The organism is Vreelandella piezotolerans (genome assembly GCF_012427705.1).
Taxonomy (GTDB): domain Bacteria; phylum Pseudomonadota; class Gammaproteobacteria; order Pseudomonadales; family Halomonadaceae; genus Vreelandella; species Vreelandella piezotolerans.
The window spans coordinates 3,446,306-3,503,301 of the sequence record NZ_CP048602.1; the positions used below are offsets into that span (position 1 = coordinate 3,446,306).

The following is a 56,996-nucleotide window of genomic DNA, read 5'->3' on the forward strand; positions in this document are numbered from 1 at the left end:
GCGAGGTGCTGTCCTCCACAGCAACGTCGTAGGTTTGCCAGTAGGGTTCCGCTGCGCTGTCGGGCAGGTAACGCTTGATGCTGATGTGCTTGTTCATGCCTTGCCTCCCTTGGCCGCATCCCCGTAAACCCGCGCGGCCGGGGCCGAAAAGCGGGTATCCACCGCCTGCCAGCGCAGCTCGGCGGGCGCATCACCCTGGTAAAACACCTGGCTATGCTTGAGATAGCCCACGTCGTCACGGGCCTGCAGGCCCTCGTCCAGGCGCTGGTGGGCACCCCGGGATTCGCGACGCTCCAACGCGGCCAGGCACGACGCCTCGGCGATCTCCAGCCCGTAGCCAAACTCCAGGCACTCCAGCAGCTCGGTATTGAAAATCTTGCTGGTGTCACTTACTCGCACCTGGGCATAGCGCTGGCGCAGCTGGCGAAGGGTATCCAACGCCTGCTGCATGCCTGCTTCGGTGCGGTAAATGCCGCAGCCGCTCTCCATGGCCTGCACCATGGCGTGCTTGAGCGTCACCCAGGATTCACCGCTGCCCTGGCCATCGCAGAGCGTGGCCAGCCGCGCCTGCTGCCGCTGGGCCTGCGCCTGCAAGACCGGCAGCGCCACCCAGTCGGTGCGGGCAGCCCGCTGGCTGGCCTGCTCCCCAGCCAAGCGGCCAAAGACCAGCAGCTCGGTCAGCGAATTGGAGCCCAGCCGGTTGGCCCCATGCAGGCCTACCGATGCGCACTCCCCGGCGGCGTACAGACCCGCAATGGTCGTTTCACACTGGGGATCGGTTTCGATGCCGCCCATGGTGTAGTGCACCGCAGGCCGAATCGGGATCGGCTCCTTGACGGGGTCGACATTGATATAGGATTTGGCCAGCTCGCAGATGAACGGCAGGCGCTCATGCAGATAGTCGGCGCCCAGGTGGCGAAGGTCGAGATAGACCACGTCGCTGTCGCCAAACTTGCCGGTACGCCCGGCCTGCTGCTCCTGCCAGAACGCCTGGGAGAGCTTGTCCCGAGGGCCCAGCTCCATGTACTTGTTTTCCGGCTTGCCCAGGGGTGTTTCCGGGCCCAGGCCGTAGTCCTGGAGGTAGCGGTAACCCTCCTTGTTGAGCAGAATACCGCCTTCCCCCCGGCACGCTTCGGTGATCAGGATGCCCGAGCCGGGCAGGCCGGTGGGGTGGTACTGCACGAACTCCATGTCGCGCAGCGCCACGCCGTGGCGGTAGGCCATGGCCATGCCGTCACCGGTGACGATGCCCGCATTGGTGTTGAAGCGGAACAGCCGCCCGGCCCCGCCGGTGGCCAATACCACCGCTTTGGCACGCAACAGCAGCAGCTCGCCCGTGGCGACTTGCAGAGCAATGACCCCCACCACGGCCCCTTCATGCACGGCCAAGTCCAGTACGAAGTACTCGTCGAAGCGTTCGATTTCGGGGTATTTCAACGAGGTCTGAAACAGCGTGTGCAGCATATGGAAGCCGGTCTTGTCGGCAGCAAACCAGGTGCGCGCCGTTTTCATGCCACCAAAGCGGCGCACCTGTATGCGGCCATCGGGCTGGCGGCTCCAGGGGCACCCCCAGCGCTCCATCTGCACCAACTCCCGGTAGGCGTGGCGCACGAAGTAGTCCACTACGCCCTGCTCCACCAGCCAGTCGCCCCCAGAAACCGTGTCGTCGAAGTGCGCCTGAAACGAGTCCTCGTCACTGGTCACCGCCGCCGCGCCCCCCTCGGCCGCCACCGTGTGTGAACGCATGGGATACACCTTGGACACCAGCGCGATGCGTTGCGCGTGACCGCCCTGTTTGGCCTGCTCGGCGGCCGCTATGGCGGCCCGCAGGCCAGCGCCTCCACCGCCGACGATGACGATATCCACATCCTGCTGCTGCATGGCACCCCCTTGTGCGGCTGCACTACTCATGACGGTCTTCTCATGACGCGATTCCGGCCTGCGCACGGCTTGCCGCCCTGCTGATGAAGCGACGTTATCACAGCCCAACAGGCCTTCGGCCTTGATCTAAAGCATGATTGATATGGATCAAATAACGCGCGACTTGCCTTGCCTATGCTGTTGATGACATCGGTGAAACACCACGCTGGAACTCACCCTCGGCTGTGCTCACTCAGGCAAGGCGCTACGGCTTGCCGATAACCTTATCGAGAGGTCGCCATGAACCTCAGCGCTTCGCTCCGCTCTCGCTGGTCGCTGCTCGCGCCACTGACCACCACGCTGGTGATCGCCCTGCTGCCTACCCCGACCGGGCTACCGCCCCATGCCTGGTACTTCTTCGCCATCTTTTTAGGCTGCGTGGTCGGCCTGATTTTGGAACCCCTGCCCGGCGCGGTCATCGGTCTGGTCGGCGTCACCCTTTCGGCGCTGCTTTCCCGCTGGGTGCTGTTCTCCCCAGAGCAGCTGGCCAACGACGGCTTCAACGCCGCCAACCAGGCTTTCGCCTGGGCGGTCTCGGGGTTCACCAATGCCACCGTATGGTTGATTTTCGGTGCCTTCATGTTTGCCCTGGGGTATGAAAAAACCGGGCTGGGGAGGCGTATCTCGCTGTGGCTGGTGCATGCCATGGGCAAGCGCACGCTGACCCTGGGCTACGCGGTGATGATCGCCGATGGCATTCTGGCACCTTTTACGCCGTCCAATACGGCGCGCAGCGCAGGCACCATCTATCCGGTCATTCGTAACCTACCGCCGCTGTACGACTCGCACCCCAACGACCCCAGCATGAAGCGCATGGGCAGCTTCCTGATGTGGACCGCCATTGCGGCCACCTGCGTGACCAGCTCGATGTTTCTCACCGCCCTGGCGCCGAACCTGCTGGCCATCGCGCTCACCGAAAGCGCCACGGGCATCCATATCGGTTGGGGACAGTGGTTCGTGGCGGTGGTGCCGGTGGGGGTCCTTCTGCTGCTGTTGGTGCCGCTGCTGTGCTACTGGCTGTGCGCCCCGGAGGTAAAGGCCGGGCATGAGATCTCCGACTGGGCGAAAGGGGAACTGCAGAACCTGGGCCCGCTGACCCGCCACGAAATCGTGCTGGTCATCATGGTGGTCACCGCGCTGCTGCTGTGGATCTTCGCTGGCGACCGGGTATCGGCGTCGCTGGTGGGGCTGGTGGTCATCTGCGGCATGCTGCTGACCGGCATGGTGAGCTGGAACGACATTCTCGACAACCGCGCCGCCTGGAACACCTTCGTGTGGTTTGCCACCCTGGTGGCTCTGGCGGGCGGCTTGAGCCAGGTAGGCTTCGTGGGCTGGTTCGGTAACGTAGTGGGTGGGCAGATCAGCCACTTCGACCCGCTGCTGGCCATGGTCGCCCTGGTGGTCATCTTCTATGTGTTGCACTACCTCTTCGCCAGCGTCACCGCCCATGTGACCGCCCTGCTGCCGGTCATACTAGCGGCGGCGTCGGGCATTGCGGGGCTGGACATGCAGCTGTTCATTCTGCTGTTGCTGCCCACCCTGGGCTTCATGGGCATCCTGACCCCTTATGGTACCGGTCCCAGCCCGGTGTATTACGGCAGCGGCTACTTGCCCAGCGCGCTGTACTGGCGCCTGGGGGCCATCTTCGGGCTGCTGTTCCTGGTGGCCTGGCTGGCCATTGGCCTGCCCTGGCTACTGTTGATTCAGTGAGCCATGTACCGAGTCAGCGAACCCTGCGCTGCCGCGCTTAGCGCGGCAGCGTCTGTGCCAAGTGCCCTGCCATGGCCTTCGGGTGTTCCACGTGCAGGTTATGGCCGCCCGGCAGCGCCCAGTGGCGCAGGCGCGGCGCGTGCTGCGCCAAGCGGTTGGCCAGGGTGTTGAACTTATGGTCCCGCAGGCCGGAGAAATAGCCCACGCGCAGCTCGGTCTCGGCCAGCCAATGCCATAGGGAGGGCTGCCGACCCAGCGAGGTGGCCCGCAGCATATGCGCCACGGCGGGGCCACGGTTGGCCAACCGGCGCTGTATCTGACGCTGGCGCTGTGCTGGCGTCAAATCGGCAAACACCGGCTGCTGGTACCATCCGGTCAGCACGTCGGTCAGCGGCGACTGTTCAAAGCGCTGGGCCCAGTGCTCATCGTGGGCGCGGCGCGCTTCCCGCTCTGGCGCGGCCAGCCCGGGGTGCGCGCTCTCCAACCACAGCGCCTCCAAACCGGCGGGCCGCTGGCTGGCATAATAGAGCGCCAGCCGGCCACCCAGGGAGTAGCCCAGCAGGCCATAACGCACTACGCCCGCCTCGGCCAGCGTATCGCTAAGCCAGTCATGAAAGTCCGCAAAAGAGCCCACCGCAGGCACTGTGGGCTGCCCATGCCCCGGCAGGTTCAGCGCCAGGCAGCGCACGCCCGGCAGCGCGTGTTCCAGCGCCTCGCCAAGCACCTGCCAATCGTCCTTATCGCCCAGCAGGCCGTGCAGCATCACCAGCGTAAAGGGCGACGAAGGGTCAGGATGCATGGGCTGCCTCTTTGAGCCACGCGCCCAGAGCCTGCAACGCATCGGTGGCCTGCTGATGGGGCACCGTGACCTCGATCAGCGTCACACCGGCCTCCAGCGCCTGGGTGTAGGCCTCGCAAAACGCCGCCAACGTGGTCGGTGCGGCATAGTTCAGATGAAACATGCGCGCCGCATGCTCGAACGCGAGCCCGTGGGGTTGGCGATAGTAGCGCTCCAGCAGATCGCCTTCGTCCGGCACCGGCAGCATGTGGAAAATGCTGCCGCCATCGTTATTCAGCACCACCACGACCAGCGGCGCCTGGGCCCTGGCCAGCAGCGCCAAGCTGTTGAGGTCGTGAAGCGCGCTGGTGTCGCCCAGAATCACCGTGGTGGGTTCATTAGTCGTGCAAGCCAGGCCATACGCGGTAGCCAGCAGCCCATCGATGCCCGAAGCCCCGCGGTTGGCCATCACCCGCAGCGGCGTCGAACGGGTCGAGCCCAGCATGTTCATCAACCGGGCGGGCAGGCTATTGCCCACGAACAGCGCCCCTCTGGCCAGTTGCGCCACCTGATGACACACCCCCAGCTCGGAAAACGCCGCCGTATAGCGTTCGATGCCCTGGCGGGTGCGCTGCTGAAGGCGTGCCAGGGTATGCCAGGGGGGCTGGGCGGGCCCGGCGGGCAGCGTGGCGATAGCCTCGGCGGGCGTGCACACCAGCCGCTGGGTAAGGGTGAAGTCCGGGTCCAGACGCTGGGGCAACGGGTCGACCAGCCACGCCTGCTGCCAGGGGTGGCGGGCAATCATCTGGGTCAGACGCTTGGAAATCAGCCTGCCGCCAAACTGCAGCAGCACGTTGGCGCGGCCCAGCTCGGCGCTGACCTGCGGGTCCTGCAGGGCCAGGTCCATGTGCATCAGATGGTGCGGGTCGCCGTGCAGCTGGCTTTGCAGGTCGGCCAATAGCGGCCAGCCCAACTGTTCGGCCATGGCCGCAATGGGGGCCGCCTGCTGGGGGTCATCGATGCGCCCCACCACGATCACCCCGCGCTGCTGGGTGAAAGCGGCGGGCCATGCCACCGGCAAGGGAGCGGGAGCGGTTTGCCAAGCGCTCCAGGGGGCATCGCTGTGCTGCCAGCGCGCCAGCGGCGCCAGGTAGTCGCTGGCCTCCACGGGCGGGCCGGAGGGATAGAGCGGCTCGCGGTAGCGGCAGTTGAAGTGCACCGGGCCCGGCAAGCGGTGCTGTCGCGCCATGGTCTGGTCGATCGTGCTGAGCAAATAGGCGGCGGGAATATCGCGACTGGGGGTCGGGAAGTCGTGGTGCGCCACCGTGTGGCGGGCGAAGATATCCCGCTGGTCGATGGCCTGGTTACTGCCGTTATCCAACAGCTCGATGGGCCGGTCGGCAGACAGAATCACCAGCGGCACGCCCAGCAGCGCGGCTTCCACCACGGCCGGATAAAGGTTGGCCACTGCCGTACCGGACGTGGTGATCACCGCCACCGGCTGCTGGGCGCCTCGGGCCAGGCCCAGCGCCATGAACCCCAGCCCGCGCTCGTCGAAGTGAGTATGGCAGCGCAGCCCGGCGTGCTCGCTGGCCGCCATGGTCAGCGGGGTGGAGCGCGAGCCCGGCGCCACGACTACTTCGCGCAGCCCCCAGCGGTACAGCTCTTCCAACAGCAGCGACGCCCAAACGTGGTTAAAGGTGGCGTAATGCATCGGCTTATCCCATTCCCAGCAGCGAGAGAATATCGGCAATCTTGGCATCCAGCTCGTGCCACTCGTCTTCGGCCTGCGACCCCGCCACGATTCCCGCCCCCGCGTACAGGCGGATCGACGTGTCGCTGACCTGGGCACAGCGAATCGATACCGCCAGCTCGCTGGAGCCATGCCCCACGCGGCCAAAGGCACCGGCGTACCAGCCCCTGGCGTGGCGCTCCAGCTCACGGATTCTGGCCAGCGCCGCCGCCCGCGGGGTGCCGCCGACGGCGGGCGTGGGCGGCAGCACGCCGAGCAGTTGCTGGTCGGTGATGAAGGGGTGCAGCTCGGCGTGAATTTCGCGGCGAATATGCTGCACGGACCGCAGCAGCACCACGTGGGCCTCGCCCATTTCCAGGCGCTGGGCCAGCGGCTCCAGCTGGGTCAACAGCTGCTGGTACACGCACTGGTTTTCCAGGCCGTTCTTTTTATCGGCCAGCAGCGCTCCGGCGAGCGCCTCGTCCTGCGCCGTGTTACGCCCCCGCCGGGTCGTACCGGCCAGCGCCTCCGTGACCAGCTGCTGGCCCTGGCGGCGGTAGAGCCGTTCCGGGGAGCAGCCAATCAGCGCCGTACCGGGCGCCCACTGCACCCCAAAATGAAAGCAGTGCCGCGCCTCGGCCTGCCAGCGCCCCAGCAAGGCCCAGGGGCTGGGCACGCGCTCGGCGGTCAGGCAGGTTTCTCGGGAAAGCACCACTTTGGGAAGCTGCTGCAGCCGTTCGGGCTGGGTCACCTGCGACACCCAGCGGGCCCACTCCGGCCGAGTGGGCGTATCACAACGCTGGTAGCTGCCATGAGCCACCGGGGGCAGCGGCTGTTCAGGGACGATGGCCGCCAGACACGCCTGAGCGGCGGCCAGCTCTTCGGCGGGGGGGCTGTCATCGAAGCGCAGGTTCACGGAAAGCGTGCACCGCCCCTGCTGGCGCTTGAGCAGCACCCGGGGCAGTATGAAGCGGCAGTCACCAAACCCGGGCCAACCCGCCGCCTGGGCATCGAAGGCCACCCCGCCGAAATAGTCGGGTGAGCCGCTGGCGAGCTGGGCCTGAGCTTGAACCTGCGCCTGACGCTGCATATCGACCTGCAGCGCCACCAGAGAGTCAAATGCCTGCGCCTCGCCCAGCACGGCATAGCCCGCCGCCGAGGCCTCGCGCGGCTGCCAATAAAGGCGGGGCATCACGCGCTGTGCGTTCAACCACCCCAACAAATCCTCGACCTCGCAGGGCACGCTCAGGCTCTGCGTACCCCGGCATGTCAAAAGGTCCAGCGCCGACAGCTGTGCTGCCAGCGCCTTCGCGGCTTGGATCACCTGCATAGCGCGTTACTTTCCTGACAACCGATGCCTGATATAGGGTAGCACCCAGCGGTCGCCACCATAGCGCCCGGCGTTGGCACCGGCCACCAGCAGGAAAAAGCTCAGGGCGATCATCCAGGGGTTGGTGGACACCGTGCCCGCCATCAAGAACGACATGTTCATGACGATGGCGAAGAAAGCGGCATAGCAGGTCAACACACCCACGATCAGCCCCAGCCCCACCAGCACTTCCCCCAGCGGGATCATCACGTTGATCACGTCGGCGTAAGGCAGCGCGACATGCTCCAGAAACCCCACGTAGTTGGGGTAGACCATACTGCCTTCGCGCATGACTGGGTTGGCCACGGCGTTGCGCAAAAACCCTTCGGCATTGAAACCGCCGGTCATCTTGCCGATGCCCAGGGTCAGCCAGGTAATGCCCAGGTACAGCCTCAACAGTAGCCAAACCAGGGCAGCATATTTGTTTTGTCTGAAAAACTCGCCGATCATCGCGTAGACTCCTGCCACGTTCACTTTCAGGGGGAAGCCCCAGTGTGCGTCAGGACGGATGCCTCTTTTTTGACCCAAGTCGTGATTTTTGCCATTAATGATACAGAGTTGAATGTTTACTCTGCCCAATGGCCACACTGACCGGCCACGCTGACCGATTCAGCGACTGCAACAGGAATGCTCACCATGGAACACACCACCCCACACCGCCCACTCCATGCCTGGTTGCTCGCCGCCCGGCTGCGCACCCTGCCGCTGGCCTGCGCCTCGATCCTGCTGGGTTCGGGCATGGCGGCGCAGGCAGGCGGCTTTCAGGGTGGAGTGCTGCTGCTGTCTCTGTTCACGGCCATTTTGCTGCAGGTGCTTTCCAACCTGGCCAACGATTATGGCGATGCCCAGTCGGGGGTGGACGATACTAGCCGCACCGGCCCCGCGCGGGCCGTAGCCAGCGGGCTATTGACCCCAGACGCCATGCGCCGGGGCATGCTGCTCACCGGGCTGGCGGCGGCCATAGCGGGGTTATCGCTGCTGTTCGTCGCTTTTGGCAGCGACCTGCCCAGCTGGCTGGTGTTCGTGCTGCTGGGGGCCGCGTCCTTACTGGCGGCCATCACTTACACCGTGGGGCTGGGCGGCAAGCCGTATGGCTATCGTGGGCTGGGGGATGTGGCGGTGTTCGTGTTTTTTGGGCTGCTGGGCGTGCTGGGTACCCTCTACTTGCATACCCAGAGCCTGAGCGGGCTGGCCATACTGCCCGCCGCCGTGTGCGGCTTGCTGGCCACCGCCGTGCTCAACGTCAATAACGTGCGCGACATCCACAGCGATGCCCGCCACGGCAAGATGACGCTGGCGGTGAGGCTGGGCAAACGGCGGGCCATTTACTACCACTGGGCGCTTCTGGGCGCCGCCCTGCTGCTGACGCTGGGGTATTTGGTGTGGCTACCCGTGCCCTGGGTGGGCTGGAGCTGCCTGGTGGTGGCCAAACCGCTCTACGACGCCGGGCGTACGCTCAGCCGCACCGAAGATGGCGAGCAGCTAACGGGCATGCTCAAGAAAACCGCGCTTTCCACGCTGGTTTACAGCCTGCTGCTCGCGGTGGGGCTGGCGCTTGCCTGACGGCGGCTTGGAGCCAAGGACCTGGGGCCTTACAGCACTACCTCATAGCCTTCGAACTTGGGCGGCCCCAGGTAGATGCCTTCCGGCGATTTGGCATTGGCGTGGGCTTTGCGGAAGGCGTCTGACTTCGTCCAGGCGCGGAAGGCCTCTTCGGATTCCCACACGCTGTGGGAGATGAACACGGTGTGCTCTTCCTGGCTTTCGCCCTGCAGCATGTGAAACTGCTTGAAGCCCGGCACTTCGTCCAGGTGGGAATCGCGGTTGCGCCATACCTCTAAAAAATCCTCTTCGCGGCCTGGGGCAATCCGAAAACGGTTCATGGCGATATACATAGTGGCTCTCCTGTGGGGCGGGTGTGACTCAGTTGGTTACGCAAACATTCGCTTGATGGTAACGTCATCACTGCATCGCGAATAGATGAGTGACGAACAGGCGTTACGGCTAATGGCTCAGGCACCCCTTCAGGTCGTTTGGTTCAAACGCGATTTACGTATTCACGACCACGCACCGCTGGCCAACGCCGCTGCGGCAGGCCCGGTGCTGCCGCTATTTGCCATCGAGCCCGACCAGTGGCAAGCGCCCGACAGCGCCCTGCGCCACTGGCAGTTTGCCGCCGATTCGCTGGTTGATCTTGCCCAGGCGCTCGACACGCTGGGATTGCCGCTCTGCCTGTGGCAGGGCGATATAGTGGAGTGCCTAGCCGCGCTCAAAGCCCACTACGGCGAACTGGTGCTGCACTCCCACCAAGAGACGGGCAACGCCTGGAGTTTTGAGCGCGACCAACACGTTCAAGCGTGGTGCCACGCCCACCAAGTGCCCTGGCAGGAAGCCCGCCAGCAGGGCGTGATTCGCGGGTTGAGCAGCCGCACCGGGCATCAATCCCGTTGGGAAAACCACTGGGAAGCACTGATGACCGCCCCCAACTACTCCGCTCCGTCAGCAGTGGTGGCCGCACCCGGTTGGGAAGCGTTTCATCACGTAGACGTAGCGCAACTGCCTTCGCTTACCCTGGGGTTCGATGCCACGCCCTGCCCCCAACGCCAGCGCGGTGGGCGCAGTGAAGGGCGCGCGCTGTGGCTGAGTTTTATTACCCAGCGCGGGCGTCGCTATCGCGGCTCGCTCTCTAAACCGTTACTGGCCTGGGAGTTTGGCTCGCGGCTCTCCCCGCACTTGGCCTGGGGCACGCTCTCCATGCGGGAAGTGGTGCAATCCCTGCGCCGCCAGCGGCAAAAGCACGCCGACGACACCGCCTGGGCCCGCTCGCTCCGCGCCTTTACCTCGCGGCTCTACTGGCACTGCCACTTTATTCAGAAGTTGGAGAGCGAACCCAGCATCGAGCAGCAAACCCTGCACCCGGCGCTGCGCGGCCTGCGGGAGCGCGACCCAGAACACCCGCACCTGATCGCCTGGAAGCGCGGCCAAACCGGCGTGCCGCTGGTGGATGCCTGCATGCGCAGCCTAACGGCTACCGGCTGGATCAACTTCCGCATGCGCGCCATGCTGCTCTCCCACGCGACCTTTGGCCTGGGGCTGCATTGGTATGAACCAGCATTGCACCTGGCACGGCTATTCACCGACTTCGAGCCCGGCATTCACTACCCCCAGGTGCAGATGCAGGCAGGCGCTACCGGCACCAACGCCATGCGGGTCTACAACCCGATCAAGCAAGCAGAAGATAACGACCCCACCGGCGAATTCATCGCCCGCTGGGTGCCAGAGCTTGCGCCCCTACCCATGGAATGGCGTGCCAAGCCCTGGGCACTGCCGGAAAGCCTGCAAAAACGCTTCGGCTTTCAGCCCGGCATCGACTACCCCATTCCCAATGATTTTGAAGCCGAAGCGCGCCACTGGAAGAAGCTGCTTTATGAACTGCGACGCACGCCGGAGGCGAGGGATGCCAGCCAAGCGATTGTGGATAAGCTGGCGAGCCAGCGGCGGCTGCCTGCTCGGCGGGCTAGAAAAGCAAAAGCCGCTGATCAGCAGCAGCTTTCGTTGTTTGGTAATAGCGAATTGGATAATGAACAACTGCTATGAAAGAGTATTTCGACAGTGGAAGTGGTGGCTAAGCCGAAAAAACTTCATAAAACTATGTACCACATACTGTACTTACCTAATTCTCAATAACACTAGTATTTGTAGCAAATCACGCCTTGAGCTCACCTATCTAACAATCACCTCGTTCAAGTAGAAGACAAGACGCACCTGCTTTACTGATAGTTAAGCGCCTACAATTCGTCGCTCTCGACTTAAAAAAGAATACGTACAAAACAAAAAATTCCATTATGACCAATGTGACTATAGAACTACTAACGCCCAGTATACATTTTCTCAAATGGCTGCTCACTGAGGCTATCTATGCATGTCCGACGAATGCAACCCACTCCTGTACCATTTGTCATACCAAAACCTTTTTTCCTCCACTGTAAGAGTATGGGCCAACTTTTAGGACTTGGAAAAAGGTTTTGCGAATGAACTAATATTTCTTGATGACCCTCATGTTCATGTTCACCTACTACTCGATACCGTTTTTGCCCTTTTTCCACTCCATCAAAAACTGCATAATGGAAAGCATGCCTTACATTGAGACGATTTTCTTCACATGACCTATATGCATCACATAATAATTTTCTGCTATATCTCTGTCCTGGAAAAACATTCGCTCTACTGTTCAGGAACTGCAGTTGATTGAGAGCATACACATCTTCTTCTCTTTTTATCTTTATAATTCCAGAGTTCTTAGGGATAGAGTAAACATCTGAATCATAAGCAATAAACATCGTATTTTCGCAGAGGGGCAAAAATGCCAACACCCCAGACGATCTTAACCCAAATCCTGATCCGAGGTGTCGTCTATCAGACTTGAACCATTTATTATTAAAAACAGCTGGGTCATCGGATGTAACAAAGGGAAAGCTAGTTGCATTTTTAATCAAGCAAACCTTTAGATCGTCAATAACTCTCATTTCATTAGCAAACGCATGCATAGCCATTTGCACTGCATCACGTATTTCTAAATTAAAATCATAACCTGCTCCAGCCAGCTTCACAAGATCATTACTCATCTCAACCGCTCTTTTAGAAGCGGCTTCCGTGCGCAGGTATTGCAGCAACCAAAACCTTTTAAGAATCAACTCATCTTTAACCAAGAAATCATTATAGCTTGGAGACCGAACTCTCAACAATGCACCAGCATATTTCTGCTCAATGGACTGAATGGCAGTTTCTAACCTTTCATTCTCTCCGTAGAAATATGAACCTGAGCACTGGTGCTTTACTGCTGCATTTTCGATAATCTGTTCACGATCAAGATTAAAAACCCGAATTGCTTTACCCTCTCCATTGTTTGAAAATGGCTTTAAGTAACATCGAGGAACAAAGTGCTGATTCTTGTTAGTCGCCAATTGCTCACTCCAGTTTAGCCTAAACAATTTATAAGAGACATGAGGCACTATTTCATGTTACATGGACGGTGCCAACATAACCATTCAACGATGTAACCGGTTATTCTTTCCCAAGCCCTGCCTCTGCGTTTAATTATTTTTACCATATTATATGACAAACTAAAAAACTCAGATTAGCTCAAAATTTTTTAGGCTGACATCGAAATCAGCATCAAAATTTCAACACCCATAAAAAAACCCGCCCATCGCCAGCAGCTTACGCTACCTGACAATGGGCGGGCTTCGTACTACCTAAACGCTATTAGCTTAACGCTTCCAACGACTCCTCAATAATACTCAACCCTTCCTCTAGCACCGCAGACGACACCGTCAGCGGCACCAGGATGCGGATGCTGTTGCCGTAGAAACCACAGGACAGCAGGATCAACCCTTTCTCGCGGGCTTTGGCGCAGAGCGCGGCGGTGAGCTGTGGGTCGGGCTTGCCGTCGCGGTTGAGCAGTTCGAACGCGGCCATGGCGCCGAGCTGGCGGCCGTGGGCGACGGCGGGGAAGCGCTCTTCCCAGACGGCGAAGCGTTCGGCCAGCATGTTGCCCATCTGCTCGCTGCGGGCCAGGATGTTCTCTTCTTCGATGGCTTCGATCACCGCCAGAGACGCCGCGCAAGAGAGCGGGTTGCCGCTGTAGGTGCCGCCCAGGGAGTTGGGGCCGGAGGCGTCCATGACCTTGGCGGTGCCGACCACCGCAGAGAGCGGCATGCCGTTGGCGAGGCTCTTGGCGGTGGTCAGAATGTCCGCTTCGATGCCGCTGTGCTCCAGCGCAAATAGCTTGCCGGTGCGGGCAAAGCCGGACTGCACTTCGTCGGCGATCAGCAGAATGCCGTGCTCGTCACACAGGGCGCGCAGCGCTTTCAGGTAATCCGGTGAAGCGATGTAGAAACCGCCCTCACCCTGTACCGGTTCAATCACGATGGCCGCCGTGCGGTGCGGGGCGATATCGGTTTTGAACAGCGTACGAATGGCGTTCAGCGAGGCTTCTTCGCTGATGCCGTGCAGCGGGTTGGGAAACGGTGCGCGGAACACGTCGCCCGGCATCGGGCCGAAGTCGTTCTTGTAGGGCAGCACCTTGCCGGTCATCGCCAGGGTCATCATGGTGCGGCCGTGGAAGGCACCATCAAACGTGATGATGCCGGTGCGGCCAGTGGCGGCGCGGGCGATCTTCACGGCGTTTTCCAGCGCTTCGGCGCCGGTGTTCACCAGCATGGCTTTGCGCTCGAGGCCGCGTACCGGGGTGAGTTCGCAGAGCTTCTGGCACAGCTGCACGTAGGGCGCGTAGGAGATCACCGCGGCGCTGGTGTGCATGACTTTCTTGAGCTGCGCTTCCACAGCGGCCACGATTTTCGGGTGGCGGTGGCCCAGGTTGAGCACGCCGATGCCGCCCGCGAAGTCGATCCAGCGGTTGCCGTCGGCGTCCCACAGCTCGGCGTTTTCGGCGCGCTCGGCAAACTGGGTAGTGGGCGTGGCAGCACCGTTGGCCACGAAGCGGTTTTTCAGTTCATTCAATTCTTGGTTAGTCATCATCGTTCTCTTTACAGGCCGCCTACGCAGACGTATTTCAGTTCGGTAAATTCATCCAATCCGTGGTGGGAGCCTTCACGGCCCAACCCGGACTCCTTCACGCCGCCAAACGGCGCCAGCTCGGTAGAGATCAAGCCTTCGTTGACGCCGACCATGCCGTATTCAAGCGCTTCCATGGTGCGCCAGATGCGGCGGTAATCCGTGGCGTAGAAGTAGGCGGCCAGGCCAAACGGGGTGTCGTTGGCCATGGCGATGGCTTCTTCGTCCTGCTTGAAGCGGAACACCGGCGCGACCGGGCCGAAGGTCTCTTCATCGGCCACGGCCATTTGGGTGGTCACCTCCGCCAGCACCGTGGGGGTGAAGAAGCGCTCCCCCGCCGCGTGGGGCTGGCCGCCGCACAGTAGGCGCGCGCCTTTGTTCACCGCGTCGTCGACGTGGCGCTGCACTTTATCCACGGCGGCTTGGTTGATCAGCGGGCCGATGATGCTGCCGTCGGCTAATCCGTCGCCTACCTTCAGCGTGTTCACGCGCTCGGTGAGCTTGGCGACGAAGGCATCGTAAATGCCGTCCTGCACGAGGAAGCGGTTGGTGCATACGCAGGTTTGCCCGGCGTTGCGGAATTTGGAGGCGATGGCTCCGTTCACGGCGGCGTCCACGTCGGCGTCATCGAAGACGATGAACGGGGCGTTGCCGCCCAGCTCCATGGCGGTTTTCTTCACCGTGCTGGCGCACTGGGCAAGTAAGTGCTTACCCACTGGGGTAGAGCCGGTAAACGAGACTTTGCGCACCCGAGGGTCGGTGGTGAGTACCTCGCCCACGGCGGCGGGTTTGGAAGCGGTGACCACGTTGATGGTGCCGACGGGCAGGCCCGCTTCCAGCGCTAAATAGGCGGCGGCCAGGGCGGTGAGCGGGGTAGCTTCGGCGGGTTTGATGACCACGGTGCAACCGGCGGCCAGGGCCGGGGCGCACTTGCGGGTAATCATCGCCAGCGGGAAGTTCCACGGGGTGATCGCGGCGACCACGCCCACCGGTTCGCGCAGTACGAGCAGGCGCTTGTCCGCGCCGTGGCTGGGCAGGGTTTCCCCGGCCATACGCTTGGCTTCTTCAGCGAAGAACTCGATGAACGATGCGCCGTAGGTCACTTCGCCTTTGGCTTCCGCCAGCGGCTTGCCCTGCTCTAGGGTCATCAGACGGGCTAAGTCGTCGGCGTGCTCATTGATCAGCTCAAACCAGCGACGCAGCAGCGCGGAGCGCTGTTTGACCGGGGTGGCGCGCCACGCGGCACCGGCGTCATACGCGGCAGCCACGGCGTCGCGGGTGTCGTCGGCGCTCAAGTCCGCCACGTGGGCAATGGTCTCGCCGGTGGCGGGGTTATCGATGGCAAAGGTCTGCTGGCCCTTGCGCCACTGCCCGCCCACCAGGGCCGGTACGGCATCGTGCAACCACTGTTCGATAAAGCTCATAGCGTGCTCCTTTAAAGGGGTTGGAACGGCTTACAGGTCAGCCATCATGTGTTGGTCGCTGTAGGCGCGGCCGTAGGTGCGCAGGGCGTGGATGTAAAGCCCCACACCGAGCAAAGACCAGCCCGCGAAGATCGACCACTCCGCATCGCTCAGGGCCGCCGGGCTACCGGGCAGGTAGAGGCAGGCCATGCCGAAGGAGAGCACCACGGCCAGGGTGCCGCACAGCTTGCCGTGGCGAATGCGGAACGGGCGCTCCATCTCCGGCTCGCGAACCCGCAGCACCACAAAGGAGATGGCCACGAACAGGTAGGCAATCACGATGCCCAGGCCACCGGCATTGACGATCCACACCAGCGCCGGGCGGCCGAAGAACGGCGCGATACAGGAGAGAAAGCCCATCAGGAAAATGGCGTTGGTGGGTGTTTTATAGCGCGGGTGCAGCTTGGCAAACGGCGCAGGCAGCATGCCCGCTTTGGCCAGGGCGTAAATGGCCCGTGAACCGCCGATGTAGAAGGCGTTCCAGCTGGTGATGATGCCCGCAATACCGGCCAAGACCATCAGGTTGCTGGCCCAGGGGGCGTTGAACAGGCTGCCCATGGCATCCGGCACGCTCAGGGAACTCGCGGCCAGCTCGGTGCTGTTCAGGGCCAGGCTGGTGGCCAGAATGATCAGCGCGTACCACACCACCGCCAGAATGACCGACATCATCAGCACTTTGCCGATAGCTTTGTAGGGCAGATTGATCTCTTCGGCGGCTTGGGGAATAACGTCAAAGCCCACGAACAGGAACGGCACCATGACCAGCACCGCGACGATGCCCGCCACCACGCCGGTATCGGCCTGGGTGAACAGCGGCATCATGTTGATGGTCTCGCCTTCGAACAGCGCGCCCGTGACAAACAGCACGCCAACCAGCAAAATCATGCCGGTCACGACTTTCTGGAGAAGCGCGGCGGTGGTCACACCGAAGTAGTTGATGATCATCATGGCGATCGAGCCGCCGACACCGACGGCCACCCAGGTCGCTTTTACTTCCCAGCCCGCGATGGTCCATAAGTGGCCAACCGCATAGTTCGGCGCTAGGTGCTCGATCACGGTGGGCAGCGCCACGGCTTCGAAAGCCACCACGCTTAAATAGCCTAAAATAATCGCCCAGGTGCACAAGAACGAGGGGAGATGGCCTAGGGCGCGGTAGCTGTAGACATGCTCGCCGCCCACTTTGGGCATGGCGGAGGCCAGCTCGGCGTAGGTCAGGCCCACCATGACGATCGCTAAACCGCCGATAATGAACGCTAAAATGGCACCGATGCTGCCAGCGGATTGAATCGCGGTGCCGGTCAATACAATCCAGCCCCAGCCAATCATCGCGCCGAAGGCAAGGGCTAATACGTCGCCGCGGGCCAGTACCCGGACGAGCTTGTCCTGTTCAGAAGAGGGAGTGGTCATCGCACAATGTCCTGCAGGTTATTGGATGTTGTCGTTGGCGCTCTGTGGCGCAGTGTCCTGATTCCGGTGGCGGAATAGTGACACGCTAGCAGGCGGCGCTCAGAACGCGAATGCACCACTTTGGCGTTCGACTAGACCACTTCTTCAACGCACCAAATGAGTGCAAAAATGGCATCATGCTTTCGTCTAAATGCCTGACGGTAGCGGGCTTCACGCGGGAAAGGGGGCGCTGATATGGATCGCGAGCAGGTCTTGCACCAATTCAAGCAACTTTATGCACTCCAACCGGAGCGGCTGAGTAAGCAGGTGCGCATCGAGCAAGCGCTGCGCCAGGCCATTACGCAGCAGTGGCCCAGCGGGCTGCGGTTGCCTTCTCATCGTGTGTTGGCCGATGCCGTGAACGTCGCGCGTCAAACCCTGGCCTTGGCGATAGGCACACTGCTGGAAGAGGAGTTGCTGAAAACCGCCCACGGCCAGGGAACCTGGACGTGTAAGCCCACCGCGCCGCCGCCCTCAGCGCCGACCCACGTTCAGCTCTCCCAGCGGGCCCAGCGGGTGCTGCAAGGGCCTGGGGCCAGCATGATTCAAAGCGGGGCCTTCGTGCCCGGCATACCAGATATCGCCCAGTTCCCCATGCGCAAGTGGCGCCAGCTCTACGCCAGCGTCACGGTGCCGCAAAACGCGCTGCTGCTCTCCTACTCCACCGGCGGCTACGGCCCCTTGAAACGGGCGATTCGCGATTTTCTGGCCCGCTGGCGGGATATCCATTGCGATACCGAGCAGATCATCATTACCGATGGCACCCACAACGGTATCGAACTGTGCGCCGTTGCCTTGGCAGACGTGGGCGATACGGTGGCGATGGAGTCGCCCTGCTACTGGGGGGCACGCAACGTGTTTACCGCCGCCGGGCTCAACATCGAGATGCTGCCGTGGCAGCCGGAAAAGGGCCATGCGCTGCCCGCTTCTCTCGGCCCCGTGGCGCTGGCTTACCTCACCGGTTCGCACCACTACCCCCTCAGCGTGCCGACCCGCTCCGAGCATAAACAGCGGCTTTGTGAGGCGTTATCACCCACCTACGTGGTGGAAGATGACTATGAATTTAACCGCGACGACCACCCCAACCTGCTGTTTGATGCCCACTCTGAGCGCCATTTGCTGGTAGGCTCTTTCTCCAAGATGATGTTTCCCGGCCTGCGGCTGGGCTATTTGGTGGTGCCGCGCCATTTGGCAGGGCCCATGAACCGCCTGCGCAGCGAGCTGTTTCGTGAGGGCCGTATGCTGGACCAGGCCGTGCTCGCCCAGTTCATTTTCGATGGTGATTTGGATGCTTGGTGTCGGCGCATTCAGCGGGACTACTTAGGCCGCCAGCAGGTGCTGCACGACCAGCTACGTTCGCTGCCCCAGGTGCGCTCGGTGTCACCGCCCAGCAGTGCCATCAGCCTGTGCGTGGAGTTCGAGCCGGGCATCAACGATGTGGCCATCGCGCAATCGCTGCTGAAAGAGCACTTGATCGTGCGGCCGTTGAGCCCGGTGTGTGCACCGAACGACCCACGCGTGGGATTGGTAATGGGGGTGGGCATGCTGTCAGGGGAAACACTGGTGCGCGAGGCGCAGCGCCTGCGCCGCTGCCTGGAGACGCTGCTGCGCTAAGCGGCCAACGCGCTTTATACGCCAGTACACTACACAAAACGTGAGTAACACGACTTATCCACAAGGACCGTCCTATGCATCGCCCTGTTGATAGCTTTTGGGTCTCTGCGCTCTCTTCCGCTGCCTCCTCTTCCACCGCCCAGCTACGTGGGTGGCTGGCCGTCGCGGCACTACTGCTGCTTTCTGGGTGCGCCACCTTTGCGCCCAGCCCGCCGCAGGATCAGACCAATATCTGCGAGATTTTCCGCGAACAGCCCAGCTGGTACGACTACGCGCAAGAATCGGAAGATAAATGGGGAACGCCCATCGCGACCCAAATGGCATTTATTCAGCGGGAGTCCTCGTTTCGTAGCCACGTGCGCCCAGACCGCAAATACTACCTTGGCTTTATTCCCGGCCCGCGCCCGTCGTCCGCCAAAGGCTACGCCCAGGCCCAAGACCCGGTATGGGGCGAGTACGAAGACCAAGCGGGCAGTCTGTTTGCCCGGCGCACGCACATGAAGCACGCCACCGATTTTATCGGCTGGTACAACGCCCGCACTCGCGCCCAAACGGGTATCTCGCTCAACAATCCTGAGCACCTCTATTACGCCTACCACGAGGGCGCAGGCGGCTATCAGCGGGGCACTTATCGCAGTAAACCCCAGGTGCTCAACGCGGGCCGCCAAGTGGCGAGCCTCTCTAACCGCTACCAAGCCCAGCTCAACAGCTGCCAGGCAGAGTTCCAGTGCCGCAAGTTCTATCAGGTGTGGCCGTTCTGTCGTAGCTGAGGGCGTCTTTCATGACACTGTTAATGGGATTCGCCTTTGTCGGCGTAGTGTTTTTCACTTCCATGCTCTCCGGCGTGTTTGGTATGGCGGGCGGGCTGGTGTTGCTGTGGTTCCTGCTGGTGATGTTTCCTGCCAGCACCGCCATGGCCGTGCATGGGGTCATTCAGTTAACGTCCAATGCGTCCCGGGCGTGGCTGTCGCGGCGCTTTATCGTATGGCGTATTGTGGCGCTGATGGCCTTGGGCGTGCTCAGCGCGGCGGGGCTTCTGCTGCTGTTTAACTACACGCCCAATGCGGCCACCGTTTCCTTATTGATCGGGCTGCTGCCGATTTTGGTCTGGACGCCCAGGCATTGGTTCCAGCTAGACGCCCATAGTGCCAGCCACGCGTTTTGCTGCGGCATCGCCTCGGGCGGCCTCACGATTGCGGCGGGGGTATCCGGCCCGCTGATCGATATCTTCTTCGTGCGCTCGCAGATGGACCGCCGCCAGGTCGTGGCCACCAAGGCCATGATTCAAGTGGTCGCCCACTCCATCAAAATTCTTTTCTATGTAGGCGCCGCCCTGGCGCTCAGCGCGGGTGAGTGGAGCATCGTGCTACTGGCCGCGCCGTTTGCCATGCTGGGCACGCAAACCGGCACACGGATTCTGCACCGCCTGACCGACGCCAACTTCCGCACCTGGACCCGCTGGATCGTGACTGGCATTGGCGTGTTTTACTTCCTGCAGGGGGTGTATCTGCTCACCCGTTGACCGTTGAGGGCCTTCGCGGCGCGCTTTAGATGGCGACCTATACTGACCTTACCAAACGCTGGAGGTCGTCATGGATTACCACCACTACCGCGAAGCCCTTGCCACCTCGCTTGCCCAAAGTGAGCTGCCCTTCTCCCCCGCTGAGTATCAAGCGCGCCTTGAGAAGGTGCGCCACGCCATGGCGAAGCGCGAGTTGGATGCGCTGCTGCTCACCGCCCCCGCTGATATTAACTATCTCACTGGTTACCACACCTTTGAGGTGTCGGTGCATGCCTGCTTGGTCTGCACACAGGAAAAGCTCGTTCTTCAAGTGGCCTCGATTGAAACGGGTGCCGCGGTGGTCACCGCCCGCGTTGATGAGATCATTGGCTACCGTTGGGAAAACCTGAATGAAATCATCGACCCGTTGGCCGACCTGTTAACCCCCTGCCCGCGCATTGGCATCGACGGCTGGAGCAGTGGGCTGCGGGTGGGCGTGATGAACGCCCTCGCCCAGGCAGTGGGCCAAGAGCGCTTTTTTGAAGCGGGCGACCTGCTGGATGCCATCAAGATCGTCAAAAGCAGTGCCGAGCTCGAGATGCTTAAAGAGAGTGCGCGCATCACCGCCGCTGGCTTAGAGACGGCGATGGCCGCCATTCACCCCGGCATGACCGATAACGACATTGCCGCCATTGGCGCCAAGGCGCTGCTCGAAAACGGCAGCGAGTTCATGAGCCTACAGCCTATTGTGACCAGCGGGCACCGCATTGGGGTGATTCACGTGAACCATAAGCGCCGCGTGATTCAGCCCAACGAGCCGGTCTTTTTAGAGTTCGGCGCGGCGTATCAACGCTACACCGCACCGATGATGCGCACCGCCGTGACCGGCACGCCTAACGCCGCCCTCACCGCCACCCAAGACCTCTGCCGCTCGATGTTTGAAACACTCTGCGAGGCCATGCGTCCCGGCCACTCCTTCGATGCCGCGGCCCTGGCTGCCGATGCGCTGCTGGCCCCTCGACGCGACGAGCTGTTTTTTTCGGGGGTGTTTGGCTACGCCGTGGGGGCACAGTTTCCACCCAGTTGGGTAGAGGGCACGGGATACATTGCCAAAGGCCAAGCCCGTTCCTTCGAAACCAACATGGTGTTTCATTTACCGCTCTGCCTGCGGGTACCCGGCCAATGGGGCGTTGGCCTGAGCGATACCGTGGTGGTCACCGAGCAGGGTGCCAAGCCGCTCACCAACAACGATTGGCAGCTTTATCACGCCAGCAATACGTCCATGCACCCATAGCCTAAGATTGACACCACGATTGAGGGAGGCTATCTTCAACATAAATGTAAATGAGAAACACTCTCTTTTTAGCCAACAACCGGGTAGATAAAGAGCCGTTGAGGTAAAGGGACGTCACATGACCAGTGAACAGCGCCAGCTTCGTCAAACTCTGCTGTTTTTACGCACCTCGTTTGAAGCCATTCAGCACTCCATTGCCGGACGGCTAGAAGACCCGCTGCCCTGCTGGCTAGACACCAGCATGCTCTCCATGCTCTCCCGAGAGCTGACCCGCTGCTGCCAGCAGGCCAAGCCGCTGTTCGCGCCTGCGGTCGTGGAGCAGCTCTTTATCGCCTCCCAGCAATGCGACCTGCTGCTCAAACAGTGCCCCGGCGTGCTCAGCAGTGCCGTTTGCCACCGTCAGCTCAGCGCAATCATGCTGCCGCTCGCCAGCGCCATTCGCCAAATCGATACGCCTGCCAAGCGCCGCTGGCCTTGGCAACGGCACTAAACGAACGCTCATTGACGCCCCTTAACCCCGCCTCATTTGCTCGGCGGGGTTTTGTTTTACGCGACCGTCCCCATTAACCATAGCCATCGCATCGTCGTTGGCGCTTACTAGTAAACTGGTCTATTCTATTCGCCACGATGATACCCACTACTTCAAAAGGAGTTTTGCTCTATGGCGTATGAAACGCTGTTTACCCCCATTACGCTGGGTAGCCTGACACTTCCTAACCGCGTCATCATGGCACCACTGACACGTGCTCGCACGCCGGACAGCATCCCGGGCAAGATCCAAGAGGCGTATTACGGCCAGCGCGCAGGGGCAGGCCTGATCATCAGCGAAGCCACCAACATCTCTCCCACTGCCCGTGGCTACGTGTACACACCCGGCATCTGGACCGACGAGCAGGAAGCCGGGTGGAAAGGCGTCGTGGACGCCGTTCATGCCAAAGGTGGTCGCATGGCGCTGCAGCTGTGGCACGTTGGGCGCGTTTCCCACGAAATGGTGCAGCCCAACGGCCAGCAGCCGGTAGCCCCCAGCGCGCTGAAAGGCGAAGGCGCTCAGTGTTTCGTCGAATTCGAAGATGGCACCGCTGGTCAGCACCCCACCAGCACGCCGCGTGCGCTGGAAACCGACGAGATTCCCGGCATTGTGGATGACTATCGCCAAGCGGCCATCCGCGCCAAGCGCGCCGGGTTCGATATGGTCGAAGTCCACGCCGCCAACGCTTACTTGCTGAACCAGTTCCTGGCCACCGGCACCAATAAGCGCACCGACCAGTACGGCGGTTCGCTGGAAAACCGTGCCCGCTTCCCTCTGGAAGTGGTCGATGCAGTGGTAGAAGTGTTTGGTGCCGAGCGTGTTGGCATTCGCATGACGCCGTTCATCGAGCTGTTCGGTTTGACCGACGACGAGCCGGAAGCGATGGCGTTCTACATGGCCGAGCAGCTCTCCAAGCGCGGCCTCGCCTACCTACACCTGAACGAGCCGAACTGGGCGGGCGGCGATATCACCTTCCCGGCCGGTTTCCGTGAGCAGATGCGCGAGCGCTTTAGCGGCAGCCTGATCTACTGCGGCAACTACGACGCCGAGCACGCTGAAGCACGCATCAAGGAAAACACCACCGATGCCGTGGCCTTTGGCCGTCCTTACATCGCCAACCCCGATTTGCCGGAACGCTTCCGCGTCAATGCCCCGCTGACCGAACCGAACCAGGAAACGTTCTATGGCGGCGATGAGAAAGGCTATACCGATTACCCATTCATGGATAACGGTTACGACCGCATGAGCTAAGCGACGTTGCTGACGTTGCTAAGGCATGACGAGGGTTCCCCACAGGGGGAACCCTTATTCTTGAAAAGCATCACTTAGGTGGTGCTTTTTATATGCCTTGAACGCGTAAAACGCTGTTAATCTGTTGATTCTATCGTTTTAACGCGATAACCCTACTGCTGGAGAGGTCGCTCATGTTCGGTTCTTTGATGGCGCTGCTCGTCTCGCTCCTGCTGGTGGGAGCTGCCGCCATGACGGGCGCGCGCTTTCGCCCCGACGGCTGGTATCAAACACTGCGCAAGCCCCGCTGGACCCCGCCCGATCTGGCCTTTCCCATTGCCTGGGGTATTCTCTATCTATTGATGGCGATCGCGGCATGGCGGATCTATATGGCGGACGACTCGCCGCTACGCAGCGCGAGCCTGGCCGTCTATGGCGCCCAGCTGCTGGCCAATGCAGCGTGGTCCTGGCTGTTCTTTGGGCGCAAGCAGATCGGCGCGGCGCTGGTGGATATCGTGGTGTTGTTGGTATTGATTACATTGGCCATTGGCCTGTTTGCCCAGGTGAATACCTTCGCCGCGTGGCTAATGGTGCCTTACTGGCTGTGGGTCGCCCTTGCGCTGGCACTCAACGCCACCATTTTGCGGCTCAATCGCGCCTAGGTGTTACATAACGAAAAGGTTTCACCCCATGGATACAACGTCACTTCCCATTCTACTGGCCTTTACCTCGCTGCTACTCGGCGTGGTGGCCGTGGTGATTTTTGCTTATGTCGTGCTGCCAAAACGGCGCCGTGCCAAGACCAAGGCCAAGGCCAAGGCCACTGAGGCTCCCGCACCGGTCGCAACGCCCACGCCGCCTCCTGCGGACGAGCCGCCGCCCGCCCCCACCAAGCGCACGGGCAAGGTCAAGCAGCACTCGCTGTTCGTCATTTTTAACCAGCCGGATGACACCACCGACGCGCGTTTGACCGAGTGGCTGCGGAGCAAAGGCGCCCATTACGACGCCATCAAGAAGGTGTTTTTGATCGACGGCCAGCAAGCGTCTAACCCCATTACCGTGGCGAATGCCTTCCCGCCGGGGGAAATGCCTGACCTATTACGCGGGGAAACCCACGAGCCGATCCGCGGCGTTAGCCTGCTGGTGAAACCGCCGCTGCATAAACGCCGCAATCAGCAGATGCACGTGTATGTGGAACTCGCCAAGGAGATGAACGAGACCTTCAGCGGCGACATGCTGGATGCCGACAGGGAACCTGCCAGCGAATCCACCTACGCCCAGATCATCGGTTAACTCATACCACGCCTTGGCTACGCAGGTAGTCGTCGTAGCTGCCGCTGAAATCGACGATGCCCTCCGGCTGCATGTCGATGATGCGTGTGGCGAGACTGGAGACGAACTCGCGGTCATGGCTGACGAACAGCAGCGTGCCGGGGTAGTTTTCCAGCGCCAGGTTGAGCGCTTCGATGGACTCCATGTCCAGATGGTTGGTGGGTTCGTCCATCAGCAGCACGTTGGGATTGGTGAGCGTTAACTTACCGAACAGCATACGCCCCTGCTCGCCGCCGGAAATCACCTTCACCGATTTGCCGATATCGTCGCTGGAGAACAGCATGCGGCCCAGCGCGCCGCGCACCACCTGCTCGCCCCCTTTGGTCCACTGGCTCATCCACTCGAACAGGGTGGCGTCATTGGCGAAGTCGTCGGCATGATCCTGAGCGAAGATGCCAAGCTCGGCGGCATCGGTCCACTTCACTTCGCCAGCATCAGGGCGCAGGTCACCGGCCAGGGTTTTCAGCAGCGTGGTCTTACCAATGCCGTTGGGGCCGATGATGGCAATCCGCTCGCCCGCTTCCACGGTCATGGAGAAGCGCTTGAACAGCGGCTCGCCGTCGTAGCCTTTGGTAATGGCATCGACGTTCACCGCGTTGCGGTGGATTTTCTTGTTCTGTTCGAAGCGGATGAACGGGCTGACGCGACTGGAGGGTTTGATGTCTTCCAGCTTGATCTTGTCGATCTGACGCGCCCGCGAGGTGGCCTGCTTCGCTTTCGATGCGTTTGCCGAGAAGCGGCTGACAAACTGCTGCAGTTCGGCAATTTGCGCTTTCTTCTTGGCGTTGTCGGCATACTGACGCTCACGCGCAGCGGTGGCCGCCGTCATGTAGTCGTCGTAGTTACCGGGGAACAGGGTGATTTCGCCGTAATCCAGGTCGGCCATATGGGTGCAGACGCTGTTCAGGAAGTGGCGGTCGTGGGAAATGATCACCATGGTGCTGCTGCGCGCTTTCAGAATCTCTTCCAGCCAGCGAATGGTGTTGATATCCAGGTGGTTGGTAGGTTCGTCGAGCAGCAGTACGTCCGGGTCGGAGAACAGCGCCTGGGCCAGCAACACACGCAGCTTCCAGCCGGGGGCGACTTCGCTCATGGGGCCGGTGTGCTGTTCGATGGGAATGCCCAAGCCCAACAGCAGCTCGCCCGCGCGGGACTCGGCGGTATAGCCGTCCAGCTCGGCAAAGCGCACCTCCAAGTCCGCCACGGCCATACCGTCTTCTTCGCTCATCTCGGGCAGCGAGTAGATGCGCTCGCGCTCGGCGGCCACTTTCCATAGCTCGGCGTTGCCCATGATGACGGTGTCGATCACCCGCTCGTTCTCGTAGGCAAACTGGTCCTGACGCAGCTTGCCCAGACGCGTGCTGCTGTCCAGCATCACCTGCCCGGACGTGGGCTCCAGCTCGCCACCGAGAATTTTCATGAAGGTGGACTTGCCGCAACCATTCGCGCCAATCAACCCGTAGCGATGGCCATTATTGAACTTGACGGAGACGTTTTCGAACAGGGGCTTGGCCCCAAACTGCATGGTGATATTGGCGGTGGCGATCAAGATAGAGACCCTGGTTGGCGACATAGCCCTGTTGGAGGAGCGGCATGCGTGCAAAAGCACGCGATTCTACGCGCCTTTGGGCCACGTTACATCTCCCCTCAAGGCTTCTGCTCACCGTCTTTTACTGGCTGCGCGGGCATGTCGAGCAGAAAACGTTCACCATCAATCGCTTGGCGGAGTCTCGAGTGGAGAATCTCGACAATGCCCGCGTGCTCACCTACTAGCGCGGTGGTCGCCACCGTTAATCCGCGATGGCGGTGCTCGGCGGCGGCGCAAATCTCGGCAATGTCACCACCCTCACCGGCATGACGGCCTGGAGAGAGAAACAACATCGCCAGCACCACGTGGCCGCTGCTGAATTCGGGAGTATCCAGCAGGTCCTCCAAGAGCGGCTCGTTGAAGCGGTACTCATCGCCGTCACGTCGCTCCATGGAAGCGACCGCCACGCAGCCCACCTCGTCGCCCAGCAGGACGCTCAACTGCCCGGCCAGGCGGTTACGGACGGCGGTGACCTCGGGAATCGGGCTGCCGTGATCCACCAGCGCGACCTTAGCAGCGTCATTTTCGGGCAGTTGGGCGCGCACGTGATCGGCCAACAGCTTCGCCAAACGCAGGTCGTTATGACCGAGCTCATCCACCAGCGGCCGTGCGACGCGCACCGTCACATCAGGGAAGCGTGCCTGTAGCGCGGCCATCCGCTCCGGTAAATACCCCGTGAGGGCTTTGCTGGGGCCGAAGAAAAACGGCAGCACGACGATCTCGGTGGCCCCCGCTTCGGCGCTGCGTTCGGCGGCGGGGCCCAGCGTGATGGCCGGAATGCCATCGACCTCTTCGGCGGGGATTTTATTGGAGTGCAGCAGCGAGGCCGCTTGAACGGTTTCCCCGAGCTGCTCACTCAGCGCCGCCGCCACCCGACGCAGATTATGGGTCGCTTGGGGGCGTAGAGAGCCGTTATCGACAAGAAAAATAGCGCGCATCGCGTTCGTCCTTTTCAGTCAAAGCGTGGATGAGCCGCCAGCACATCCGCAGCGGCTCGGTGTAGCTGGGCGTGGCGTGCGGCGAGAGCGATGATATCGCGGTCGTAGCCACCGCCAATCACCGCCGCGACGGGAATGGCCGCCTCGCGACAGAGGTTCAACACGTAGTGATCTCGGGCATACAGCCCGTCGCTGCTTAGCGATAAATAGCCCAGGCGGTCGTCGTGATGCACATCTACCCCCGCATCGTAGAGCACCACGTCGGGTTGGTAGGCAGCAAGCACCCCAGGCAGCCAAGAGGTCAGTTCGGCCAAATAGGCGGCATCCTGCATGCCGTTGGGCAGGGCGATATCCAAATCGCTTTTTGCTTTGCGGGCGGGAAAGTTTCGCGCCGCATGCATGGACAACGTAAACACGCCTGGCACCTTTTCAAAGAGGCGCGCGGTGCCATCGCCCTGGTGCACGTCGCAATCCACGATCAGCACCCGCTCTGCCCAGCCCTGCGCCAGCGCGTGGGCGGCGGCCACGGCTAAGTCGTTGATCAAGCAGTAGCCGCTGGCGGCATCTGCATGGGCGTGGTGCGTGCCGCCCGCCGAGTTACAGGCAAGCCCGGTGGCCAGGGCCGCTTCCAGGGTGAGCAGCGTGCCGCCGGTTTCCAGCCGCACTCGTTGCACCAAGGCCTCGGACCATACGAATCCACTGCGCCGCTGGGCGGCACGATCGAGCTGACCGTGCACAAACGCATGCACGTAGTCACGGGTATGCACGCGTTGCAGGCTTTCCAGGGTGGCCGGCTGGGGCGTGTGCCACTCGATGGGACACGCCAACGTTCGTTCGCCCAATAGCTGCCGAAGCACCCGAAACTTTTCCATCGGAAAAGGGTGATTGGCTGGCAAATCAATCGTATAACCCGGATGATGAACCACCGTTAACGCCATGCGCGTGTTGCCACTTTGGTCACGAATGTAGATCGCTTATGTTGCTTGATACCACGACGTTAAACCAGCAGAGAAACTTCTTCGACGGCCATGCGGACATCTGGCTTTTTGGCTACGGCTCGCTGATCTGGAAGGCCGATTTCGACTATCTAGAGCGCCGCCCTGCGGCCATTTCCGGCTGGGCGCGGCGCTTCTGGCAGGGCTCCCACGACCACCGGGGCACGCCGGACGCGCCGGGACGTGTGGCCACCCTGATTCGTGCCGAAGGCGCGGTGTGCCACGGCATGGCCTACCGCATCACCCCAGAAGTGCTTGCCCCGCTGGATGTGCGGGAGAAAAACGGCTATCTACGGGAGAAAGTCACGCTGACCTTTCTGGATGAAGCGGGCCATCCCGACCCCGCACAAGCGCCTACCGACGGGCTGATATATCTGGCCAGCGAGGATAACCCAGCGTTTTTAGGCGATGCGCCGCTGGCCGAGATCGCCCAACAAATTGCCCAGGCCCACGGCCCCAGCGGACCCAACAGCGCCTACTTGCTCAACCTGGCCCAGGCGCTGCGCGAACTGGGCACCGAGGATGCGCATATCTTTGCCCTGGAGGAGCAGTTACAGCGCTACCAGTAGCGCGGGTAGCGGCGGTGACGGGCGAGGTTATTGACCAATATCGCGACCAACAGCATGACGATGCAGCCCGCGCCAATGGGCATCAGCGGATACCACCAGCCCAATTGATGCACGCTAGCGCCGCCTGCCACGGCAATCAGCGCTGCGGCAGCTCCTGGCGGATGCACGGTATGGGTGAGCTGCATGATCAAAATGGAGAGCGACACCGCCAGCGCCATGGAAAGGGGCGTGGCGCCCAGCCATTGATAGCAGCCTACCCCCACACAGGCAGAGAGCACGCTACCAAACAGCACGTGGCTTGGCTGGGCAAACGGACTTTCCGGGGCCGCGTAAATCAGCACCGAGGTTGCCCCGAACGAGCCCACGATCAACAGCTGCTGGGAGAGCCATTCGACGCTTAGCCAGCAAATCAGCGCCATGCCGGTAAAGGCTCCCAGCCATGACCAGCAGGCATCTTGCCAACCCACCCGAGGGCGCGGCGTCCGTTCTCCGCGCATTTTGCCAAGATACGTCTTCATCGCACTCGCCTTTGCACAAAAAGAGTGCAGATGATGACAAAATGCACCACAGAAGCAAATGACAATGCGTCATGGATAGATGAGATTCGCTCAAGCCAACGTTACCGAAGACAGCCGGACGAGCCGACGCTTTAGCGTTTGCCCTCCCGCCGCGGTGCTACATCATCAGCCACGACAGGATAAACAGTGCCACCAGCGTGCGGAAAATGCCGCCGATGATGGAACCGCGCAGAAACGCTCGCAGCCCGCCCCATAGGATCAGTAGACCGATCACCAGTATCGCGAGGCTCAAGAACGAGTCGTTGATGCCCAGCGAACGCGTCAGCCCGCCGATGAAGTCATCGAAGGCACCAAAAAAATTGGTGAAGATTCCCACCAAAAACTCCACCACCACGCGGATGGCCTCACCAATCGCTTCACCAATACCTTCAAAAAATCCGTTTGCCTGCATGCGTGTTGTCCGTTGCTCGAAGATGATCGTCTAAAAAGAATAGCGGGAAGTTAAGTGCTCAACGATAGTCGGCATTGTGTGTGAAAACGCGGTGTGTGAAAACACGCGAACTGGCAAAACCACGTCATGGGCAGCTTCCACCTTTCGCCTATTCCCTTTTTAGCACTTCCGCGTTACAACAATAAGCATGCATGTGCGGGAGAGACTGGTGCACGACGCCAGCGCCGAAGGAGCAACGACCCCGGAAACTCTCAGGCCAACGGACCGCAATCGCTAACGTTTTTACCAATACGTTCCGAAGAGTGGTTGATGACGGCGTCACTCAACCCACCGAAGGAGCAAGCGCCGCCACATTGGCGTGAATCTCTCAGGTTCCATGACGGAAGGGGTACCCCTAGCAAACACCTTTGCTGAGGGTATCGCCCGACGCTCATACAATCTGTGGAGATCATCATGCAACGCATTGCAGTCATTGGCGGTGGCATTACCGGCATCACCAGCGCCTACGCCCTCGCTAAACGCGGCTTTGACGTCACCGTCTTCGAGAAACATCGCTACGCGGCAATGGAAACCTCCTTTGCCAACGGCGGTCAGCTGTCCGCCTCGAATGCCGAGGTATGGAACCACTGGCCCACGGTCATCAAAGGCCTGCGCTGGATGCTGAAAAGCGACGCCCCGCTGCTCGTCAACCCTCGCCCCACCTGGCACAAGCTGAGCTGGTTTGCCGAGTTCATCGCCGCCATTCCCCGCTATGCCGACAACACCACCGAAACAGCACGCTTGGCGATTGCTGCCCGAGAGCACTTGTTTCAGTGGGCCCGCGATGAGCAGATCGAGTTCGATGTGAAGCAAAAAGGCATTTTGCATATCTACCGCGATAAAGCAGGCTACGAGCACGCAGCCAAGGTGTCACAGTTGCTCCAAAAAGGTGGGCTCGAGCGCCGCGCTGTCACCCCAGAAGAGATGCGCGCCATCGAGCCCACCCTAGCGGGTAACTATTACGGCGGTTTCTTTACCGAAAGCGATGCCACGGGCGATATCCATAAGTACACCAACGGCTTGGCGAAAGCCTCTGCCAAACGCGGCGTGCAGCTCAACTACGGTCATCAAGTGACCGACCTGGGTGCGGATGAGAGCAGCGCCTGGATCAGCGCGGTGGTCGACGGCGAAGAGGTTCATCAGAGCTTCGATAGCGTAGTGGTGTGTGCGGGCATTGGCAGTCGCGCCATCGCCGCCAAGTTAGGCGACCGTATGAACATCTACCCGGTCAAAGGCTACTCCATCACAGTACAGTTGGATGACGAGGCATCACAGCAGGCCGCTCCCACGGTCAGCCTGCTGGACGACGAGACCAAACTCGTCACCAGCCGCTTGGGCAACGACCGCTTCCGCGTGGCGGGGACGGCAGAGTTCAACGGCGCCAACCGCGACATTCGTAACGACAGGATTCAGCCACTGGTGCGCTGGGTGGAGCAGTGTTTCCCTGGCGTGAGTACCCAGCGAGTAGTGCCGTGGGCGGGCCTGCGCCCGATGATGCCGAACATGCTGCCCAAGGTCGGCCCCGGCAAATTGCCAACCGTTTTCTACAATACCGGTCATGGCCACCTAGGCTGGACGCTCTCGGCGATCACTGCCGAGATGCTCGCCGACGCGGTCGATCACTCACATGCCACGTCACTCGCGATCACCCGCTAGACGCGGTAACCCATAACGAAAAGGGGCCACCAGGCCCCTTTGTTAACATGGCCAACATGGCTAACATGCGACCCTATCCCGTCCGCTCTCTTTGGCGTGATACAGCGCGTTATCGACCCGTTTCATCATGCTCTTGGGCGTATCGTGCGCAGCGGCCTCGGCAACCCCCAAGCTAACGGTGACACGGTCGGCCCCCGGAAAAGAGGCGCTAGCGATACGCTGACGTATCTTCTCAGCGAGCTTGGCCGCTTGCTCACGGGGCGTTTCGGGAGCCAGAATGATGAACTCCTCGCCTCCCCAGCGGGCGCAGTAGTCGGCGCTGCGCAAATTGGTCTCCAGCAGCGTTGCCAACGCGCGCAGCACTTGATCGCCCACGTCGTGACCTTGGCTATCGTTGATCGTTTTAAAATAGTCGATGTCGAGCATGATGAGCGAAAATGGTCGCACATAGCGGCTTAAGCGACCTAGCTCGTGTTTCAGCAGGTAATCGAACCTCGAGCGATTCATCAGCCCGGTCAGCATATCGGTGGTGGCGAGGCGCTTTAATTCGGCTTCTTTTTCCACCCGCCGGGTGATATCACGCTGAACTAGCACTAGAACGGTCGACGCATAGCCGGGCATCGACATCGCGGTGATACGCCACTCGATGAGCGGTCGTGGCGCTTTGGAGAGCAACGCCTCCTCTTCATGATCCAGACCGGAGAGCGAATATCCCACCTTCAGCTCACCGGCAGACAAGGCTTGGTCGAGCTGACTCAACAATTGCTCGTTCGCCGCCGCTTGATGGACGATTTTAGGGGACGCCCCCAACCAACGGTAGCGATCGCCCCCCCAAAATTGAACGTACTCTTCGCTAACATCCAGCACCCGAATGCCACCACCATCGGGCCACCTGCCAAGCATCGCGACGGCCTGACTGCTGGGTTCGCTGATGGACAGCGGCGCTCCTTGCTCTTGATCTTGCGATGTTTCTACCATAATTCATCCAATGAAAGTCGGCGTTGGGGTCGTTTCGTCCCAGAAACGAGCCGTGATATCCAAGCGCGAAACGTCTTTCGACAATACGCACCCTCAATGCACTGGCCACGTCGCCATTACACGGAGGATACGCGCGCTTACTCAATAGCAATATAGTCCACGTTATGAATACGCGAAAAGTAGCGACCGTTACGCGGCTCTTGCGACCCAAAGCCGATAGAGCGCTGGCGTAAAGAAAAACGACACTAATGTGGCCAAGAGTAGACCAAAGCCCACCGTTTGTGCGAAGGGAGGCCATAACCCACCGGCGGCGACCATGAGCGGAATGAGCCCCGCAAAGGTCGTGATGGTCGTCGACACGATATGTCGGCTGGTTGGCCCGCTGATCACTGCCAACATTGCCTCGCTATCCCCTTGCCGAGCAGCCGGATCGTCATCGAAGGCAGCAATGATGATGATCGTGGCGTTGATCGCCACCCCCACCAACCCCATGATGCCGACGATGATCACGAACCCGAACGCGTGCCCGCTCAGCAGTAGGGCCACGATGCCCATGCCCATCGCCTGCGCCCCAGCGATAAAGACGATGGCGGCACGACGGAAAGAGTTAAAGGCCAGCACCACGGTCGCCAACATCGCAATGACGAGCAGCACCACCGAGGCGAGCAGCTGGCTGACGGCTTCGTCACGCTCGGCGGCTTCACCACCGGTTTCGATCCGATAACCGGGGGGAAGACGTATCTCGCCCGAATCGATGGCCGCCTGAAGCTTGGTCTCGAGCTGTGCCATGGAGATGGCTGGCAGCGCATCGGCTACCAAATAGCCTTGCACGAGCTGGACACGCTCGGCGTTGCGGCGGGTAATGACGCTCCACGAAGGCACCAAGCCGCTGTCGGCGACGGCCGCGAGCGGTAATCCCTCGCTGGCGTGCTCACTGACGAGGCGTAACGCCGCCAGCTGCTCGGCGTCGGTACGCCAGTCGTCGGCATAGCGCACGCGCACGGGCAGCTGCTGGGTGTCTTCAAGTAATACGCCCGCGGGTTGACCAGAGAGCGCCGCCCCCACCTGCTCGGCAAGATTTTGCGGCGATAGCCCGACATTGTTCAGCGCGGTTTGGTCGATATCCAGCATCAGGCGGGGTAAATCTTGCTGCATCCCGGCGCGCACATGAGTCACCTGCGGAAGCTGGTGCATCAGGCCTGCTAGCTCGAGTCCGAGCGACGAGAGTACGTTCAAATCATTGCCATAGACGCGCAGCTCGATGGGAGCCTTGAACGGCGGCCCCTGCTCGTATTTGCGCACCACGCTTTGGGCCTGTGGAAAGCGTCTATCCAACGCCTGCTGCAAGGGGGGCACCTGCCGATTGGTGACGTCTAACGATTCTGTATCCACGATCAAGTGCAAGAAAGCAGGGTTATTATCTTCATTCGTCAGCACGTTGTAGTACATCATCGGAGCGCTTTCGCCGATGAACGCAGAGACGCGTAGCACGCCCGGCACCTCCCGCACCATGTGCTCCACCTCATGGGCCAAGGCCTGCGTTTGCGCGATGCTGCTGGCAGCGGGTAGCCGTACTTCGATATGAAACTGATCGCGATCGGCAGGCGGGAAAAATGCGACGTCTAGCGTGGGCATTAACGCGATTCCACCCACGGGCACACAGAGGGTAATGACCATGGCGGCCACAGGATGGCGCAACGCGCTCCGCACCGTGCCACGAAAGGCACGCTTCAGCGAGTGGTCGCGCGGGGCAGGCGGTTTGGCCGCCACCTTGGCCAGCAGCATGGGTGACAGCGCCGGCACCAGAAACAGTGAGACCAGGTACGAACTCACTAGCGCCACCATGACCGCCATGGCCAGCGGTCCGACGAACTCTCCCGCCGGGCCTGGCATGAGTACGATGGGCATGAACGCCAGAATGGTCGTCAGCGTACTGGCGAGCAGCGGCACCGCTAAATGGCGTAACGCATCGCGGGTCGCGGCCAGCGCAGAATCACCTTGTAAAAAGCGCTCCCGGAGGGCGTTGGTCATGACGATAGCGTTATCCACCATTAGCCCCAGCGCGACAATGATGCCGATGATGCTCATTTGGTGAATTTCCATGCCCAACGGCCGGAATAGCGCCAGTGTCAGCAGCGCCGTGGCGGGAATGGCCAAGCCCACGGTCAAGGCAGAACGCCACCCCATGGTCAGAAATAGAATGGCGACCACCAATACCAAGCCCATTAGCAGACTGAGCGCTACATCGCTCAGCCGCTGGTTGGTGTAGCTGGCCTGCTCGAAGACCTCTTCGACGGCAAGACCGACCGGCAGCTCATCGGCGAAGTCGGCAAGTCGCTCCTGCGCCCGCGCTACCCATAGATCGATCCGCTGACCAGGCGCCATGCGTGCGCCCACATAGACGGCGCGCTCACCGTCGAGCAGCGCCACGGCGTTGGGCGGGTCTTGCACACCACGGCGCAGTTCGGCGATTTCGCCCAGTTTGACGCTCTGTCCCTGCCGGGTCGTCACGTTGATCTCCCGCAGACGATCCAGCGCGTCGAACTCGCCGCTCAGACCTACCGTGAGCCGATGTCCTTGGGTCACGACTTCGCCCGCCGTGCGTCGCCCATCGCTGGCCTCGATGGTGGCCGCCAACTGCCCCACGGATAGCCCGAGAGCATTGAGCTCCATGGGGTCCACCACTACCTCGACCTGCTCGCCGGCGACGCCAAAGCGGTGGGTATATTCGGTGCCGGCCACTTGGCGAAACGCATCTTCCAGGCGCTCGGCGTAACGCTCCATGACGGGCGGCGAGGGAGGCGTGTCTAGCGTCCAGCGCAGCGCGGCGACGAGACTGAACGCATAGCCGCGATCATCCAGCAGCTCAGGCGTTTGCACGCCCTCTGGCAACGACGGGGCGACATCGCCGAGCTTGTCGCGCACGCGGCTCCATACCGGCGTGACGTCGGTGACCTCGTCACCCAGCTCCACACTCAGCAGCGCAATGCCTTGGCGCGACGTGGATTCCAACACGTGAATTTCCGAGATGGTCCTTAATTCATCCTCGATAGGTCGCGCGACCAACGCTTCGATTTGTTCCGGCGTAGCGCCTGGAAACGGCGCGAGCACCGTGGCCATGCGTGCCACCAAATGGGGGTCTTCCGCCCTGGGCAGAGTTTGTATGGCCGACAGCCCCGAGACGACGAGCAAACCGAGTATGAGCGCCAGCAGGCGGCGATTGAACAGCCACTCAATGCGCATGGGCGACATCCTCACTGAGCGTGACCTGCTGCCCTGGCGTAATGCGGTGAGTACCACTGCGGATCAGGTGCATGCCGGGCGCCAAGGTGCCGCGCACGAAGGCGCTATCTCCTTCGGTATGCAGTAGCTCGACGCTGGCTTGCGCCACCCGGTAGCGCTCGTCTTCATCCGGTTCGGCAATCAAGACGTTCCACAGGCCACGGTCGGCCGCACGCAGCGCCGCTAGCGGCACCCAGTAACCGCGCGCCGGTTCGCTGATCGAGTAATCCAGTTCGGCCAAGTCGCCTGGCACGGCGCGATGGTCGCCCGTCATCGCCACGACCAGGGTCTGTGTACGACTATCACCATCCACTTGAGGCAACCGCGCCCGTACTTGGCCCGCGATCGTTTGCCCGTTCACCTGCAGCGTCACGGACTCGCCTACGGTAAACGTCGCCGCGAGACGCGCGGGTAGCCCGAGATGAGCCTCTAACTGACGCGTGTCGATCAAATCGAACGCCGTCGTACCGCTACTCACAAGGCTACCAACATCGATGTAGCGCTCGACCACCCGGCCAGCAAACGGCGCTTTGAGCATGCTGTCTTCTAGATCGGCCGTCAGACTATCGCGCTCGGCGGCCAGGGCAGAGAGGCGCGCCTGCAGGGTCAAACGGTCAGTGCGGGCCTGATCGAGCGCCGTGCGACTCGCAAAGTTGCTCTGGTTCAATTGCGCTTCTCGCTCTTCCTGACGCTGGGCTAGCGCGAGACTGGCACGGGCCTCTTCGCTTCGCGCCGCTACTTCGGCCAGGCGGCTCTCCAGTCGCCGGGTATCGAGACTCGCCAGCACGTCGCCCTGCTCCACGGCATCTCCTCGGTCGGCTAACAGGGATTCCACCCGCCCGGCCGGTTCGAAGGCCAACGACACCGACTGGCGCGCCACCACACGCCCGGTCAATCGCACCTCACGGGTAAGCGTTTCGGCTTGTTCGAGCGGCAGCGTGGTGACTTGGAGCAAGGCGTTATCCGCCCCCTGCTGCCGAGCCTGCTGGGCGCTGCTGTGCTGGCTGCTTACCAGGGCCACCACGACCAGCGTCGCACCGATCATCGACAGGGCTGCCAGCGCCCCCCGCAGCCGGTGTCCCCAAGAAGTCTTTGACGTGCCCATGTTGGCCTCGAAATGGTTTATTCTTGAACGGTAGCGTTTACTATAATATGTGTACGCTTCCGTTCAATAACTATTTTTTAATAGGCATGGGTTTATTGCATGACAGACGCTCAACCGCCGTTATCCGACCCCAAACGCAGCGTCGGCCGCCCGAAGGACATGGCCAAACGCAATGCGATGATGGACGCCGCGGCGTGCCTATTTTTTCGTAACGGTTTGGAAGCCGTGACCATGGAGGCAGTGGCTCGCGAGGCAGGCGTTTCCAAAGTGACGGTGTATGGGCACTTTGCGTCGAAAGAAGCCCTATTTGGCAGTGTCATTCGTCGCGAAACCGCGACGATTCGGCAGGGATTATCACAGCTTCCCGATACCCACGACGCGGTGCGCCAATCGCTGATCGATGTGGGGGTGAGCATGGTCCGCTTCTTACTAGAACCCCATGTGCTGGCGGTCGAGCGTGTGATGAGCCATCAGGGTGAGCAACACCCCAAGCTGCTGCTGGCGTTTTTCGAGGCAGGTCCCTGGGCCATGCTCCAGTGGCTGCAAGAGAAGCTGGAAGGGTTGGCCAGCGCAGGCCACCTGAGCCTCCCCGACCCAGAGCGCGCCGCCGACCAGTTATGCAGTATGTGGCAAGGCATGCTGACCAAGGAGGTCCGCATGGGCGTGCGCCCACCGCCTACCGAAGAGGAACTACAGCGCCAGATCACTAGCGCTGTGGATGTGTTTTTGGCGGCGTATGCCGTGTCTAAGCCTGCTTGATGACCCATGTGACGGCTAGCGGCGCTCTAATACGCCAATCACTTCCGGTATGGAGAGCTGCTGCTCATCTATGGATCGATATAAATCCCGCACTGCGGCCGCAATGCTCCCCTCAAGCCCCAGATCGTGGGTCATGGTGTGGTAATAGCCTAAATCTTTACTGGCATTCGCCACGCTAAATCGAAAACCCGAAGGATCGTCGTTGGCAATGTAGGGGCGTAGACGCTCCAGCACCACGCCCCCCCCGCCGCCAGCTCCCAAGACTTCCAGCAGCGCATCGGCACTAATGCCCGCTTTTCGGGAGGCCGCCGTGGCCTCCGCCAACACGGCGGAAAAGCCCAATGACACAAAGTTATGCAGCAGTTTCAGCGTATGACCCGATCCCACCTCACCGGCATGAGCAATGTTCTCTGCAAACGCTTCCAGTAATGGGCGCATGTCGTCGAACAGCGCTTTGGATGCGCCCACAATGAGGTTCAGCCGCCCTTCTGCTGCCTCCTTGGGCGTACGTGTCATCGCAGCGTCCATGAAGCGCCCGCCCGCCTTTACCACTCTGGCCGCTACCTGGGCAGTAGAGCTGGGCAAAGCGGTGGAGCAGTCCACCACCACGCTATTAGGCTTCAAGCCTTCTAATACGCCGTTGGGCTCGAACAGCACGGCCTCAACTTGCGGCGAGCCAGTGACACATAGGATGACGATATCGGCTTGCTGAGCCACCTCTTGCCCAGTAGTGAGAGGACGTCCCCCTGCGGCAATAAGATCCTCCACAGGCTGGTTGCCCACATGCTCCAAAAAATGTACCTGATGGCCTGCCCGCAACAAACTGCTGGCAATGCCGTGGCCCATTAACCCAACACCGATAAGGCCTACCTGCCGTACATGGGTCATCTTTTTCTCCTGGTCGGCAATGATGCTTAGTGTTTGATGGCGACTGTTTTGATACGCGTGTAGCTGCGCAAACCCTCAAAACCTTTTTCACGGCCATGGCCTGAGCGCCCCACTCCACCAAACGGCAGCTCCACACCGCCAGCAGCCCCATAGTTATTGATAAACACCTGGCCGCTGCGAATGCCCTTCGCTAGACGCAGCTGCCGACCGCCATCGCGGGTCCACACACCCGCACACAACCCGAAATCGGTGGCATTGGCGAGCCTCAGCGCATGCGCCTCATCGTCAAAGACCTGCACCACCAGTACGGGCCCAAACAGCTCTTCACGCAGCACTTCATGGCCATCGGGAATGTTGGTCAGCAGCTGCGGGAGCACGAAGTGGCCACCGGAAGGGGCGCTTGGCGCCAGCTGACCTATCCCAGCAACACGGATACCGTCCGCTTCTGCTGCGGCTAAACGCGACGCCAACTTGGCCTTTTGACGAGCGTTGATCAGCGGCCCGCAGTCGGCATCGGCTTCACCTGCATCACAGCGCAGCGCCGCAAAGCGTTGGCAAAGATCCTCGATCACACGGTCGGCGATGTCTCGCTGCACCAGCAAACGGCTGCCTGCCGAACAGGTTTGCCCAGCATTTTGCACAATGCCGCGCACAATCGCGGGCAGCGCTGCATCCAGGTCCGCATCGGCAAACACCACTTGGGGCGATTTGCCGCCTAATTCCAGCGTGACCGGCACGTGATGCACGGCAGCCGCCTGGGCCACCTGAGTACCGGTTTCCGGCGAGCCGGTAAACGACAGATGGTCGATCTGAGGATGCGCTGCCAGCGCCGCACCCGCCTCGCGACCTAGTCCCGGTACCACGTTCAGGACACCCGCTGGCAACCCTTGAGCGGCGGCCAGCTCCACTAATCCCAACACGCTGAGGCAGGCATCTTCTGCGGGTTTCAGCACCACCGTATTGCCTGCGGCAAGCGCTGCGGCCACGCAGCGCCCAAAGATTTGCGAGGGGTAGTTCCAGGGAATGATTTGCGCGCACACGCCGTAAGGCTCGCGCAGGGTCATCACGGCAAAGTCATTTTCGAACGGAATGGTTTCACCGTGTAGCTTATCCGCCGCACCGCCATAAAAACGGAAGTAGCGGGCGCAGGCGGCAATATCGCCCTGCGCTTGGGTCATTGGCTTCCCGGTATCGGCGCACTCAAGATGAGCTAGGCGCGCGTGATTGGCTTCTATCGCATCAGCAAACCGCAACAGCCACAGGCTGCGCTGGCGGGCCGACCAACTGGCCCACTCACCTAACTGGCCTGAAAAAGCTAAGCGAGCCGCCTGAACCGCAGCGTCTACCTCGCCTTGCTGGCTACGTGCGATGCGGGCTAGCGGCTCTCCTGTGGCGGGGGCTTCAACGGCTAACGTGTCGGCGGTATCGACCCACTCACCACCAATAAACGCCTGCGCTGGCGGTAACGTTGTGTTCAATGACATTCAGCACTCCATTATTGTGATTATTATGTATGAACGATGCCTGCGCTAACGCCACAAGCACCTATCGGTTAAAACACTCGCTACAAAGCACTAGCCGTAAAACAGCGTTACTAACCCCATCGAAATCCACGGCATGTAGGTAATCGCCATCAAGCACGCCAGCACGACGAGTACAAAGCGCACTAGCCATGGCAGCATTTGATCAATCGAGATTTTGGCAACGGCACAGGCGGCAAACAGGTTCACCCCGAGCGGTGGCGTAATCATGCCCAGCGCTAAGTTCACCACCATCACTAGGCCAAAGTGAACCGGATGAATACCAAACTGAATCGCGATCGGCGTGAGGATCGGGGCCAGTACTAAAATGGCCGCCGATGTTTCAATAAACATGCCGACAATCAGCAGCAGCGCATTCACGACCAGCAAGAACATCATAGGGCTTTCAATGGTGTTGGTCACCAGCGTGGCAATTTGCGCCGGTAAGCCTGTGCGGCTTAACAAAAAGCTGAACAGCGCGGCAGAGGCAATAATCAGCATCACCGCCGCCGTTGAGATCACGCTTTGACGTAAGATGGGTAATAGGTCAGCCAGTTTTAACTCGCGGTAATAGAACCCACCTGCGAACAGCGCAAAAAACACCGCCACGGCCGAGGCTTCGGTGGGCGTAAAAACTCCCCCGTAAATCCCGCCGATCACCACCACCGGCATCAGCAGCGCCACCCAGGCACGCTTGAGCGAAATCATAAAACCGGTGCTGTCTTTGTAATCGTCTTTACCGTAGCCACGCACTTTGCAGAATAGGAAAAGAAAAAGGATGAGCGCAGAGCCAATCAAAATTCCCGGGCCAATACCGGCTAGAAATAGCTGCCCGATGGAGGTATCGGTGCTCACGCCATACAGAATCAGCGGAATGGAAGGTGGAATGAGTACGCCCAGCTCCGCCGAGGAGGCCTGGATAGAGGCGGCTAACGGCTTGGGATAGCCATGTTTCACCATCGCAGGAATCAAAATGGCCCCAATGGCAAAGGTAGTGGCCACGCTGGAGCCAGACACGGCGGCAAACATCATGCAGGTGAGTACGCAGGACATGGCAAGACCGCCCTGAACGCGGCCAACGATGGATTTAGCAAGGTCCACCAAACGCTGTGAAATGCCCCCGGCGGCCATTAAATTACCCGCCAAAATAAAGAACGGTATCGCCATCAGCGGAAACTTATCGATCCCGATAAACATCTGCTGTGGGACGAGCAGCAGGGGCAGACGCGTAAAGAACTCGATGCCGATGATGGATGCCAGTACGATCGAAATGGCGATCGGCACGCCAAAGGTAAAGAGCACGATCAGCGACAGACCAATCACCATATTCATGAGGACGCTCCTTCTCTGGCAGACGATGAAGACGTCGGTTCCTCGCTCATCACTTCGCTGTTTTCTGGCCCTACCTTTTCGCGGCCACTGAGCTGCGAGGCTAAACGGGCAACCACTGACACCATCGCAAAGCCAGCGCCCACGGGAATCGCGGCATAGGCCCAGGACATGGAAATGTTCATGCCGGACATCACCTGGCTATTCACCCTCAGCGTCATTTGAATGCCGTAGTGCACTAACACGCCCAAGACCAACAGGCAGCACAGCACAATGGCCACTTCCAACACCATGAGCAGACGCGCAGGCAGCCATTTATAGATGACCTCGACCGCCATCATATAGCCACCCCGAAACGTGGCGGCCGCGGCCATGAACACACACCAAATCATGGACGTGCGAGAAGCGACTTCGGTCCAGGTAGAGGGCGCATTGAACAAAAAACGGGTAAGCACCTGATAGAAGCTGAGCGTGACCGATATGACCAGCATCAACACAGCAATCATCAGGGCAATACGGGTTAACTGATGCTCTAAACGAAGCAAGACCGTTAACATAAAAGGTCACCGTGCCTAGGCGGCCCCTGGCATAGCCAGAGGCCGCAGTGAAAAATGACTTAACAGCTACCCGCTTTTTCACGAATGCGATCTAGCATGTCGCTGCCGTACTGCGAGGTGAAGATTTCGTAGGCGGGCTCCACTGCCTGCTGGAAGGGAGCAGGGTCAATATCGGTTTTCACCGTCATGCCGTTGGCTTCCAGCAGCGCAACCCCTTCCCGCTCAAGGCGCGATACTTCTTCACGAGTCGCGTCTACCGAGGCCGCCGCGGCCTGCATGAACCAGTCACGCTCTTCGTCGTTCAGGCCATCAAGCAGGATTGGTGACCCCAACACGATGGCAGGTGAGTACACGTGCCCGGTGAGGGAAAGGTAGTCCTGGACTTCCCAGAAGTTGGTGGCCACGATGACCGTAATCGGGTTTTCCTGGCCATCGACGGTGCCCTGCTGAAGTGCGGTAAACAGCTCTGGGAACGCCATCGGTGTGGGTCGTGCGCCCATTTGGCGGAACGCTTCTTGGTGTACCGCGTTCTCCATGGTGCGGACCCGTAACCCTTCCGTATCCGCTGGGCTGGCAATTTCGCGCTGGCTGTTGGTGAGGTGGCGGAAGCCGTTTTCAGACCACGCCATACCGACTAGGCCATGGTCGCTCATCTTCGCCAACAGCTCGTCACCAATGTCGCTATCCAGCACGCAACGAGCCTGGTCGTAGCTCTCAAACAGGAACGGTAAATCCAGCACGTAGGTTTCCGGTACGAAGTTACCCAGCGGGCCGCTAGAGGTAATCACCACGTCCACGGTGCCGATCTGCAGGCCTTCGATCATTTCACGCTCACCGCCAAGTGAGCCGGAGGCGTGCTCGGTGACCGTAAAGGCGCCATCGGACAAACGCTCTAAGGTCTCTTTGAACGCCTCAGCACCCACCGAGTAGTGCGACGTGGAGGAGAGCGTGTGCCCCAGACTGATATTGGTGGCCGCCTGTGCTTGCAAAGCCATGCTGGCGGTCGTCAGGGCGCTGATAGCGGTTACGAGTGCGTGTAGAGTGAAGCGCTTGGTCATGATAAATCCCTCGTTATGTTGTTGTGAGGGTGAGTAGTGAAGGAGACGCGGGCGTCTCCCTGTGGCGTTCTGCCCTATCGGCAGAGGAGTGAACACGAGACGTTATGTCCGTTCATGCGTGCTGCTCGGCCATAAAGCTATCGATGATTTGGGTAAAATCAGCGTCGCCTACAAAGCCAAGCTGGCTCGCTTTGGCGGTTTCGAAGCGGGCGGGCCAGCTGGCCACGATGGCTTCGATGCGCGAATCGGGAACATGCTGAACGAGCGCTAGAGCCTGCTCCCCGGCCGCCTTACGAAGGGCTTCGAGCATTTCGGCCACGCTCACCGTGATCCCCGGCAGCATGAAGGCGCGAAACGGTGCCAAGGCTTCACGGGGCACCTGAGCGCCGTGTACCAGCGCATCCACCACTTTACCCGGCGACATCACGAACATTTCAAGGGTGGTGGGCACGGGGCAGATGGCCTCTTCGCCATTGAGCGGTTCACGCAAAATACTGGAGGCAAAGCTGGAAGCCGCGGCATTCGGGCGGCCAGGGCGGATCACGATGGTGGGCAGGCGCAGCACCAGGCCATCGATCTCGCCGCGACGGCTGACGTCATTGATGAGCAGCTCGCACATGGCCTTTTGGGCACCGTAGGAGTTCTGCGGATGCAGTGCGGTCATGTCATCGAGCACCTCCGGTAGCGCGCCGCCGTAGGCCGCTACGGAGCTGGCCATGATGAATCGCGTGTCGCGCATACCACGGGCGCGGCAGCCTTCTAGCAGCGCTCGCGTTGCATCAAAATTGACCTGCATGCCGAGCTCTAAATCGGCTTCCGCGGCGGAGCTGACCACGGCCGCCAGGTGGTAGATCACGTCAGGGCGCTGATCTAACATCTCGTCCAATGCGTGGGGCTGGGTAATATCCACCGCTCGCGAGACCACCTTGATCGCCCTTGCCGAGGGTGACGGTGCTTCCACTTGATCGACCAGCGTGAGCTGCGTGATCGGCTTCTGACGCAGCTCGCCACGCTGGATCAACTGCTGAGCGAGGCGCTGGCCTAAAAAGCCAGCCGCGCCGGTAATGGCAATATGCATGATGCGACTCCTAGTGGTGCGTTGTTCTTGTATGGAAAACGTATTGGCCAGAGCGAGCGGTTTAATGCGTCGTTAAGCCCCAGGGCGCTCCCCACTCCAACCCCACCCGGGTGGCCGTCTTGGGACGGTACTCACAGCCCACCCAACCGCGATAACCCAGCGCACTCAAGCGTTCAAAAATAGCGGGATAATGCACTTCGCCCACATTAGGCTCGTGGCGATCCGGCACGCCTGCGATTTGAATATGGCCAATGGCGTTAAACTGATGCTCCAGGTGGCGAATCAAATCACCATCCATGATTTGGCAGTGGTAAAGGTCGAACTGAAGCTTGAGATTCCTGGCACCCACCGCTTCCAGTACCGCCATGGCCTGGGCCTGGCGGGAGAGAAAAAAGCCCGGCATATCACGGGTATTGATCGGCTCGATCAGGATGTCTTTGCCTACTTTGGCCGCCTCGTTAGCGGCAAAGCGCAGGTTGCGAATATAAGTGGCGTGGTGCTCCGCATGGGTGGCGGCATCCGCGTTGTCCGGTAACAGCCCCGCCATGGCATGAACCCTCGGGCAGCCGAGCGCCTCGGCGTAGCTCAGCGCAGCGGTCATCGAATCGCGAAACTCGGCTTCCCGGCCCGGCAGGCTGGCCAGGCCGCGCTCACCGGCATCCCAATCTCCCGGCGGCAAATTAAACAGCACCTGTTCCAGCTGGGCTTCTTTTAAGGCGTGCTGTATGTCGCTGGCGGCAAACGCATAGGGGAACAGATATTCGACCCCTTTAAAGCCGGCCTCGGCGGCGGCGGCAAAGCGGTCGAGAAAAGCGTGTTCGTTGAACAGCATGCTGAGGTTGGCGGCTAATCGAATCATGGGGCGCTCTTGTCGTTATGGGCGTTATTAAGTGCTTTATTAAGTTCTTTATTCAGTGGGTCGTTAGTCGCGTGGAAAACGCGCTTCCAGCTCGACCACTTGTTCGGGGGTTAACCCTCGCGGGTTTTCACCCCGCAGCAGCAGGTAAAGCTTGGCGGTCTCTTCCAGCTCTTCGGTGGCGTACACCGCCGCTTCGAGGGTTTTGCCTGCCACCACTGGGCCGTGGTTGGCCAGCAACACCGCGCTGTGCTTACCCGCTAACCCGCGCACGGCCTCCCCCAATTGAGGGTCGCCAGGAATGTGGTATGGAATTAACGGCAGCTTACCCACCCGCATCACGTAGTAGGCGGTGAGCGGCGGAATGCAGTCGCAGGGGTCTACTCCCGGCAGGCACGACACCGCCACCGAGTGGGTGGAGTGCAGGTGCACGATGGCACCGGACTGCGGGCGCTCGTCGTACATCGCCATGTGCAGGAACTGCTCCTTGGTGGGCGCATCGCCGCTGAGCAGTTGGCCATGCTGATCCAGGTGCGAAATACGCGCCGGATCCAGCCGCCCCAAGCAGGCATTGGTGGGCGTCATCAGCCAGCCGCCATCGTCCAGCCGCACGCTGATATTGCCGCTAGAGCCCATGGTCAGGCCACGATCAAACAGCGATTTACCGAGCGTACTGATCTGCTCACGCAGGGTGTTCTGGTGATGATGACGCAGGTGCACACTCATGCCAGCACCTCAAACGCACGGGTGAAGAAGTCCACGCCGCCAAAGTTGCCGGACTTCAGCGCCAGCGACAGTGGCGCTTCGCGGCCTGCTAGCGGGGCTTGGGTCCAGGGCACGCCGGGGTCGATTTGCTCACCGATCCGCAGGGTCGTCACGCCTAACGCGGAGACCACCGCGCCGGAGGTTTCGCCGCCCGCTACCAGCAGTCGGCCCACGCCTTCGTTGACTAACGTCACCGCCAGTTGGCTCAATGCCGCTTCGACCAGGCACCCTGCTCGCTCAACGCCGAGTGACGCTTGCGCGCTTTTCACTTTTTCTGGATCCGCCGAGGCGTACAGTAATACCGGCACACTGTCGGCTAGCCGCTGCCGCGCAAACGCGAGCGCCTGGTCTTTCTGGTGCTCGCCTTCTGCTAGCGCCAGCGGGTCCAGGGCAAAACCACCGCCAGGGTGCTTGGCCAAAAAGTCGGCCACCTGCGCCAGCGTGGCCCGTGAACAGCTGCCCGACAGCACCAGGGCACCGCCAGCAGCCGACGCTAGACGCCCAGGCTCGGCAACGCTCTCTAACCAACCAAGTGCGCGATACTGAGCGGGCAGTGCCTGGCCCAGGCCGGAACCGCCGGTGACCAGCGCCATCTTCGCCGTGGCTTCGGCCAGCACGTCCAAATCCTGCTCATCCAAGCTATCGCAGATCACATGGCGCACGCCTTGCTCGGCAAGGGTCGACAGATGCGCGCGGGCTGCCTCTGCCCCTTTGGCGAGCACTGCCCGGTTGGCCAAGCCCACCGAATGTAGCGTTTGGCGAGAGAGCACGCGAACCAGATCGGCATCCTGCATGGGGTTGAGCGGGTGGTGCTGCATGCCGCTGTCGTTCAGCAATCGGTCACCGACAAACAGATGGCCTTGGTACACCGTGCGGCCATTAATAGGGAATGCAGGCGCCATCACCGTTTGGTCGGCTTGAAGCCGTTCCAGCAGGGCATCGGCCACGGGGCCAATGTTGCCCTCGTCGGTAGAGTCGAAGGTGGAGCAGTACTTGAAAAACAGCTGGAGAGCGCCCTGATCGCGCAGCCACTCAAGTGCTGCCAGAGAATCGGTCACGGCGTCTTGCACTGGGCAGGAGCGGGACTTGAGCGCGACCACGACCGCATCGACATCGTGCAAGTCCACCGCTTCTTGCGGCACACCAATCACCTGTAGGCAGCGCATGCCACCACGCACCAAGTTATTGGCGAGATCAGTGGCCCCGGTAAAGTCGTCGGCGATAGCGCCCAACACGATTCCCTGATGGCTCATTACTTCGCTCCCTCGGCATCGTTGGCCGCTTCTGGCAACGCAATACCCGATAAGCGCTGATAGACCTTGATCACCGCTGAGTCATCTTCCCGCCCAAAACCTGCGCCGCTGGCTGCGGTAAATTGCTGCAACGCGCTGGCAGCCACCGGTGTTGCGAGTGACAGCTCACGGCCTGTTTGATGAACAATATTGAGGTCTTTGACGAAGATATCGACCGCCGATAGCGGCGTGTAATCACCGCTCAAGATATGCGGCACGCGGTTCTCGAACATCCAGGAGTTACCCGCCGAATGGGTAATCACCTCATAAATCACCTCGGGGTCGAGGCCCATACGAATACCCAGCGCCATCGCCTCGGCCGCGGTGGCAATATGCACGCCCGCCAGCAGCTGATTGACCAGCTTCATGCTGGAACCTACCCCTGGGATATCGCCTAAGCGATACACTTTGGCCGCCATGGCATCTAATACCCGCTGCGCTTTGTTGAACACTTCTGGCTGACCAGAGGCCATTACCGATAAATCACCGCTTTTGGCCTTGGCAGCGCCACCGCTAATGGGCGCATCCAGCATCCACAGTCCCACCGCGGAAAGACGTTCACCTAGCTGCTTAGCTTGGCTGGGTGCCACGGTGGCGCATTGCAAGATCACACTACCCGGCGCTAGGTGGGCAACCACGCCCTGTGCCCCGAAAAGCACTTCTTCAGCCTGTTGGCCATTCACAACAATCACCAACACAACGTCACAGTGGGCGAGCTCGGCAGGCGTTGCGACACTCTTGCCGCCAGCAGCGCTGAATACTTCGCGTGCACCGCTGGCAATATCACAGCCGGTGACCTGAAAACCTCTGCTCAGTAGCGCAGTGGCAGTGCCCATACCCATGGCACCTAAGCCAATCACACCGACTTGCTGGGATTGCTGTTGATCTTGACTCACCTGCCGCTACCTCACTGTTGTTGTTTTTAGCAGCCACGTTTAGCAAGGCTGCTCGAAGCTTTCATCATCGAATGGTAGCGCTGTCATGATAGCGCTACCATTCGTTTTAGATTATTCTTTTCGTCATCACAAGCTGAACAATAGGGGCGTTCGACCAATGTCTAGAGACTTTTCGCATGCTGCTAAGCAGCGTCGTCGCTCAGATCAAGTGACGCTCAGCCAAGTGGCTGAAGCTGCGGGCGTCTCACCGATTACTGCTTCTCGAGCGCTTAATCATCCTGAAAAAGTCAGCGAACGCACGCGCAATAGCGTACTAGAAGCGGTTGAGCAGTTGGGCTATGTGCCCAACCTCGTGGCAGGCAGCCTCGCCTCCTCGCGCTCGAAACTGATCGCCGTCATCGTGCCCTCCTTGATCAACACCGTGTTCGTCGAAGTCATCAAAGGCTTACAAGAGACCTTGGAGGCCGAGGGGTATCAAATACTGCTGGGCAACACGGATTACGACTTAGACCGCGAATATCAGTTGGTGCGCACGTTCTTAGGCTGGTCATGCTCGGCACTGATTACCGCTGGGCTGCGCCATAACCACGCCTGCCAGACCCTGTTGAACAACTGGGATCATCCCATCATGGAAGTGATGGAGCTGGGCAAAGGCATGGACTTGAACGTCGGACTGGATCACGTGGCGGCTGGGCGCTGCATGGCGAACCATCTGGTCGATCAAGGCTATCGCCATATTGTTTATGTGGGCGCGCGGCTCACTCAGGATTACCGAGCAGGCATGCGCTACGAAGGGCATAAAGAGGTACTGCAGGCACAAGGACTCGAATCCCCCTTGGTAGAACTCGACACCCTCGGCAGCCTACAAGCGGGAGCAGAGAGTTTACAGCAGGTACTCACGCACTATCCCCAAACACAGGCCATTCACTTTGCCAATGACGACCTAGCTGCAGGCGCACTACTCGCCGCACAGCGCCAAGGTCTCAATGTTCCGGACGACATCGCAATTGCCGGTTTCAACGGCCTGCCGCTTGGCCAGCACGTGACGCCACAGCTCACCACCATTCTCTCCCCGAGAGAAGAGATGGGACGCCTCGCTGCGAAAGAACTCATTAGACGACTCAGCGGCAAAAACGTCTACCGTCGCCAGCACGATGTGGGGTTTACGCTGCAAATGGGTGGCAGTACTTGAAAACCGTATTGAAGCGGGCAGTGCTTCAATCAACACTGCCCACGGGCTGACTTACACCCCCACCGGCCCTCCATCGCGCTTCTGGATGACCACGGTGGCCGCACGCGGGCGCACCTGGCCACTCGCTGACGCAGTGGCGTCTTGCACTAAGGCATTGCCATCTGCTGGCCAATTACCGGGGTGTTGGATGTTGATAAACAGCGCGGTTTTATCCGGCGTGGCAAAGATACCGGTGACTTCGCAGCCGTTCGGACCCACCGCAAAGCGCTTGAGCTGCTGCTGGTTGCTGCTGTTGATGACCGGGCCCGTGCCGCGAATGTCGTCCAGCCCGTTGGGTACCACGGCCAAAAGCTGATCGTTGGTATGCTCGGTAACACTTTCGTAGCCGTTGTCGGTTTGAATCCACAGAATACCTTGGCCACCGTCGCGCTCATCGAACCACAGGCCATCGGGGCTGGCAAACTGGTTCATCTCGTTCAAACCTGAGTGATTGTCCGCATCGTCAGCCGCCGCGCCGAACACGAAGACCTCCCAGGTAAAGGCGTTGGGCAACCGGCTCTCCCGCCAACGGATCACGTGCCCGGCTTCGTTATTGGCACGGGGGTTCGCGGCGTTCACGGGCGCCGTTGCGAAACCTACTCCCGGCTCGGCCAGCTCGCTGCCATCGTTGGTGAGGGTCGCATCGCTGCCCTCTTCGCTGCGCTGGGAGTTATTGGTGAGCGTCAGGTACACCTCGCCGGAGGCCGGATCCACCGTCGCCCATTCGGGACGGTCCATTGGCGTTGCGCCCATGAGGTCGGCCGCATCGCAGGTATTGATGATGATGCCCGCCAGGTCGTTCTCGGCTAGGCCAAGTGCGGCAGCTAGCGTGCGACCATCCTGAGTTTTGGCACTCGGTGTGAGCGGCAGCCACTCGCCGCTACCATCGGCATGGAAGCGCGCCACGTACAGCGTGCCGTTATCCATATATTTGCTGCCAATGGCGAGACGGTCGTACTCCGCGCCGGGACGGTTGGCATCGGCGGGATCCCAGGCGGCATCAGAGACGTATTTGTAGACGTATTCGTTGCGGGCATCGTGGCCTGAATAGAAAACGATCGGCTTGCCCGCTTCTAACTTGCCCAACCAGCACCCTTCATGACGAAAACGCCCCAGCGCCGTGCGTTTCACCGCGCGAGCACCGCTATAGGGGTCGACTTCGACCTGGTAGCCGAAGGTACGCGCTTCGTTGCGGTAGTCATCTTCGGCACGCTCACCGTGCGGGGTGATGTCAAAGCGCGCGAACTCGCCGTTCTGCTCTGTCGCGTCGCCTGCCGAGGTATCCCAACCGTAGCGGCTTTTATCGGTGGGAATACCGATGCGTGCATCGTCTTGGAAGCGCTCGCCACGGTTGACGAAGATATCGGGCCAGTTCTCTTCACAGGCGATATAGGTGCCCCAGGGGGTCACGCCGTTACCACAGTTGTTGTTAGTACCTCGGGTTTGCGTGCCGTCAGGGGAGAATTGGGTTTTCACATAGTCGCTACCGGCCACGGGGCCGGCAAGGTCCATCACCGTGGCGCTGGTGAAGCGGCGGTTATAGGGAGAGTCGGTCACGTGCGACCACTGCCCGCTGGCGTTTTTTTCAACCTCCACGAGGGTGACGCCATGGGCGTTGATTTCGGTGCGCGACTCTTCCGCCGGGCGTTTGCCTCCCGCATTGGTAGGGCCACCCTGGGGCGCCCATAGCGCATCCTGCTCGATATACTCATTGTTGAGCGCTAGCACGAAACGCCGCGACGCGCTGTCGACATCCAAGGCGAATCCGGCCATACCATCGTGGTTCATGCCAACGCTATCGGCCTGGCGCTCGGCGGTCATGTGTAGTTCGGGCTGCCACTCTGCGGATGGGGTGAGCGGCGTGCCCCAGGGCACCAGCACCTGGGCCACATAGCCTTCCGGTACCACCACCGCATCAGTGCGAGAACCACGCACCGCTTCAAATGCGAGAGTCAGCGGCGTCTTGGCCTGCTCGCCTGCTAGCGCTTGGGCTGCGCCGCCAAACCCCAACATCGACGACGCCGCCAGCCCCAGGCCGCCCCGCATCACATCGCGCCGAGAGACGTACTTTGCCAGTACCTCGGCAAATGGCTGGTTATGGCTGTGGTTAAACAGGCGGTGATCTTCGATTGCCTTGCTCATGGTACTCCCCTCGTCATCATTAGCCCGTACGAACTACGTGTTGTTTTCGAGGGAGAGTATTAGGTAAAGATGAAAGATGTATGACGCAATCACGACGGTTTATTGACGTCGGGCATGCCGTGGGCCATTAGGGCTAAATCGGCACCTTGTGGGTCGACACCACCTCCCGCAGCCCCATGAACGAACGAATCTGACGCACGCCGGGCAGGTAGAGCAACTGCTCGGCGTGTAGCCGGTTGAAGCTTTGGCTGTCCCTGGTGCGCACCAGCATGAAGTAGTCGAACTCCCCAGTAACCACGTGGCACTCCATGCAGCCCGACACTTTTTGAGCCGCCGCCTCGAACGCCGCGAAGGATTCTGGCGTCGAGCGGTCCAGCACCACGCCAATCAACACCACCATGCCGGCCTGCAGGGGCTCCGGGTTCAGGTGGGCCACGATTCGGCTGATCACCCCGTCCCGCTTGAGCTTTTCGACACGCCGCAAACAGGCCGCAGGGCTGAGGTTCACCTGCTCGGCCAGCGCCACATTGGAAAGCGTCGCATCCTCCTGAAGCAGCTTGAGAATACGCTTGTCGATACGATCCAGCTCACCGCCCATGGCATGGGGCTCCAAGGCCCCTCCCGCTCGTTTGGCACACATTATTATTTACTCAAAGAATAAATTTACGAATTAATCAAACCTATAAACGCAATCAGACAATCCATTGTTGTTTATAAAGCCCTTGTTTCGCAACCCGCCTGAATACACTAACGCCTAATATAAACCTCAGGGAGCACGCCAACGTTCCAACCACCGTTACCCAGCGATCCTTGTCTATCGCGTTGATTGCCAATGCAGGAGCTTGCCATGAACCTTGAACGCTACCCCCGTTATCCACTGACGTTCGGCCCCTCCCCGATCACACCTCTCAAACGGCTGAGCGCCCATCTGGGCGGCGAGGTCGAGCTGTATGCCAAGCGCGAGGACTGCAACAGCGGCCTGGCTTTCGGCGGCAACAAGACCCGCAAACTGGAGTACCTCATCCCCGAAGCGCTGGAGCAGGGCTGCGATACGCTGGTGTCGATTGGCGGAATCCAGTCCAACCAGACGCGTCAGGTGGCTGCCGTCGCGGCGCACCTGGGTATGAAGTGCGTCCTCGTTCAGGAGAACTGGGTGAACTACTCCGATGCGGTGTATGACCGGGTCGGCAATATCGAGATGTCGCGCATCATGGGGGCCGACGTTCGCCTGGACGCCGCCGGTTTCGATATCGGCATTCGCCCTAGCTGGGAGCAGGCCATGGAGGATGTGCGCCAGCAGGGCGGCAAACCATTCCCCATTCCCGCGGGCTGTTCCGAACACCCCTACGGCGGTTTGGGCTTCGTCGGCTTTGCCGAAGAGGTGCGCCAGCAGGAGAAAGAGCTGGGCTTCACCTTCGACTACATCGTGGTGTGCTCGGTGACCGGCAGCACCCAGGCCGGGATGGTGGTCGGCTTTGCCGCCGATGGCCGCGCCCAGCGGGTGATTGGCATCGACGCCTCGGCCAAGCCCGAGCAAACCCGTGCGCAGATCCTGCGGATTGCTCGCCACACCGCCGAGCTAGTCGAACTGGAAGGCGGCATTGCCGATGACGACGTGATCCTGGACACCCGCTATGGCGGCCCTGAATACGGCCTGCCCAATGACGGCACGCTAGAGGCCATTCGCCTTTGCGCCCGCCTGGAAGGGGTGCTCACCGACCCGGTGTACGAAGGCAAATCCATGCACGGCATGATCGATAGGGTGCGCAACGGAGAATTCCCGGCGGGCTCCAAGGTGCTGTATGCCCACCTGGGCGGCGTGCCCGCTCTCAATGCCTACAGCTTCCTGTTCCGCAACGGCTAATCAGGCCAAGCGTCGCTGATCCGTGCCACGGCCCGAGCAGCCGACTGCTCGGGCCATTGGGCTTGACGCTACTGCCCCCTCTGTATGCAGAGAACAAGACTTACCCTTCTCGGAAGGCTTCGGCCACCCGTTCGGCTAACACCTCACTGGCACTACCAACACCTGGACGCTTCACCAGCGCTACCTGGTAATCGCCTAGTGGAGGCAGCGATTCGTTGTGGAGACGCTTGAGCGGCGAGCGAACCAGGCTTTTGGGGAAAGCCGTCACGGCCAAGTCAGCCAGCATGGCGGCCTCCTGCCCAGCACAATGGTCGCAGGAGTAAGCAATTCGGTACGCGATACCCGCTTGATCGAGGGCATCGAGAGTAATTCTTCGCCACGCACACCCCTGTTGCGCTAGCGTCACCGGCAGTGGCGAGCGCTGTACGGCAACGCCATCCTCACGGCCCGCCCACACCAGCGGTTCGCTATGGACGATCTCTCCTCGTCCAGCCTGGCCAGGCCCCCCAGCCATCACGAGGGCGAGATCAAGTTCGCCCTCGTCCAGCCTGACGAGCAGGTCTTTGCTGCGCCCCACCTCTACATCGACCTGCACCGCTGGGTGCGAGCGGGCAAACTGAGCCAACACAGTCGGCAGGATACGACCTACCACATCGTCGGTGAGCCCCAACCCCACGCGCCCCTCGATGGTAGGCGCTAGAAACTGGGTGACCGCTTCCGCATTGAGTTTAAGCAGTCGACGGCTATAGCCCAGCAGCACTTCTCCCTCGGTCGTCAAGCGTACGTGCCGCGCTTCGCGTACAAAGAGCGTCTGGCCAAGCGTCTCCTCCAAGCGTTTAATCTGCATACTCACGGCGGAAGGCGTGCGACATAGCTGTTGGGCGGCGCGGGTAAAGCTGCCACTTTCCGCAATCGTTACAAAGGTGCGCAACACCTCGCTATCCAATAGCGGCAAGGCGACCCGACTGGGTGGCAGGGTAGAGAGTTGGCTCATCACGCTAACCTTTCAGAAAAACTTAACCCTCAGTGTAAATCTTTTCGTTTGATTGATCCAAGGCAAAGCGCCAAGCTTCTAGCCAGAGGTCGCGACCCTCCTACTTACTCATCACAGTTCACACCTCCCCAGTCGTTGGGGAGGTACCGCTTTGGATAAAGCGAAAGTAACGATGGAGGTGCGCGATGACGTTTGAAACCCCTTGCCAACATGCCCAGCACGCTTGGGAGAAAGCTAGCCGCTTGGCACCACCGCCCAAGCCACCCCAGTTGCCGTTTTACATGCCGGCCATGCCATCAATGCGACTGATCCGTGTCATCGATATGGCTTGGTGGCGCTGTCGGCGGCGCTGGCTGTTCCGCAGGCATATAGTGCCACTACTGAAATACGACGATCAGATACTGCGCGATATTGGCCATCGCCGAGAAGACATCCTCTGGGCCAACCAGCTGCCATTAAAGGTCGATGCCCTACAGGCGTTAAAGGCTCGGCAGAAAAAATGTCATATCCTGCACCGCTAACCTCAGAAAGGCGTCGCCCTTAGGACGGCAGAGGAGTTTCTTCTTATCTCCAAAAACTATGCAAAACCATCACAATCATTAGACTCTACATAAACACCATTGAGCCAATGAGGTGCCATGATGGTTTTGCCCCTTCCTCCTCGTATAACCCTGGCTGCGCTTTCCCAACTGGCCAAGCCGCTGCCCGACGTTGAGCTGCACGGAATTGATGTGGGCTGGTATATCGTGCGCCTGCACCGCGATGACTCGGTCAGCCTATTAGTCGATTCTCAGGGCGACACGAAGCGTTTTAGTGGTACCCAGTGGGTAAGCCGCACGCTGGCACCGCTGGGTTTCACCCACGGAATTCTTACTTGGGCCGATGCAGCCGATGAGATGATCGGCCACCCTACGCAACCTGTTTCTGCCCAACAGCGGCTTCAGCATGGCGTACGCGTGGCCTTTGTAACTCGGCACTGACACGTTCCCGTTTCACCTGGGCGACTAGAGGGACCTGGTCATGAGGGTAAAAAAGCCCGCATGGCTTTCAACTGCGGCTGCCGATAAGATTCATAGTGAGCCATCGAGCGCTTTCAAGTAGTTGTGTTAAAAATTAATGACCAAAGGATGGACTCTATGCGCGATGAAGAGAAATACACCAACACCGAGGAGCAGCTTCTCTATCTTCAAAAATTGCTCGACGAGGAAGATACGGTTGCCCTGAACGAGCTGTTCAATGAGCTCGATATTTTAGCGATTGCGCGCACCCTTGAGTCTTTTCCTGCCAAAACCCGTGACCGGCTGTGGGAGTACATTCCAGAAGCGATGCTCGGCGAAGTACTTGCCGAAGTCGACGAGGACATTCGCGCCGATTACATCGAAGACCTGACCGCCAGCGACGTCGAGCAAATCGTTAAAGGCTTGGATGCTCAGGAAGTCGCCGAAGTCCTCGATGTCGCCGATGAAGAAATCAAAACCACCGTCTACGCCAGCCTGGACCAGGAGATTCGCGCTCAGGTCGAGAACCTCTATACCTATGAAGAGGACATGGTCGGCCGTTACATGGACCCAGAGACGGTCAACGTAAAGCAGGGCGTGTCGTTGGAAGCCGTGCAGCGCTACATCCGGATTCACCATCTGCTAGACGACGACTCGCAGCAGATCATGATCACCGACAAGGACAAGCGCCTACTGGGCACCCTGACGCTGATCGACTTGGTCAAACAGCCCCAGGAGAGTACCGTCGACGCGTTTATGGACGATGCGCCCTACTCGCTGAATGACCAAATGAAGGTCAGCGACGCCGCCGCCCTGTTGCGCTCCAAAGAGCTGCCCTTCGTGCCGGTGTGCAACAGCGACGGGCTGCTGGTCGGCCAGCTGAACGCCGCCGACGTGCTGGAAATCACCCAGGACGACGCCGACATGACGTTGAAGCACATGTCGGGCGTGAGCGACGAAGAAGAGGTGTTCACCCCCATTCTACGCAGTGCCAAGAGCCGCGGCATTTGGCTGGGCATCAACCTGCTCACCGCCTTCCTCGCCGCCTTCGTCATCGGCCAGTTCGAAGCGGTGCTGGATCAAATCGTCGCCCTGGCCATCCTTATGCCTGTCGTCGCCAGCATGGGCGGCATTGCCGGTAGCCAAACCCTGACCGTGGTCATTCGCGGCTTGGCGCTCGGCCAAATTGCCGGTAACAACAAACAGTGGCTCTACAACAAGGAGCTGTGGGTCGGCATGAGCAACGGCCTGGTATGGGCCCTGGTAGTAGGCGGCATTTCCTATCTGTGGTTTAGCGACCCGCTGATTACCCTGGTCATTACCCTGGCAATCTTCATTAACATGAGCCTCGCCAACCTCTCCGGCGTGCTCATTCCGCTGGTGCTGAAACGCTTACAAATCGACCCCGCCCTCTCCGGCGCGGTGATTCTGACGACGGTCACGGATGTGGTGGGTTTTCTGTCATTCTTAGGGCTGGCGACGGTGATCATTTTGTGATCAACGCGATGACAAGGCGCCCCACCTTTCTATTCGCCCGCTAACATTTATCTAATGCTATCCTGTGCTGCCCCGCTCCTGCGGGGCTTTTTTGTGGCAGCTGTTTTCAATCACCCTATTTTCATCACCCTTTGAGGCCTCCATGCTCCCGGACTACTCCCTTATCGCCTGGCTGTTGATCGTTTTTTCGGTGTATTTCACCGGCGTCTCCAAGGGGGGCTTTGCGGGTGGCTTTGGCACGCTCTCGGTACCGCTGATGGCGCTGGCGATTAGCCCCACCCAGGCGGCCGGGCTGCTGCTCCCGCTGCTGCTGGTGATGGATGTCTTTGCGGTCAAGGCGTGGTGGGGCAAGCACGACCGGGCGGAAGTGTGGCGCTTCGTGCCGGGGCTGTTCATTGGCGTGGTGGTGGGTACGCTGCTGTTTGGCAGCCTGAGCGAGCAGGGCGTGCGCATGGCCCTGGGCATTCTGTCGGTGGTTTTCGCCGCTTACATGCTGCTCAAGCCGGTGGCGAAAAAGCCCATTTCCCACCAATGGGCGCTGCCCGCCGCTAGCGTGTGCGGCTTTACCAGCTTCATCGCCCACGCGGGCGCGCCGCCGATGAACATGTACCTGATGCCGCGCAAACTCACCAAAGAAACCTTCATTGCCACTTGCACGG

General features: G+C 60.5%; 52 protein-coding genes and 2 riboswitches (2 of these 54 running past the window's edge). Of the genes, 20 read left to right on the forward strand and 32 right to left on the reverse strand.

The window, feature by feature from the left end; genetic code table 11:
* Together GYM47_RS15795 and frdA are read right to left on the reverse strand one after the other, a co-directional pair.
* Positions 1-97 carry the 5' end (the start) of a succinate dehydrogenase/fumarate reductase iron-sulfur subunit gene (locus GYM47_RS15795; RefSeq protein WP_153842995.1) on the reverse strand. Its footprint begins 638 nt before the window's first position, so the window shows 97 of its 735 coding nt (coding positions 1-97); the start codon lies at positions 95-97; its stop codon lies off the left edge, out of view.
* The gene (gene frdA, locus GYM47_RS15800) at positions 94-1,881 is read right to left on the reverse strand and encodes a fumarate reductase (quinol) flavoprotein subunit (protein WP_153843128.1); all 1,788 of its coding nucleotides are present in this window, start codon (positions 1,879-1,881) and stop codon (positions 94-96) included. The genes GYM47_RS15795 and frdA overlap by 4 nt, the downstream gene beginning before the upstream one ends.
* 279 nt (positions 1,882-2,160) lie before the next feature.
* Here frdA and GYM47_RS15805 point away from each other — a divergent pair, with 279 nt between their 5' ends.
* Positions 2,161-3,630 (forward strand): anion permease, encoded by a 1,470-nt coding sequence (locus GYM47_RS15805; protein WP_153842994.1) that lies wholly within the window; start codon positions 2,161-2,163, stop codon positions 3,628-3,630.
* Positions 3,631-3,667: 37 nt separating this feature from the next.
* Here GYM47_RS15805 and menH read toward each other — a convergent pair whose 3' ends face one another.
* Genes menH through GYM47_RS15825 form a run of 4 tightly spaced genes read right to left on the reverse strand, consistent with a single transcriptional unit; the run spans position 3,668 to position 7,959 of the window.
* Entirely contained in the window at positions 3,668-4,429 is a 762-nt protein-coding gene (gene menH, locus GYM47_RS15810; RefSeq protein WP_153842993.1) for a 2-succinyl-6-hydroxy-2,4-cyclohexadiene-1-carboxylate synthase, read from the reverse strand.
* Positions 4,419-6,122, reverse strand: a complete 1,704-nt coding sequence (menD, locus tag GYM47_RS15815; RefSeq protein ID WP_153842992.1) for a 2-succinyl-5-enolpyruvyl-6-hydroxy-3-cyclohexene-1-carboxylic-acid synthase — start codon at positions 6,120-6,122, stop codon at positions 4,419-4,421. Before menD ends, menH begins: the two co-directional genes overlap by 11 nt.
* A 4-nt stretch (positions 6,123-6,126) precedes the next feature.
* Complete coding sequence (locus GYM47_RS15820) at positions 6,127-7,470, reverse strand: isochorismate synthase (protein ID WP_153842991.1); 1,344 nt, start codon at positions 7,468-7,470, stop codon at positions 6,127-6,129.
* 6 nt (positions 7,471-7,476) lie between these two features.
* Positions 7,477-7,959 carry a DoxX family membrane protein gene (locus tag GYM47_RS15825; RefSeq protein WP_153842990.1) on the reverse strand — a complete coding sequence of 161 codons (483 nt, stop codon included), beginning with the start codon at positions 7,957-7,959 and terminating at the stop codon, positions 7,477-7,479.
* A 186-nt stretch (positions 7,960-8,145) separates the two neighbouring features.
* Here GYM47_RS15825 and menA point away from each other — a divergent pair, with 186 nt between their 5' ends.
* Positions 8,146-9,072 (forward strand): 1,4-dihydroxy-2-naphthoate octaprenyltransferase, encoded by a 927-nt coding sequence (gene menA, locus GYM47_RS15830; RefSeq protein ID WP_153842989.1) that lies wholly within the window; start codon positions 8,146-8,148, stop codon positions 9,070-9,072.
* Positions 9,073-9,101: 29 nt separating this feature from the next.
* Here menA and hmuQ read toward each other — a convergent pair whose 3' ends face one another.
* Positions 9,102-9,404 carry a heme-degrading protein HmuQ gene (gene hmuQ, locus GYM47_RS15835; protein WP_153842988.1) on the reverse strand — a complete coding sequence of 101 codons (303 nt, stop codon included), beginning with the start codon at positions 9,402-9,404 and terminating at the stop codon, positions 9,102-9,104.
* A gap of 85 nt (positions 9,405-9,489) precedes the next feature.
* On the opposite strand from hmuQ, the gene GYM47_RS15840 reads away from it, so the two are divergent.
* Complete coding sequence (locus GYM47_RS15840) at positions 9,490-11,106, forward strand: cryptochrome/deoxyribodipyrimidine photo-lyase family protein (RefSeq protein ID WP_231125585.1); 1,617 nt, start codon at positions 9,490-9,492, stop codon at positions 11,104-11,106.
* Positions 11,107-11,378: 272 nt separating this feature from the next.
* On the opposite strand, the gene GYM47_RS15845 is transcribed toward GYM47_RS15840, so the two are convergent.
* From GYM47_RS15845 to GYM47_RS15860, 4 genes are all read right to left on the reverse strand, one after another.
* Positions 11,379-12,473 (reverse strand): DUF4238 domain-containing protein, encoded by a 1,095-nt coding sequence (locus tag GYM47_RS15845; RefSeq protein ID WP_168444473.1) that lies wholly within the window; start codon positions 12,471-12,473, stop codon positions 11,379-11,381.
* A gap of 301 nt (positions 12,474-12,774) precedes the next feature.
* On the reverse strand, positions 12,775-14,046 hold the full coding sequence (gene gabT / locus GYM47_RS15850) for a 4-aminobutyrate--2-oxoglutarate transaminase (protein ID WP_153842986.1): 1,272 nt from the start codon (positions 14,044-14,046) through the stop codon (positions 12,775-12,777).
* A gap of 11 nt (positions 14,047-14,057) precedes the next feature.
* Positions 14,058-15,509, reverse strand: coding sequence for an NAD-dependent succinate-semialdehyde dehydrogenase (locus GYM47_RS15855; protein WP_153842985.1), 1,452 nt, complete (start codon positions 15,507-15,509; stop codon positions 14,058-14,060).
* A gap of 30 nt (positions 15,510-15,539) precedes the next feature.
* A complete protein-coding gene (locus GYM47_RS15860; protein ID WP_153842984.1) occupies positions 15,540-16,955 on the reverse strand; it encodes an APC family permease in 1,416 nt (471 codons plus the stop codon).
* Positions 16,956-17,189: 234 nt separating this feature from the next.
* Between GYM47_RS15860 and GYM47_RS15865 the strand changes: the two genes are divergently transcribed.
* The 8 genes from GYM47_RS15865 (at position 17,190) to GYM47_RS15900 (ending at position 24,455) form a co-directional block, all read left to right on the forward strand.
* Complete coding sequence (locus GYM47_RS15865; protein WP_153842983.1) at positions 17,190-18,608, forward strand: aminotransferase-like domain-containing protein; 1,419 nt, start codon at positions 17,190-17,192, stop codon at positions 18,606-18,608.
* 74 nt (positions 18,609-18,682) lie between these two features.
* Positions 18,683-19,378, forward strand: a complete 696-nt coding sequence (locus tag GYM47_RS15870) for a transglycosylase SLT domain-containing protein (protein ID WP_196781565.1) — start codon at positions 18,683-18,685, stop codon at positions 19,376-19,378.
* Positions 19,379-19,389: 11 nt separating this feature from the next.
* Positions 19,390-20,130: a sulfite exporter TauE/SafE family protein gene (locus tag GYM47_RS15875; protein ID WP_153842982.1), complete on the forward strand. Its 741-nt coding sequence runs from the start codon at positions 19,390-19,392 to the stop codon at positions 20,128-20,130.
* Positions 20,131-20,200: 70 nt separating this feature from the next.
* Positions 20,201-21,403 carry a M24 family metallopeptidase gene (locus GYM47_RS15880; RefSeq protein WP_153842981.1) on the forward strand — a complete coding sequence of 401 codons (1,203 nt, stop codon included), beginning with the start codon at positions 20,201-20,203 and terminating at the stop codon, positions 21,401-21,403.
* A 118-nt stretch (positions 21,404-21,521) separates the two neighbouring features.
* A complete protein-coding gene (locus tag GYM47_RS15885; protein WP_139525858.1) occupies positions 21,522-21,893 on the forward strand; it encodes a hypothetical protein in 372 nt (123 codons plus the stop codon).
* Between the two features lie 171 nt (positions 21,894-22,064).
* Positions 22,065-23,183, forward strand: coding sequence for an alkene reductase (locus GYM47_RS15890; RefSeq protein WP_153842980.1), 1,119 nt, complete (start codon positions 22,065-22,067; stop codon positions 23,181-23,183).
* A 173-nt stretch (positions 23,184-23,356) separates the two neighbouring features.
* Entirely contained in the window at positions 23,357-23,824 is a 468-nt protein-coding gene (locus GYM47_RS15895; protein ID WP_153842979.1) for a TspO/MBR family protein, read from the forward strand.
* 28 nt (positions 23,825-23,852) lie between these two features.
* Positions 23,853-24,455, forward strand: a complete 603-nt coding sequence (locus GYM47_RS15900; RefSeq protein ID WP_153842978.1) for a cell division protein ZipA C-terminal FtsZ-binding domain-containing protein — start codon at positions 23,853-23,855, stop codon at positions 24,453-24,455.
* Position 24,456: 1 nt separating this feature from the next.
* On the opposite strand, the gene GYM47_RS15905 is transcribed toward GYM47_RS15900, so the two are convergent.
* From GYM47_RS15905 to GYM47_RS15915, 3 genes are all read right to left on the reverse strand, one after another.
* Entirely contained in the window at positions 24,457-26,043 is a 1,587-nt protein-coding gene (locus GYM47_RS15905) for an ABC-F family ATPase (RefSeq protein WP_153843125.1), read from the reverse strand.
* Positions 26,044-26,141: 98 nt separating this feature from the next.
* The gene (locus GYM47_RS15910; RefSeq protein ID WP_153842977.1) at positions 26,142-27,020 is read right to left on the reverse strand and encodes a sirohydrochlorin chelatase; all 879 of its coding nucleotides are present in this window, start codon (positions 27,018-27,020) and stop codon (positions 26,142-26,144) included.
* A gap of 14 nt (positions 27,021-27,034) precedes the next feature.
* The gene (locus GYM47_RS15915; protein ID WP_153842976.1) at positions 27,035-27,958 is read right to left on the reverse strand and encodes a histone deacetylase family protein; all 924 of its coding nucleotides are present in this window, start codon (positions 27,956-27,958) and stop codon (positions 27,035-27,037) included.
* A gap of 38 nt (positions 27,959-27,996) precedes the next feature.
* Between GYM47_RS15915 and GYM47_RS15920 the strand changes: the two genes are divergently transcribed.
* Positions 27,997-28,584, forward strand: coding sequence for a gamma-glutamylcyclotransferase (locus GYM47_RS15920; RefSeq protein WP_153842975.1), 588 nt, complete (start codon positions 27,997-27,999; stop codon positions 28,582-28,584).
* Here the strand turns inward: GYM47_RS15920 and GYM47_RS15925 are convergent.
* A complete protein-coding gene (locus GYM47_RS15925; RefSeq protein ID WP_153842974.1) occupies positions 28,575-29,102 on the reverse strand; it encodes an HPP family protein in 528 nt (175 codons plus the stop codon). The two genes, GYM47_RS15920 and GYM47_RS15925, sit on opposite strands and share 10 nt — an antisense overlap.
* 157 nt (positions 29,103-29,259) lie before the next feature.
* Positions 29,260-29,553, reverse strand: coding sequence for a hypothetical protein (locus GYM47_RS15930; protein WP_153842973.1), 294 nt, complete (start codon positions 29,551-29,553; stop codon positions 29,260-29,262).
* A 186-nt stretch (positions 29,554-29,739) separates the two neighbouring features.
* Positions 29,740-29,830: riboswitch (glycine riboswitch) on the forward strand.
* An 8-nt stretch (positions 29,831-29,838) separates the two neighbouring features.
* Positions 29,839-29,946: riboswitch (glycine riboswitch) on the forward strand.
* 60 nt (positions 29,947-30,006) lie between these two features.
* Here GYM47_RS15930 and GYM47_RS15935 point away from each other — a divergent pair.
* Positions 30,007-31,248 (forward strand): D-amino acid dehydrogenase, encoded by a 1,242-nt coding sequence (locus GYM47_RS15935; RefSeq protein WP_153842972.1) that lies wholly within the window; start codon positions 30,007-30,009, stop codon positions 31,246-31,248.
* A gap of 60 nt (positions 31,249-31,308) precedes the next feature.
* Here GYM47_RS15935 and GYM47_RS15940 read toward each other — a convergent pair whose 3' ends face one another.
* The 3 genes from GYM47_RS15940 to GYM47_RS15950 form a co-directional block, all read right to left on the reverse strand.
* Positions 31,309-32,226: a GGDEF domain-containing protein gene (locus GYM47_RS15940; protein WP_139525869.1), complete on the reverse strand. Its 918-nt coding sequence runs from the start codon at positions 32,224-32,226 to the stop codon at positions 31,309-31,311.
* A 189-nt stretch (positions 32,227-32,415) separates the two neighbouring features.
* Positions 32,416-35,469, reverse strand: a complete 3,054-nt coding sequence (locus tag GYM47_RS15945) for an efflux RND transporter permease subunit (protein ID WP_153842971.1) — start codon at positions 35,467-35,469, stop codon at positions 32,416-32,418.
* A complete protein-coding gene (locus GYM47_RS15950) occupies positions 35,459-36,613 on the reverse strand; it encodes an efflux RND transporter periplasmic adaptor subunit (RefSeq protein WP_153842970.1) in 1,155 nt (384 codons plus the stop codon). The genes GYM47_RS15945 and GYM47_RS15950 overlap by 11 nt, the downstream gene beginning before the upstream one ends.
* Before the next feature lie 99 nt (positions 36,614-36,712).
* On the opposite strand from GYM47_RS15950, the gene GYM47_RS15955 reads away from it, so the two are divergent.
* Positions 36,713-37,372 carry a TetR/AcrR family transcriptional regulator gene (locus tag GYM47_RS15955; RefSeq protein ID WP_153842969.1) on the forward strand — a complete coding sequence of 220 codons (660 nt, stop codon included), beginning with the start codon at positions 36,713-36,715 and terminating at the stop codon, positions 37,370-37,372.
* Between the two features lie 15 nt (positions 37,373-37,387).
* Here the strand turns inward: GYM47_RS15955 and GYM47_RS15960 are convergent, their stop codons facing one another.
* From GYM47_RS15960 to ltnD, 10 genes are all read right to left on the reverse strand, one after another.
* Positions 37,388-38,260 (reverse strand): NAD(P)-dependent oxidoreductase, encoded by an 873-nt coding sequence (locus tag GYM47_RS15960; RefSeq protein ID WP_153842968.1) that lies wholly within the window; start codon positions 38,258-38,260, stop codon positions 37,388-37,390.
* A 26-nt stretch (positions 38,261-38,286) separates the two neighbouring features.
* Positions 38,287-39,744 (reverse strand): aldehyde dehydrogenase family protein, encoded by a 1,458-nt coding sequence (locus tag GYM47_RS15965; RefSeq protein ID WP_153842967.1) that lies wholly within the window; start codon positions 39,742-39,744, stop codon positions 38,287-38,289.
* A 90-nt stretch (positions 39,745-39,834) separates the two neighbouring features.
* Positions 39,835-41,112, reverse strand: coding sequence for a TRAP transporter large permease (locus tag GYM47_RS15970; RefSeq protein ID WP_153842966.1), 1,278 nt, complete (start codon positions 41,110-41,112; stop codon positions 39,835-39,837).
* Positions 41,109-41,666 carry a TRAP transporter small permease gene (locus tag GYM47_RS15975; protein ID WP_153842965.1) on the reverse strand — a complete coding sequence of 186 codons (558 nt, stop codon included), beginning with the start codon at positions 41,664-41,666 and terminating at the stop codon, positions 41,109-41,111. The genes GYM47_RS15970 and GYM47_RS15975 overlap by 4 nt, the downstream gene beginning before the upstream one ends.
* Before the next feature lie 59 nt (positions 41,667-41,725).
* A complete protein-coding gene (locus GYM47_RS15980; protein ID WP_194928575.1) occupies positions 41,726-42,724 on the reverse strand; it encodes a TRAP transporter substrate-binding protein in 999 nt (332 codons plus the stop codon).
* 112 nt (positions 42,725-42,836) lie between these two features.
* Complete coding sequence (denD, locus tag GYM47_RS15985) at positions 42,837-43,802, reverse strand: D-erythronate dehydrogenase (protein WP_153842964.1); 966 nt, start codon at positions 43,800-43,802, stop codon at positions 42,837-42,839.
* 61 nt (positions 43,803-43,863) lie between these two features.
* Positions 43,864-44,661 (reverse strand): 2-oxo-tetronate isomerase, encoded by a 798-nt coding sequence (gene otnI, locus GYM47_RS15990; protein ID WP_153842963.1) that lies wholly within the window; start codon positions 44,659-44,661, stop codon positions 43,864-43,866.
* A 63-nt stretch (positions 44,662-44,724) separates the two neighbouring features.
* On the reverse strand, positions 44,725-45,384 hold the full coding sequence (otnC, locus tag GYM47_RS15995) for a 3-oxo-tetronate 4-phosphate decarboxylase (RefSeq protein WP_153842962.1): 660 nt from the start codon (positions 45,382-45,384) through the stop codon (positions 44,725-44,727).
* Entirely contained in the window at positions 45,381-46,676 is a 1,296-nt protein-coding gene (gene otnK / locus GYM47_RS16000) for a 3-oxo-tetronate kinase (RefSeq protein ID WP_153842961.1), read from the reverse strand. The genes otnC and otnK overlap by 4 nt, the downstream gene beginning before the upstream one ends.
* The gene (gene ltnD / locus GYM47_RS16005) at positions 46,676-47,611 is read right to left on the reverse strand and encodes an L-threonate dehydrogenase (protein ID WP_153842960.1); all 936 of its coding nucleotides are present in this window, start codon (positions 47,609-47,611) and stop codon (positions 46,676-46,678) included. Before ltnD ends, otnK begins: the two co-directional genes overlap by 1 nt.
* Positions 47,612-47,768: 157 nt before the next feature.
* On the opposite strand from ltnD, the gene GYM47_RS16010 reads away from it, so the two are divergent.
* A complete protein-coding gene (locus GYM47_RS16010; protein WP_153842959.1) occupies positions 47,769-48,803 on the forward strand; it encodes a LacI family DNA-binding transcriptional regulator in 1,035 nt (344 codons plus the stop codon).
* A 51-nt stretch (positions 48,804-48,854) separates the two neighbouring features.
* On the opposite strand, the gene GYM47_RS16015 is transcribed toward GYM47_RS16010, so the two are convergent.
* The gene (locus tag GYM47_RS16015; RefSeq protein ID WP_139525873.1) at positions 48,855-50,984 is read right to left on the reverse strand and encodes a PhoX family protein; all 2,130 of its coding nucleotides are present in this window, start codon (positions 50,982-50,984) and stop codon (positions 48,855-48,857) included.
* Positions 50,985-51,117: 133 nt separating this feature from the next.
* On the reverse strand, positions 51,118-51,597 hold the full coding sequence (locus tag GYM47_RS16020) for an Lrp/AsnC family transcriptional regulator (RefSeq protein ID WP_231125584.1): 480 nt from the start codon (positions 51,595-51,597) through the stop codon (positions 51,118-51,120).
* A gap of 234 nt (positions 51,598-51,831) precedes the next feature.
* On the opposite strand from GYM47_RS16020, the gene GYM47_RS16025 reads away from it, so the two are divergent.
* Positions 51,832-52,848, forward strand: coding sequence for a 1-aminocyclopropane-1-carboxylate deaminase (locus GYM47_RS16025; RefSeq protein WP_153842957.1), 1,017 nt, complete (start codon positions 51,832-51,834; stop codon positions 52,846-52,848).
* Positions 52,849-52,948: 100 nt separating this feature from the next.
* On the opposite strand, the gene GYM47_RS16030 is transcribed toward GYM47_RS16025, so the two are convergent.
* The gene (locus tag GYM47_RS16030) at positions 52,949-53,842 is read right to left on the reverse strand and encodes a LysR family transcriptional regulator (RefSeq protein ID WP_153842956.1); all 894 of its coding nucleotides are present in this window, start codon (positions 53,840-53,842) and stop codon (positions 52,949-52,951) included.
* Positions 53,843-54,027: 185 nt separating this feature from the next.
* On the opposite strand from GYM47_RS16030, the gene GYM47_RS16035 reads away from it, so the two are divergent.
* The 4 genes from GYM47_RS16035 to GYM47_RS16050 form a co-directional block, all read left to right on the forward strand.
* Positions 54,028-54,363, forward strand: a complete 336-nt coding sequence (locus GYM47_RS16035) for a hypothetical protein (RefSeq protein WP_153842955.1) — start codon at positions 54,028-54,030, stop codon at positions 54,361-54,363.
* A 117-nt stretch (positions 54,364-54,480) separates the two neighbouring features.
* Positions 54,481-54,822: a DUF6482 family protein gene (locus GYM47_RS16040; RefSeq protein ID WP_231125583.1), complete on the forward strand. Its 342-nt coding sequence runs from the start codon at positions 54,481-54,483 to the stop codon at positions 54,820-54,822.
* Positions 54,823-54,978: 156 nt separating this feature from the next.
* On the forward strand, positions 54,979-56,337 hold the full coding sequence (gene mgtE / locus GYM47_RS16045) for a magnesium transporter (protein ID WP_139525878.1): 1,359 nt from the start codon (positions 54,979-54,981) through the stop codon (positions 56,335-56,337).
* Between the two features lie 142 nt (positions 56,338-56,479).
* Positions 56,480-56,996, forward strand: partial view of a sulfite exporter TauE/SafE family protein gene (locus tag GYM47_RS16050; protein WP_153842954.1) — the 5' portion only. The gene runs 224 nt beyond the window's last position; only the first 517 of its 741 coding nucleotides appear in the window; it begins with the start codon at positions 56,480-56,482; its stop codon lies beyond the right edge, outside the window.

Coding starts and splice junctions, on each gene's coding strand:
- GYM47_RS15975 (WP_153842965.1), bottom strand. CDS start 41,666: ATGTTAACGGTCTTGCTTCGTTTAGAGCATCAGTTAACCCGTATTGCC.
- GYM47_RS16030 (WP_153842956.1), bottom strand. CDS start 53,842: ATGAGCCAACTCTCTACCCTGCCACCCAGTCGGGTCGCCTTGCCGCTA.
- GYM47_RS16015 (WP_139525873.1), bottom strand. CDS start 50,984: ATGAGCAAGGCAATCGAAGATCACCGCCTGTTTAACCACAGCCATAAC.
- GYM47_RS15930 (WP_153842973.1), bottom strand. CDS start 29,553: ATGCAGGCAAACGGATTTTTTGAAGGTATTGGTGAAGCGATTGGTGAG.
- GYM47_RS16010 (WP_153842959.1), top strand. CDS start 47,769: ATGTCTAGAGACTTTTCGCATGCTGCTAAGCAGCGTCGTCGCTCAGAT.
- menA (WP_153842989.1), top strand. CDS start 8,146: ATGGAACACACCACCCCACACCGCCCACTCCATGCCTGGTTGCTCGCC.
- otnK (WP_153842961.1), bottom strand. CDS start 46,676: ATGAGCCATCAGGGAATCGTGTTGGGCGCTATCGCCGACGACTTTACC.
- GYM47_RS15870 (WP_196781565.1), top strand. CDS start 18,683: ATGCATCGCCCTGTTGATAGCTTTTGGGTCTCTGCGCTCTCTTCCGCT.
- otnI (WP_153842963.1), bottom strand. CDS start 44,661: ATGATTCGATTAGCCGCCAACCTCAGCATGCTGTTCAACGAACACGCT.
- GYM47_RS15825 (WP_153842990.1), bottom strand. CDS start 7,959: ATGATCGGCGAGTTTTTCAGACAAAACAAATATGCTGCCCTGGTTTGG.
- GYM47_RS15820 (WP_153842991.1), bottom strand. CDS start 7,470: ATGCAGGTGATCCAAGCCGCGAAGGCGCTGGCAGCACAGCTGTCGGCG.
- GYM47_RS15885 (WP_139525858.1), top strand. CDS start 21,522: ATGACCAGTGAACAGCGCCAGCTTCGTCAAACTCTGCTGTTTTTACGC.
- GYM47_RS15960 (WP_153842968.1), bottom strand. CDS start 38,260: ATGACCCATGTACGGCAGGTAGGCCTTATCGGTGTTGGGTTAATGGGC.
- GYM47_RS15950 (WP_153842970.1), bottom strand. CDS start 36,613: ATGGGCACGTCAAAGACTTCTTGGGGACACCGGCTGCGGGGGGCGCTG.
- menH (WP_153842993.1), bottom strand. CDS start 4,429: ATGCATCCTGACCCTTCGTCGCCCTTTACGCTGGTGATGCTGCACGGC.
- GYM47_RS15915 (WP_153842976.1), bottom strand. CDS start 27,958: ATGGCGTTAACGGTGGTTCATCATCCGGGTTATACGATTGATTTGCCA.
- otnC (WP_153842962.1), bottom strand. CDS start 45,384: ATGAGTGTGCACCTGCGTCATCATCACCAGAACACCCTGCGTGAGCAG.
- GYM47_RS15890 (WP_153842980.1), top strand. CDS start 22,065: ATGGCGTATGAAACGCTGTTTACCCCCATTACGCTGGGTAGCCTGACA.
- GYM47_RS15970 (WP_153842966.1), bottom strand. CDS start 41,112: ATGAATATGGTGATTGGTCTGTCGCTGATCGTGCTCTTTACCTTTGGC.
- GYM47_RS15940 (WP_139525869.1), bottom strand. CDS start 32,226: ATGGTAGAAACATCGCAAGATCAAGAGCAAGGAGCGCCGCTGTCCATC.
- GYM47_RS15935 (WP_153842972.1), top strand. CDS start 30,007: ATGCAACGCATTGCAGTCATTGGCGGTGGCATTACCGGCATCACCAGC.
- GYM47_RS15805 (WP_153842994.1), top strand. CDS start 2,161: ATGAACCTCAGCGCTTCGCTCCGCTCTCGCTGGTCGCTGCTCGCGCCA.
- GYM47_RS15980 (WP_194928575.1), bottom strand. CDS start 42,724: ATGACCAAGCGCTTCACTCTACACGCACTCGTAACCGCTATCAGCGCC.
- frdA (WP_153843128.1), bottom strand. CDS start 1,881: ATGCAGCAGCAGGATGTGGATATCGTCATCGTCGGCGGTGGAGGCGCT.
- GYM47_RS16035 (WP_153842955.1), top strand. CDS start 54,028: ATGACGTTTGAAACCCCTTGCCAACATGCCCAGCACGCTTGGGAGAAA.
- GYM47_RS15855 (WP_153842985.1), bottom strand. CDS start 15,509: ATGAGCTTTATCGAACAGTGGTTGCACGATGCCGTACCGGCCCTGGTG.
- GYM47_RS16025 (WP_153842957.1), top strand. CDS start 51,832: ATGAACCTTGAACGCTACCCCCGTTATCCACTGACGTTCGGCCCCTCC.
- GYM47_RS15900 (WP_153842978.1), top strand. CDS start 23,853: ATGGATACAACGTCACTTCCCATTCTACTGGCCTTTACCTCGCTGCTA.
- denD (WP_153842964.1), bottom strand. CDS start 43,802: ATGCATATTGCCATTACCGGCGCGGCTGGCTTTTTAGGCCAGCGCCTC.
- GYM47_RS15955 (WP_153842969.1), top strand. CDS start 36,713: ATGACAGACGCTCAACCGCCGTTATCCGACCCCAAACGCAGCGTCGGC.
- GYM47_RS15860 (WP_153842984.1), bottom strand. CDS start 16,955: ATGACCACTCCCTCTTCTGAACAGGACAAGCTCGTCCGGGTACTGGCC.
- GYM47_RS15920 (WP_153842975.1), top strand. CDS start 27,997: ATGTTGCTTGATACCACGACGTTAAACCAGCAGAGAAACTTCTTCGAC.
- GYM47_RS15910 (WP_153842977.1), bottom strand. CDS start 27,020: ATGCGCGCTATTTTTCTTGTCGATAACGGCTCTCTACGCCCCCAAGCG.
- GYM47_RS15945 (WP_153842971.1), bottom strand. CDS start 35,469: ATGCGCATTGAGTGGCTGTTCAATCGCCGCCTGCTGGCGCTCATACTC.
- GYM47_RS15875 (WP_153842982.1), top strand. CDS start 19,390: ATGACACTGTTAATGGGATTCGCCTTTGTCGGCGTAGTGTTTTTCACT.
- GYM47_RS15925 (WP_153842974.1), bottom strand. CDS start 29,102: ATGAAGACGTATCTTGGCAAAATGCGCGGAGAACGGACGCCGCGCCCT.
- GYM47_RS16040 (WP_231125583.1), top strand. CDS start 54,481: ATGATGGTTTTGCCCCTTCCTCCTCGTATAACCCTGGCTGCGCTTTCC.
- GYM47_RS15895 (WP_153842979.1), top strand. CDS start 23,357: ATGTTCGGTTCTTTGATGGCGCTGCTCGTCTCGCTCCTGCTGGTGGGA.
- gabT (WP_153842986.1), bottom strand. CDS start 14,046: ATGACTAACCAAGAATTGAATGAACTGAAAAACCGCTTCGTGGCCAAC.
- GYM47_RS15965 (WP_153842967.1), bottom strand. CDS start 39,744: ATGTCATTGAACACAACGTTACCGCCAGCGCAGGCGTTTATTGGTGGT.
- GYM47_RS15840 (WP_231125585.1), top strand. CDS start 9,490: ATGAGTGACGAACAGGCGTTACGGCTAATGGCTCAGGCACCCCTTCAG.
- mgtE (WP_139525878.1), top strand. CDS start 54,979: ATGCGCGATGAAGAGAAATACACCAACACCGAGGAGCAGCTTCTCTAT.
- GYM47_RS15865 (WP_153842983.1), top strand. CDS start 17,190: ATGGATCGCGAGCAGGTCTTGCACCAATTCAAGCAACTTTATGCACTC.
- GYM47_RS15880 (WP_153842981.1), top strand. CDS start 20,201: ATGGATTACCACCACTACCGCGAAGCCCTTGCCACCTCGCTTGCCCAA.
- menD (WP_153842992.1), bottom strand. CDS start 6,122: ATGCATTACGCCACCTTTAACCACGTTTGGGCGTCGCTGCTGTTGGAA.
- hmuQ (WP_153842988.1), bottom strand. CDS start 9,404: ATGTATATCGCCATGAACCGTTTTCGGATTGCCCCAGGCCGCGAAGAG.